The sequence below is a fragment of the Enterobacter sp. kpr-6 genome (assembly GCF_900116015.1).
In the GTDB taxonomy this organism is placed as follows: Bacteria; Pseudomonadota; Gammaproteobacteria; order Enterobacterales; family Enterobacteriaceae; genus Enterobacter_D.
Map to the genome: position 1 here is coordinate 344,650 of NZ_FOYH01000004.1, position 47,733 is coordinate 392,382.

A 47,733-nucleotide genomic window follows, 5' to 3' on the forward strand; every position below is an offset into this window, starting at 1 on the left:
CTGGTGCTGCGCACTCAGGATATGTTCCAGCGTCTGCACGGCGGTAATCTCACCAAATGGGTGCTTATCGGCGGCCTCATCGGGGGCGGTTGCGGCGTGCTGGGGCTGATCGTGCCGGCCATCTCCGGCGGTGGCTTTAGCCTGATCCCGATTGCGGCGGCGGGTAATTACACCATCGGGATGCTGCTGTTCATTTTTATTGCCAGGGTGATCACCACGCTGTTGTGCTTTTCCTCCGGCGCGCCGGGGGGCATTTTTGCGCCGATGCTGGCGCTCGGCACGCTGCTCGGTACCGCGTTTGGCATGGCCTGCGCCGGGCTGTTTCCGGCGTATCATCTGGAGGCTGGGACGTTTGCGATTGCCGGAATGGGCGCGCTGCTGGCGGCCTCCGTGCGTGCGCCGCTTACCGGCATCGTGCTGGTGCTGGAGATGACCGATAATTATCAGCTCATTTTGCCAATGATTATTACCTGTCTTGGCGCAACACTGCTGGCACAGTTTTTAGGCGGTAAGCCGCTCTACTCCACGATCCTCGCCCGCACGCTGGCACGTCAGGAAGCGGAACTTCAGGCGAAAACCCATGCGCAGGCATTTCGGGAGAATACTTGAACGATTTACTCGGGTAATAGATAATAATTTAAAGATCGGGTTAATTTTTGCCCGAATCGCAGTATCAATGGGAGCAAATAATGAGTGACGACGTAGCGCTGCCGCTGCAATTTACCGAAGCCGCAGCCATTAAAGTAAAAGACCTGATTGCCGATGAAGAAAACCCAAATCTGAAACTGCGTGTGTATATCACCGGCGGTGGTTGCAGTGGTTTCCAGTACGGTTTTACCTTTGACGATCAGATCAACGATGGCGATATGACCATTGAGAAACAGGGTGTGGCGCTGGTGGTTGACCCGATGAGCCTGCAATATCTGGTGGGTGGCGCGGTGGATTACACCGAAGGGCTGGAAGGTTCCCGCTTTGTGGTCACTAACCCGAACGCGACCAGTACCTGCGGGTGTGGTTCATCATTCAGCATCTAAGTATTCACAATGCCGGGCGGCGACCGCGTCTCGCCCGGCATTAAACCTCTTTTAACGCCCACTCTCATCCAGCGCAAACGTCGGCAGCTTCAGATGCCAGCGGATCGCCGCCAGACGAATGGCGAGCGTCACCACCATCCCCGTCATACTTGCCGCTTCCAGCGGAACGCCAAACGTATAAAATGCTGTCGCGTGAACAATGCCGCCAATGATACAGGCGGTGGCGTAGATCTCGGTTCGCAGGATCATTGGGATTTCACGGGCCAGCACATCGCGGATAATCCCGCCGCCCACGCCGGTCAGCACGCCCATGCAAATGGCGATCATCGGCCCGGTTCCGGCCATAAACGCCTTATTCACACCAATGCCGACAAACACTGCCAGCCCCACGGCATCAAGCACCGGTAAAATCCACTTCGGCAGACGACGCGGCTGACGCACCAGCACGATCGTTAACAGGCAGGTGACCATCGCCACCACCAGATCGGTCGGATCGGTGACCCAGAATACCGGCCCATGTGCGAGCGCCATATCGCGGATCGTGCCGCCGCCGACGGCAGTGACGACGCCTAACACCAGCACGCCGAATGGATCCATACGCAATTTGCCAGCGAGCAACACGCCAGAGATGGCGAATACTGCCGTGCCGATAATATCCAGCCAGTAGACAAGCATCTTATTTTACCTGTTCGAGAGCGGTACAGAGTTGTTTTGCGGCGAGGATAATACGCGGGCTTGCGCGTTCAAACCAGTCGCTATTAAGCGGGATAACCTGAATTTTGAGCTGTTTATTCCAGAAGGCCTGTACTTTCGGAATTTCGTCCGCTTCGCCTGCAATAACGACGGCCTGCGGATTGCGTGCCAGCACCTGTTCCCGGCTGACCTGCGGCCACGGCACGCGCGAGGAAGCAAAGATATTTTCACCGCCGCAGAGGGCTAATACCTGATCCTGAATGGTGCCGCTGGCGCTGGTAAACAGCGGGTGCGATCCGAACTGCAAAAAGACGCGTTTTTTCGGCACGTCGGAATAGCGGGATTTTAAAGCGACATACTCGTTGAGAAGCGACTGCGCTGCGTTCTGCGCCTGCTCCGGGTGCGGGCTGTACGCCGCGAGCTGGCGCAGCGTTTCAGCGACCTGCTCAATCGTGGCGGCATCAATCCACAGTACTTTAATGCCGAAGCGGGTAAGCTGATTAACCTGACGTTCAGCATTGCCGCCGCGCCAGGCCAGCACCACGTCTGGCTTGAGCGCCACGATACGCTCCAGATTCATGCCCTGCCAGGTGGCGACCTGTTCAATGCTTTTCGCTTGCGGCGGGTAGTCGGAATAGCTGCTGACGCCCACGGGGGTGATGCCAGCGGCAAACGCCAGTTCTGTATTGGCGGGTGAAAGCGTGATCACGCGCGGGGCTGCAAAAAGCCACGCCGGGATGAGCAGAAGCAGGGCGGCGAGCGCCCTGAATGAGCGCTTAGCCACGTGCCAGGTTCTGCACCAGCGTTTCCACCATCAGGGTGGACTGTTTTGCCGCCACGACGAGGAATTCGTCAAAGCTCAGGTGCGACTGCTGGTCAGCCACATCAGAAATGGCGCGAACCACCACAAACGGCACGTTAAAGTTATGGCAAACGTGGGCAATGGCGGTGGCTTCCATTTCTACTGCAATCGCCTGCGGGAAGTTCTGGCGAATGCGGGCCAGACCTTCAGAACCGTTGATGAACGCGTCGCCGCTGACAATCAGGCCGCGCACGGCGTTAAGTTTAAGTTCGGCAATACAGGATTCGGCGGCGGCAACCAGCTTTTCATCCGCTTTAAAGCCTGCCGGGCAGCCCGGTAACTGGCCTAATTCGTAACCGAACGCGGTGACATCGGCATCGTGGTAGCGCGCTTCGTCAGACACCACGATATCGCCCACTGTCAGCGTTGAGGCCAGGCCGCCCGCTGAACCCGTATTGATAATCACATCCGGCTTGCAGCGCTCCAGCAGAAGGGTTGCGCCCATTGCCGCCGCCACTTTGCCAATGCCTGACTTCAGCAGGGCGACGTCTGTGCCATTGAGCGTACCGGTGTAAATTTCGCAGCCCGCGATGTTATGCGTCTGACGATTTTCGATTTTGTCACGCAGCAGCGTCACTTCTTCTTCCATTGCACCAATAATGCCGACTTTCATAGAGATACTCGCTAATGTGATAAGACTGAGTTACGTTTTCAGGGCATAGTCTATCATGGCAGGCAGGATTGCATTACTTCACATGACGTTCTGGCGGGAGAGCAAATGGCTGAAATCGATTTTCGCAAAAAAATAAACTGGCACCGTCGCTACCGCTCACCCCAGGGGGTGAAAACGGAACGTGAAATCCTGCGCATCTTCGAAAGCGATCGCGGACGCATTGTGAATTCCCCGGCTATCCGCCGCCTGCAACAAAAAACCCAGGTCTTTCCGCTGGAGCGAAATGCCGCCGTACGCACCCGGCTGACCCATTCTCTGGAAGTACAGCAGGTCGGGCGCTATATCGCCAAAGAGATTTTAAGCCGCCTGAAAGAGCTGCGGTTACTGGAAACCTACGGTCTGGATGAACTTACCGGGCCGTTTGAAAGCATCGTTGAAATGGCCTGCCTGATGCACGACATCGGCAATCCGCCGTTCGGTCACTTTGGCGAGGCGGCTATTAATGACTGGTTTCGTCAGCGCCTCTCCCCGGACGATGCCGCCAGCCAGCCCCTCAGCGGTGACCGCTGTGAAGTGGTGTCATTGCGTCTGCGGGAGGGGGAAGATGAGTTAAACGGTCTGCGGCGTAAAGTGCGTCAGGATCTGTGTCATTTTGAAGGCAATGCCCAAGGCATCCGGCTTGTGCATACCTTAATGCGCATGAATCTGACCTGGGCGCAGGTGGGCTGTATTTTAAAATATACCCGCCCGGCATGGTGGGTGGGGGATCCACCCGCCAGCCACAATTATTTAATGAAGAAACCCGGTTATTATTTCGCCGAAGAAGCCTATGTTGAACGGCTGCGTAAAGAACTGGAACTGGATACTTACAGCCGCTTTCCATTGACGTGGGTAATGGAGGCTGCCGATGATATCTCCTATTGCGTGGCCGATCTTGAAGACGCCGTCGAGAAAAAGATATTTACGGTTGAACAGCTTTATCAGCATCTTTATAACGCCTGGGGCGAGCATGAAAAAGGTTCGCTCTTTTCTCAGGTGGTGGAAAATGCCTGGGATAAATCACGCGCCAATTCGCTCAGTCGCAGTACGGAAGATCAGTTCTTTATGTATTTGCGCGTCAACACGTTAAATAAGCTGGTGCCTTATGCGGCGCAACGCTTTATTGATAACCTGCCGCAGATCTATTCTGGTGAATTTAATCATGCGCTGCTGGAGGATGACAGCGGATATAGTCAACTGCTTGAACTTTATAAGAGTGTGGCTATTGAAAATGTGTTCAGCCACCCCGATGTTGAGCAACTGGAATTACAGGGCTATCGCGTTATCAGTGGGTTGCTGGATATTTACCGGCCATTGTTACAATTACCGCTGGCAGATTTTACTGAACTGGCGGAAAAAGAGCGGGTACGTCGCCTGCCGATTGAAACGCGGTTATTTCATAAACTTTCAACCCGTCACCGGTTAGCCTACGTGGAGGCCGTGAGTAAATTAGCCCGTGATACGGCAGAGTATCCGGTGCTGGAATATTACTACCGCTGCCGCCTGATTCAGGACTATATCAGCGGGATGACAGATCTCTATGCGTGGGATGAGTACCGCCGTTTGATGGCCGTTGAATAACGTCCAGGAAATGTAAAGATCGACAATAAATTTTTACTTTTTACAGAAACTTGGTTCAGGAACTTCACGCTATAAAATGACTCTCATTGTCACATACATAGCATCTATGCGTGACCAGTAAATAGAGATTAAGAGACATGAAAAAAACCACATTTGCAATGAGTGCACTGGCTCTGAGTTTAGGTTTAGCGTTATCCCCTGTGACGGCGACGGCTGCCGAAACCGTCTCATCTGCGCCCACTTCGCAGCAGATGCCAAGCCTCGCCCCGATGCTTGAAAAAGTCATGCCGTCGGTGGTGAGTATTAATGTCGAAGGCAGCACAACGGTGAATACCCCGCGTATGGGGCGTAACTTCCAGCAATTCTTTGGTGAAGACTCACCGTTCTGCCAGGAAGGTTCGCCATTCCAGAGCTCACCGTTCTGTCAGGGCGGCGCACCTGGCGGGCAGGGTGATGGCGGCCAGCAGCAGAAGTTTATGGCGCTGGGGTCCGGGGTCATTATTGACGCGGCGAAAGGCTACGTCGTTACCAACAACCACGTGGTGGATAACGCCACCGTCATCAAAGTACAACTGGGCGACGGGCGTAAGTTTGACGCCAAAGTCGTGGGTAAAGATCCGCGCTCCGATCTGGCGTTGATCCAGATTCAGGATCCGAAAAACCTGACGGCGATTAAGCTGGCGGATTCTGACGCGCTACGCGTGGGCGACTACACCGTGGCGATCGGTAACCCGTTCGGTCTGGGTGAAACCGTCACCTCCGGGATCGTGTCGGCGCTGGGCCGTAGCGGTTTGAATTCTGAAAACTACGAAAACTTTATCCAGACGGATGCAGCGATCAACCGGGGTAACTCCGGCGGGGCGCTGGTCAATCTGAACGGTGAACTGATTGGTATCAACACCGCCATTCTGGCACCGGACGGCGGCAACATCGGTATCGGCTTTGCTATCCCAAGTAATATGGTGAAAAACCTCACCGCGCAGATGGTCGAGTTCGGTCAGGTGCGTCGTGGCGAGCTGGGGATCCTCGGTACCGAGCTGAACTCTGAGCTGGCGAAGGCGATGAAAGTCGATGCGCAGCGTGGCGCGTTTGTCAGCCAGGTAATGCCAAACTCGTCAGCAGCGAAAGCAGGCATTAAAGCGGGCGATGTGATCACCTCCCTGAACAATAAACCGATCAGCAGCTTTGCCGCGCTGCGTGCGGAAGTGGGTTCCATGCCGATTGGCAGCAAAGTTTCGCTGGGCCTGTTGCGCGAGGGCAAACCGGTGACGGTTAATCTGGAACTGCAGCAGAGCAGCCAGAACCAGGTCGATTCAAGCACCATTTTCAGCGGCATTGAAGGCGCGGAAATGAGCAATAAAGGCCAGGATCAGGGCGTGACCGTCAGCAACGTGAAAGCCAATTCCCCGGCAGCCAAAATCGGTCTGAAAAAAGGCGATGTGATTATTGGTGCTAACCAGCAGCGGGTAAAAAACATTGCTGAGCTGCGTAAGATCCTCGACAGCAAGCCGTCGGTGCTGGCGCTCAATATTCAGCGTGGCGATACCTCCCTTTACCTGTTGATGCAGTAACCCTCTTACTCCCTTCTCCCTGACCGGGGAAGGGAGTCTCCCCACAGATTCTGTGAGGCCTTCCACAACTCCATACTTAAGATCGCTGCTTTAGGCATTTGCACAATGCACGGCGTGTTTAACTCTCTTATTCTTGAGCACTGCTCACGGGAGGGTTACATGGCTGGCTGGCATCTTGATACCAAAATGGCGCAGGATATCGTGTCACGCACGATGCGTATTATTGATACCAACATTAACGTGATGGATGCGCGTGGCCGAATTATCGGCAGCGGCGATCGTGAACGTATTGGGGAATTGCACGAAGGCGCACTGCTTGTCCTCTCTCAGGGCCGCGTCGTGGATATTGATGATGCGGTCGCCCGCCACCTTCATGGTGTGCGCCAGGGGATTAACCTGCCGCTGCGTCTGGAGGGTGAAATCGTCGGGGTAATCGGCCTCACCGGGGAACCGGAAACGCTGCGTAAATATGGCGAACTGGTCTGCATGACCGCCGAAATGATGCTGGAACAGTCCCGTCTGATGCATCTTCTGGCCCAGGATAGTCGTCTGCGTGAAGAACTGGTGATGAACCTGATCCAGGCCGAAGAGCATACTCCTGCCCTGACCGAATGGGCGCAACGTCTGGGGATCGATCTTAACCAGCCGCGCGTGGTGGCCGTTGTTGAAGTGGACAGCGGACAGCTTGGCGTGGACAGCGCCATGGCTGAGCTTCAGCAACTGCAAAATGCGCTGACTACTCCGGAACGTAATAACCTGATCGCCATTGTCTCTCTGACGGAAATGGTGGTGCTTAAACCCGCCCTGAACCCGTTTGGCCGCTGGGATGCCGAGGATCACCGTAAACGCGTGGAGCAATTGATCGCGCGGATGAAAGAGAACGGTCAGTTGCGTTTTCGCGTTGCCCTCGGCAACTATTTCACCGGGCCGGGCAGTATCGCCCGCTCGTACCGTACTGCGCGCACTACTATGATGGTGGGAAAACAGCGCATGCCGGAAAACCGCAGTTATTTTTATCAGGATTTGATGCTGCCGGTGCTGCTGGACAGTCTGCGCGGCGGCTGGCAGGCCAATGAGCTTTCGCGTCCGCTGGCGCGGTTACGGGCGATGGACAATAACGGCTTGCTGCGGCGCACGCTGGCAGCGTGGTTTCGTCATAATGTTCAGCCGCTGGCCACCTCAAAGGCGCTGTTTATCCACCGCAATACGCTGGAGTATCGCCTCAATCGCATTTCGGAGTTAACGGGATTAGATCTGGGGAATTTTGACGACCGGCTGTTGCTGTACGTGGCGTTGCAGCTGGACGAGCAAAGGTAAGTAAAAGAATTCCCCTCATCCCGGCCTTCTCCCGGCGGGAGAAGGGGAAAACCCTAAATTCAACTCCGGGGGTGAAGGGGAAAACGGTTTGCTCCCTCTCCCTGGGGGAGAGGGCTGGGGTGAGGGGTCACTTATTTATTACGCGTAAGTTTTTCCAGATCCGCTTCGATTTCACTGATCTTATTGGTCACCACGCTTTCCAGATGACGCAGATCATCAAGAATTTTGCGTTTTAAATCCACTTCACTACGGTCGCGCTGGCAGATTTGATCAAGCTCATCAATCACGTAACGCAGATTTGGGCTGATCTCCTGAACTTCTTTATAACCCTGACCGACCCCGTCTGCGACAATGGTTTTACGCTGACGCGGATATTTAAACTTCACGCTCTTCGCAAAAAACTCGCCTTTGTCTTTATGAAAGTAGATTTTCAGAATGTCATTATTGGCTTCCTGACGGAGGCTATAACGATCGATTTCATCAGGATTGGTAATGCCTAAACTTTTCAGATTATCGTACATAACTGCACCTCAAAAGAGTCAGTGAATTTTGATTATCTTATCATCCAGCCCTTTTACCCGGCTCGACTGAGTTCACATGAAAACCTTTTCTACCAGATTATTATCATGGCGTAGTTTCTAAAAAATTACCTGTTTTATCTTAACGATACCCCAGGGAACCGGCTCGCAAACGGTCTTATCATTATTCATATAATCGACAACGGGTTGCCAGTCATCAAGGGCATCATAAAGGCCGTGCGAATTAAGCGTCAGCGCAAAGCGCTGGCAGAGTTCATCGTGCAGAGAAGAGTGGCAGTGAGAGGTGTGAAACCCGCCGTCTATATCAAGGCCGCCGATATCGTAGCCGAGTAGCTTTTCGTCAGATAATGCTTGTTCAGGTTGAAAGGCACTCAATTTCCGATAAATACCGGGCATACCCTCCATGTCGTTTTGGGGACGCCAGGAGTCGATAAAGCGCTGTGCATCATTTCCGTCAATATAAAGAGCGAGAAGATAGCAGTCGTTTAGCTGTGGGAAAAAGGTCTGTTTGTATTCTATAGCGGTGGCAGCGTCCATAAAGAGAGCGGGCCAGCCTACATTTCCGGTCTCATATTTTTCATTAACCCAGCCACTAAGACGTTCCCAGGTAATGTCATCCAAAGAATAGGCGGACGCAAGGTGTTCGCGAATGGTAACCCAGGCGTCATAAGGGTCGTTTTTATCAAAACCTGACCAGCAATAGGACCAGTCATCCAGCAGGCTATCGTTAAAGCAGGTGCTGCATGTCAGAAGGGGTTTGCCATCCAATGGGCTATCGGGATAGTTACCGGGAAGGCAGTGCAACAACAGATAGCCGCCGAGATAATAATTCCCCATTTTCTCTTCCTTTACGGGATGCTGACTCCTGCAACGTTAAGCGCGCTGTTGTTCGACTATCCCTGATGAAAAAAAGGGCGACATCATGTCGCCCGTTGTGGTGTGCAATCAGTCGATCGTACGCAGCAGTTCGTTGATGCCAACTTTGCCGCGCGTTTTCGCATCCACTTTCTTCACGATAACTGCGCAATACAGGCTGTATTTACCGTCTTTTGATGGCAGGTTGCCGGAGACGACAACGGAGCCTGCCGGTACGCGACCATAGTGGACCTCACCGGTTTCGCGATCGTAAATACGGGTGCTCTGACCGATATAAACGCCCATGGAGATCACGGAACCTTCTTCAACGATAACGCCTTCAACGACTTCAGAACGTGCGCCAATGAAGCAGTTATCTTCAATAATCGTCGGGTTCGCCTGCAGTGGCTCCAGAACGCCGCCGATGCCTACGCCGCCGGAGAGGTGAACGTTTTTACCGATCTGCGCACAGGAACCGACCGTCGCCCAGGTATCAACCATGGTGCCTTCATCAACGTAAGCGCCAATGTTGACGTAAGAGGGCATCAGTACGGTGTTACGGGCGATAAACGCACCCTGACGCACGGCCGCAGGCGGCACCACGCGGAAGCCTTCTTTCTGGAAGCGCGCTTCGTCGTAGTTGGCGAATTTCATCGGCACTTTATCAAAGTAGCGACTTTCCGCGCCGTCGATAACCTGATTGTCGTTAATACGGAAAGAGAGCAGTACCGCTTTCTTCAGCCACTGATGGGTCACCCATTGCCCGTCAATTTTTTCTGCGACGCGCAGCGCGCCGGAATCCAGTAAAGCGATAACCTGGTTTACCGCTTCACGGGTCACGGTGTCTGCATTGGCCGGTGTGATCTCGGCGCGACGCTCGAAAGCGGATTCAATAACGTTCTGTAACTGCTGCATTGTTTACTCTTTCCATCCTGGTGAAAAAAAATCGTTACCCTTTATCGTTTGGATTGAGGGCCTCTGTCAACCGTTGTTGCACTTCCTTCTGGAGCACATTATTAAGGCCACGCCGATCGGCTGTGGCGATTATAAATAAATCTTCTACTCGCTCACCAATTGTCGAAATTCTCGCCCCGTGGAGCGAAATCCCGAGGTCGGCGAAGACCTGTCCGACGCGGGCCAGGAGGCCGGGTTGATCGAGCGCAATGAGTTCTAAAAACGATTTCCGCTCGGTATGCGTGGGCAAAAAGTTTACTTCCGTATCGACGGTAAAATGACGCAGTTTGGCGGCCTGGCGGCGCGGCTGCGGTGGCTGCCAGCTACGCTGAGTGATGGCCTGCACCAGGCCCGCGTTAATCGCATCGTGACGATCCGGCGACAGCGGTTTGCCGTCCGGCTCCAGCACTATAAAGGTGTCCATCGCCATACCGTCGCGGGTGGTAAAAATCTGCGCGTCGTGCACGCTGAGATTGCGCCTGTCCAGTTCGGCACAGACGGCAGCAAACAGATAAGGTCGGTCCGGGCTCCAGATAAAAATCTCCGTCCCCCCGCGCGTGGCCTGCGGACTTAACAGGATCAACGGCTGGCTGAGATCGTGCTTCAGCAAATGGCGCGCATGCCAGGCGAGTTGATTTGGGCTGTGGCGCACAAAATAGTTTGCCCGGCAGCGCGCCCAGATATGATGCAGCGCCTCTTCATCAATGTTATCCATTCGCAGCAGCGCCAGCGCCTGGATCTGGTGATGGCGCACGCGCTCACGCATATCCGGCGTGTTTTGCATCCCCCGGCGAAGCTGTTTTTCAGTGGCAAAGTACAGTTCGCGCAACAGACTCTGCTTCCAGCTATTCCACAAGGTTTCGTTAGTGGCACAGATATCGGCGACCGTCAGGCAGACCAGAAAACGCAGGCGGTTTTCTGTTTGCACCTCTTCGGCGAACTGTTTGATCACTTCGGGATCCTGAATATCACGCCGCTGTGCGGTGACCGACATCAGCAGATGGTGGCGCACCAGCCAGGCAACCAGTTGGGTTTCCCGCGAGTTCAGACCGTGCAGTTCGGCAAATTTCAGCACGTCCTGCGCGCCGAGCACCGAATGATCGCCGCCGCGACCTTTAGCGATATCGTGGAACAGGGCAGCAATCAGGATCAGCTCCGGATGGGTAAGGCGCGGCCACAGTTCTACGCACAGCGGATGCTTCTGACGGGTGGCTTCGTTGGCAAAACTTTCCAGTTTGAGCAGCACGCGGATCGTGTGTTCATCCACGGTATACGCGTGAAACAGATCGAACTGCATCTGGCCCACGATGTGTGACCACTGCGGCATGTAGGCCCATAAAACGCTGTGCCGGTGCATCGGCAGCAAGCCGCGGCTGACCGCGCCCGGATGGCGCAACATGCTGAGAAACAGCGAGCGCGCTTCGGGGATATAGCACAGCGGCTGCGTCAGATGGCGACGGGCATGACGCAGGTGACGCAGCGTGGTGGAGTAAATGCCGGTAATGCTGCTGTTACGCACCATGATGTAAAACATGCGCAGGATCGCCTGCGGCTCGCGGATAAACAGCGTTTCGTCGCGCAGATCGATAAGCGTGCCGCGAAGCTGGAATTCATCATCAATGGCGCGCGGTTTTTCATCGGCGGTCAGCGCCAGAATCGCTTCGTCAAAAAGCTGGATCAGCATCTGGTTGAGTTCCGTCACCCGACGGGTCACGCGATAGAAATCTTTCATCATGTGCTCAACCGGCTGGTTGCCTTCGCCGCTGTAGTTCAGGCGCTGGGCGACGCTAAGCTGGCGGTCGAACAACAGGCGGTTGTCGTAGCGGGTGATTTCCAGATGCAGCGCAAAACGGATGCGCCACAGCAAATGCAGGCATTCGTTCAGTTCGTTACGTTCGGCGGGGGTTAAAAAGCCGAAACCGACCATTTCACTGAGCGAAGTGGCACCGAAGTGACGGCGGGCGATCCACTGTAGCGTATGGATGTCGCGCAGGCCGCCGGGACTGTTTTTAATATCCGGTTCAAGGTTGTAGCTGGTGCCGTGATAGCGCTGGTGGCGTTCGTTTTGCTCGTCGAGCTTGGCGGCAAAGAACTTTTCCGACGGCCAGAAGCCATCGCTGAAAATATGCTTTTGCAACTCCAGAAAGAGCGCCACATCACCAATCAGCAGGCGGGACTCAATCAGGTTGGTGGCGACGGTGAGATCCGATAACCCTTCCAGCAAACACTCTTCCAGGGTTCGCACGCTGTGCCCGACCTCCAGCCGCACGTCCCAGAGCAGCGTGAGCAGTTCGCCAATCTTTTGCGATTGTTCATCGGAGAGCTTTTTGCGGCTTAAGATCAGCAGGTCAATATCGGAGAGCGGATGCAGTTCGCCGCGACCGTAGCCGCCGACCGCCACCAGCGCCGCATCGCTGACTTCACCGAAGCCATATTCCATCCACAGGCGCTGCAATAACTGATCAATAAATTCGGTGCGCGCCTCAATAAGCTGCTCAGCCGACAGGCCTTCATCAAAGACGTGTCCCACCCATTGCTGGAACGTATCGATGCGCGCTTTGATCCCCGCGCAATTCAGATCGTCCGCAGGCCAGGAAGAGGGATTGATGGGCTGGCCGGGAAGCGTGGGTGCCGTAAGGCTTAACTGCTCAGAGAGACTGTGGATCATCGTGCGCCACCCCAATATAAGAAAAAACTATCACCATAAAAAAAGCCGGCATTCGCCGGCTCTTTATCATTCGTTGTGCGAGAGTATCGCCGGGATGGTGTCATCCTTGCGTAACGTCATTATTTCGCAGCCGTTCTCTGTCACCACAATAGTATGCTCGTATTGCGCCGACAAGCTCCGGTCTTTGGTTTTCACCGTCCAGCCATCTTTCATGGTGCGGATGCGGTAATCACCGGCATTGACCATCGGCTCGATAGTAAAGGTCATGCCCGCCTGAAGCACGACGCCGCCATCATCCGCATCGTAGTGCAGAACCTGCGGCTCTTCGTGGAAGACGCGGCCAATGCCGTGACCGCAATATTCACGCACCACGGAGAAGCCTTCGGCTTCCACAAACTTCTGGATTGCCGCGCCGATTGTGCGCAGACGAATACCCGGTTTGACCATTTTCAGCGCCAGGTAGAGGCTGTCCTGGGTGACGCGGCACAGACGCTCACCCAGAATAGTCGGCTTACCGACGATGAACATTTTAGAGGTGTCACCGTGGTACTCGTCTTTAATAACGGTCACGTCAATGTTGACGATATCGCCGTCTTTCAGCAGCTTCTCGTCGTCCGGGATACCGTGGCACACCACTTCATTAATAGAGATGCAGACCGATTTCGGGAAACCGTGGTAGCCGAGGCAGGCGGAAACGGCGTGCTGCTCGTTGACGATGTAATCATTACAGATGCGGTCGAGCTCGCCCGTGCTGATGCCCGGCTTGATGTAAGGCTCGATCATTTCCAGCACTTCTGCGGCCAGTTTGCCCGCAACGCGCATTTTTTCAATTTCTTCAGAAGTCTTCAGTGAGATAGCCATGGATGCTGTCCATCGGTGTCGAGGTGATCGACAAGTATTGTCTAAGTGCGGTCAATGTTAACAGTCAGGGAAGGCCTGTGCCAAATTGAGAATCAAACGGCGCACATCATGCCAACATTTATTGGAGTCAGAGCGGGATTTATGGTATAAAGCGCGCCGGACTTCCGTTCCATTTCGTATACACAGAATGGACGTGAGCCACTAATCTCACTTTGTGTAATAACACACACGTATCGGCACATATTCCGGGGTGCCCTTCGGGGTCGGTAATATGGGATACGTGGAGGCATAACCCCAACTTTTATATAGAGGTTTTAATCATGGCAACTGTTTCCATGCGCGACATGCTCAAGGCTGGTGTTCACTTTGGTCACCAGACCCGTTACTGGAACCCGAAAATGAAGCCTTTCATCTTCGGCGCGCGTAACAAAGTTCACATCATCAACCTTGAGAAAACTGTACCGATGTTCAACGAAGCCCTGGCTGAGCTGAACAAGATCTCTTCCCGTAAAGGTAAGATTCTGTTCGTTGGTACTAAACGCGCTGCAAGCGAAGCGGTGAAAGAAGCTGCTAACAACTGCGACCAGTTCTTCGTGAACCATCGCTGGTTGGGCGGCATGCTGACTAACTGGAAAACCGTTCGTCAGTCCATCAAACGTCTGAAAGACCTGGAAACTCAGTCTCAGGACGGTACTTTCGACAAGCTGACCAAGAAAGAAGCGCTGATGCGTACTCGCGAGCTGGAGAAACTGGAAAACAGCCTGGGCGGTATCAAAGACATGGGCGGTCTGCCGGACGCTCTGTTCGTAATCGATGCTGACCACGAGCACATCGCGATCAAAGAAGCAAACAACCTGGGTATCCCGGTATTTGCTATCGTTGATACCAACTCCGATCCGGACGGTGTTGACTTCGTTATCCCGGGTAACGACGACGCAATCCGTGCTGTTAGCCTGTACCTGAACGCTGTTGCTGCTACCGTTCGTGAAGGCCGTTCTCAGGATCTGGCTTCTCAGGCGGAAGAAAGCTTCGTAGAAGCTGAATAATAAGGCAAGCTCCCTGGAGCCCTTATTAACCAGGTAGTATCGAGTTTGGTTAGGGGGGCCTTTTTATGGCCCCTTTTTCACTTTTAAATCTGTCTGGTCGTCGAGGCCGGGCAGGTCAAATCTCCCGAGGATTTTAGAATGGCTGAAATTACCGCATCCCTGGTAAAAGAGCTGCGCGAACGTACTGGCGCAGGCATGATGGATTGCAAAAAAGCACTGACTGAAGCTAATGGCGACATCGAGCTGGCAATCGAAAACATGCGTAAATCTGGCGCGATCAAAGCGGCGAAAAAAGCAGGCAACGTGGCTGCTGACGGCGTGATCATCACCAAGATCGATGGCACTTTCGGTGTGATTCTGGAAGTTAACTGCCAGACTGACTTCGTTGCTAAAGACAGCGGCTTCCAGGCATTTGCTAATAAAGTTCTGGATGCAGCAGTTGCTGGCAAAATCACTGACGTTGAAGTACTGAAAACGCAGTTCGAAGAAGAGCGTGTTGCCCTGGTTGCTAAAATCGGTGAAAACATCAACATCCGTCGCGTGTCTTCCCTGGAAGGCGAAGTGCTGGGTTCTTACCTGCACGGCGCACGCATCGGTGTTCTGATCGCTGCTAAAGGTGCTGACGAAGAACTGGTTAAGCAGCTGGCAATGCACGTTGCTGCAAGCAAGCCTGAGTTCGTGAAGCCTGAAGATGTGTCTGCTGAAGTGGTTGAGAAAGAGTACCAGGTTCAGCTGGACATCGCCATGCAGTCCGGTAAGCCGAAAGAAATCGCAGAGAAAATGGTTGAAGGCCGCATGAAGAAATTCACCGGCGAAGTGTCTCTGACCGGTCAGCCTTTCGTAATGGACCCGAGCAAAACCGTTGGCCAGCTGCTGAAAGAGCACAACGCTGACGTGACTAACTTCATCCGCTTCGAAGTGGGCGAAGGCATCGAGAAAGTTGAGACTGACTTCGCAGCAGAAGTTGCTGCCATGTCCAAGCAGTCTTAATCAATAAAAGGAGCCGCCTGAGGGCGGCTTCTTTTTGCAATCTGCATTCTAAAATCAGCAAAAGACCTATGTTGTTCGCGCTGGTTTGCGACGTATCATGTCGCCTGTATTACATCCCTCTCATTCGTTGACAGTCTCAGGAAAGAATCATGGCTACCAATGCAAAACCCGTCTATAAACGCATCCTGCTCAAGCTTAGCGGCGAAGCGTTGCAGGGCACCGAAGGCTTCGGTATTGACGCAAGCATCCTCGATCGCATGGCACAAGAAATTAAAGAGCTGGTGGAATTAGGCATCCAGGTCGGCGTGGTCATTGGTGGTGGTAACCTTTTCCGTGGTGCCGGACTGGCAAAAGCGGGCATGAACCGCGTAGTGGGCGACCACATGGGTATGCTGGCTACCGTGATGAACGGCCTGGCGATGCGCGACGCACTTCACCGCGCCTATGTGAACGCCCGTCTGATGTCGGCGATCCCGCTGAACGGCGTGTGTGACAATTACAGCTGGGCTGAAGCCATCAGCCTGCTGCGTAATAACCGTGTGGTGATCCTCTCCGCCGGTACAGGTAATCCGTTCTTTACTACCGATTCCGCTGCCTGCCTGCGCGGGATTGAGATCGAAGCAGACGTGGTGCTGAAAGCCACCAAAGTGGATGGCGTCTTTACGGCCGATCCGGCAAAAGATCCTGCTGCAACAATGTACGATCAACTGTCTTACAGCGAAGTGCTGGATAAAGAGCTGAAAGTGATGGATCTGGCGGCCTTTACGCTTGCCCGCGATCACAAATTGCCGATCCGTGTTTTCAACATGAATAAGCCAGGCGCACTGCGTCGCGTGGTCATGGGTGAAAAAGAAGGCACTTTAATCACGGAATAATTTCCGTGAGCGATAAATAAAGGTAAGATCCCGCTTTATTTTGACGTGGTTTTACCCGGCACCTTTTGCGGTGTCATGAATTAAACGGGACTATACTTAGCACACCTTTTATGGCGTGACGGCGTGTGGTCTGCCTGAGACAAGTTTTCAAGGATTCGTAACGTGATTAGCGATATCAGAAAAGATGCTGAAGTACGCATGGAAAAATGCGTAGAAGCATTCAAAACCCAAATCAGCAAAGTGCGCACCGGTCGCGCTTCCCCAAGCCTTCTGGACGGTATTGTTGTGGAGTACTACGGTACGCCTACGCCGCTGCGCCAGCTGGCAAGCGTGACGGTTGAAGATTCCCGCACCCTGAAAATTAACGTTTTCGATCGTTCCATGGGCCCGGCCGTTGAAAAAGCGATCATGGCGTCCGATCTCGGTCTGAACCCGAACTCCGCGGGCAGCGATATTCGCGTTCCACTGCCTGCGCTGACCGAAGAGCGTCGTAAAGATCTGATCAAAGTTGTTCGTGGTGAAGCAGAAGGCGCGCGCGTAGCTGTGCGTAACGTGCGTCGCGATGCGAACGATAAAGTGAAGGCACTGTTGAAAGATAAAGAGATCAGCGAAGATGACGATCGCCGTTCTCAGGACGACGTGCAGAAAATGACTGACGCAGCCATTAAGAAAGTTGATGCCGCACTGGCGGATAAAGAAGCTGAACTGATGCAGTTCTGATTTCGCATGAACGATTAAAACGCCGCGCAGGAAACCGAAAGGTTTGCTGGCGGCGTTTTGCTTTTTATCCTCCAATAATCGGACGTCTCACCGCCATGAAACAACTCACTCTCCTTGGCTCAACCGGCTCGATTGGTTGCAGCACCCTCAATGTGGTTCGCCAGAATCCCGACCGCTTCTCTGTAACCGCGCTGGTAGCGGGCAAGAACGTCACCCGCATGATTGAACAGTGTCTGGAGTTCGCCCCGCGTTTTGCGGTAATGGACGATGAGGCCAGCGCCCGCGAGCTTAAAGAGGCGCTAAGGCAGCATGGCAGCCGCACAGAGGTCATGAGTGGTCAGCGGGCAGCCTGTGAAATGGCGGCGCTGGAAGAGGTGGATCAGGTCATGGCGGCGATTGTCGGCGCGGCGGGACTGGTGCCGACTCTGGCGGCAATCCATGCAGGTAAAACGGTACTCCTGGCAAATAAAGAGGCGCTGGTCACCTGCGGGCGTCTGTTTATGGAGGCGGTGAAGAACAGCGGGGCGCAACTTTTACCCGTAGACAGCGAACATAACGCCATTTTTCAGAGTTTACCGCAACCTTTCCAGCATAACCTGGGGTACGCTGATCTGGAGCAAAACGGTGTTCTCTCCATTTTGCTTACCGGGTCTGGTGGCCCATTTCGGGAAACGCCGCTGTCTGAACTGGCTACTATGACGCCTGATCAGGCGTGCCGTCATCCCAACTGGTCGATGGGACGTAAAATCTCCGTCGATTCTGCCACCATGATGAATAAAGGTCTGGAATACATTGAAGCGCGCTGGCTGTTTAATGCTTCCGCACACCAGATGGAAGTGCTGATTCACCCGCAATCGGTGATCCACTCCATGGTGCGTTATCAGGATGGTAGCGTGTTAGCTCAGTTAGGTGAGCCGGATATGCGCACGCCAATTGCCCATACGATGGCATGGCCTGAACGCGTCACTTCCGGGGTGAAACCTCTCGATTTTTGTAAGCTGAGTGCGTTAACGTTTGTCGCGCCTGATTATGAGCGCTATCCCTGCCTGAAGCTGGCGATGGATGCGTTTGAACAAGGGCAGGCGGCGACCACGGCACTGAATGCTGCAAATGAGGTGACGGTTGCCGCATTTCTGGCGTCCGCTATTCGCTTTACCGATATCGCTGCCCTTAATCTGTCTGTTCTCGAACAAATGGATTTGCGCGAACCGCAAAGTATTGATGACGTACTGGCTGTAGATAGCGCCGCTCGTGAAGTCGCCGAAAAAGAGGTGATGCGTCTCGCAAGCTGGTGATATTACGGCAACACGTGGTTGTGCTATTTGTTAGCGTTGGGCTTCAGTGATATAGTCTGCGCCACCTGTTTGTGGAGCATTAGCCCCATCAGGTCTGGTAAGCCGTGGTTTTACACGGCTTTTTTATGTAAAGGCTTCAGTATTCCTGGCTACCGCTAAATCCTTTTCAGGGACTAATAACGCGTTATGTTGTCTGCTAATCAACCATTAAGCGAAAATTTGCCAGCGCATGGCTGCCGTCATGTAGCGATAATTATGGATGGCAATGGTCGCTGGGCGAAAAGACAAGGGAAGATTCGGGCCTTTGGTCATAAAGCCGGGGCTAAATCTGTTCGCCGTGCGGTTTCTTTTGCTGCTAACAGCGGCATAGATGCATTGACGCTTTATGCCTTTAGCAGTGAAAACTGGAATCGTCCGGCGCAGGAAGTCAGCGCGCTGATGGAACTGTTTGTATGGGCGCTAGACAGCGAAGTAAAAAGCCTGCACAAGCATAATGTACGTCTGCGCGTCATTGGCGATACCCGTCGTTTTAACGCACGCTTACAAGAACGCATTCGTAAGGCCGAAGCCCTGACGGCACAAAACACCGGGCTGACGTTGAATGTTGCCGCGAACTATGGCGGACGTTGGGATATTATTCAGGGAGTACAGCAACTCGCTGTTCAGGTTCAGGAAGGACTGTTACGTCCGGATGAAATTGATGAAGAGGCGCTGAGTAAGCAAATCTGCATGCATGAACTGGCTCCCGTAGATTTAGTGATTAGGACAGGGGGAGAGCATCGCATTAGTAACTTTCTGCTTTGGCAAATTGCCTATGCCGAACTTTACTTTACAGATGTTCTTTGGCCCGATTTCGATGAACAAGACTTTGAAGGTGCGCTGCATGCCTTTGCCAATCGAGAGCGTCGTTTCGGCGGCACCGAGCCTGGTGGCGACAAAGCCTGATGGGGGTAGCTTTTGCTGAAGTATCGCCTGATTTCTGCTTTTGTATTAATACCCATCGTTATTGCGGCCCTGTTTTTACTGCCGCCGGTGGGATTTGCCATAGTCACGATCGCCGTGTGCATGCTTGCTGCATGGGAATGGGGGCAGCTTAGCGGCTTTACTTCCCGGACTCAGCGCGTCTGGCTTGCGGTGTTATGTGGACTGGTACTGGCCGCGATGCTACTGGCTATGCCTGAGTATCATCACGATGTGCATCAGCCGTTGGTTGAAGTCTCGTTATGGGCATCGCTGGGATGGTGGATAGCTGCACTCTTGTTAGTGCTCTTCTATCCGGCTTCTGCGGGGATCTGGCGGCACTCAAAAGCGCTGCGCCTGGTGTTTGGTATTCTCACTATCGTGCCCTTTTTTTGGGGAATGCTGGCGCTGCGCGCCTGGCACTATGATGACAACCATTACAGCGGAGCGGTGTGGTTGCTTTACATCATGATCCTCGTATGGGGTGCGGATTCCGGTGCGTATATGTTTGGTAAATTATTTGGCAAACATAAGCTGGCCCCTAAAGTTTCTCCCGGAAAAACCTGGCAGGGATTTATTGGCGGGTTATTCACCGCCGCTGTGATATCGTGGGGCTATGGCGTGTGGGCAAACCTTGATGTTGCGCCTTCGGCCTTATTGATTTGCTCGATTGTGGCAGCACTTGCCTCCGTACTCGGTGATTTAACCGAAAGTATGTTTAAGCGTGAAGCCGGTATCAAAGATAGTGGTCACCTTATTCCAGGACATGGCGGTATACTCGATCGTATCGACAGTCTGACAGCCGCCGTACCGGTGTTTGCCTGCCTGTTACTGCTGGTATTCAGGACGATTTAACGGAAGGTTTTATGTTGAGCATTCTCTGGAATCTGGCCGCGTTTATTATTGCGCTGGGCGTGCTAATCACAGTGCACGAGTTTGGTCATTTCTGGGTTGCTCGCCGTTGTGGTGTGCGGGTAGAGCGTTTTTCCATCGGTTTTGGTAAAGCGCTCTGGCGTCGCACCGATAAGCAGGGCACGGAATTTGTCATCGCGCTGATCCCGCTTGGCGGCTATGTTAAAATGCTGGATGAGCGCGTAGAGCCGGTGATACCTGAACTCCGCCATACCGCATTCAATAATAAATCCGTTGGGCAGCGTGCTGCCGTCATTGCTGCAGGCCCGATAGCCAATTTCCTTTTTGCGATCTTTGCTTACTGGCTGGTGTTTATCATCGGCGTCCCTGGCGTTCGTCCGGTTATCGGTGAAATAACGCCCAACTCTATTGCGGCATCTGCTCAAATTACGCCAGGTACGGAACTTAAAGCAATTGACGGTATCGAAACGCCTGATTGGGATGCTGTGCGTCTGCAACTGGTCTCCAAAATTGGTGACGAGAAGACGACAATCAGCGTAGCGCCATTTGGTGGCGATAGCCGACAGAACAAAACGCTGGATTTACGCCAATGGGCTTTCGAGCCTGACCGCGAAGATCCGGTTGCGTCACTCGGCATTCGTCCTCGTGGTCCTCAAATTGAACCGGTGCTTGCACAGGTGCAGCCAGATTCCGCTGCCAGCAAAGCAGGTTTGCAAGCGGGCGACAGGATCGTTAAAGTCGATGGTCAGCCGTTAGCGCAGTGGATGACGTTTGTTAACCTTGTGCGGGACAATCCCGGTACCTCGTTAGCGCTGGATATCGAAAGACAGGGAAGCCCCTTGTCTTTAACGTTGATACCAGATACAAAACCGGTTGGCGGCAAGGAAGAAGGGTTCGCAGGCGTGGTGCCTAAAATTATCCCGCTACCCGATGAGTACAAGACAATACGCCAGTACGGGCCGTTTAGCGCAATTGTTGAAGCCACGGATAAAACCTGGCAATTGATGAAGCTGACGGTCAGTATGTTGGGGAAATTGATAACCGGTGACGTAAAACTGAACAACCTCAGCGGGCCGATTTCGATCGCTCAAGGGGCTGGGATGTCAGCGGAGTTTGGATTGATTTATTACCTGATGTTCCTTGCGCTTATCAGCGTGAACTTAGGGATTATCAATCTGTTCCCGCTACCCGTTCTTGATGGGGGTCATCTGCTATTTTTGGCGATTGAGAAGCTGAAGGGCGGGCCGGTATCCGAGCGAGTTCAAGACTTTAGTTATCGCATTGGCTCGGTTTTGCTGATGCTGCTAATGGGGCTTGCACTTTTCAATGATTTCTCTCGGTTATGAGAGTTAGTTAGGAAGAACGCATAATAACGATGGCGATGAAAAAGTTGCTCATAGCGTCGCTGCTGTTTAGCAGCGCTACCGTATACGGTGCTGAAGGATTCGTAGTGAAGGACATTCATTTCGAAGGCCTACAGCGTGTCGCCGTTGGTGCGGCCCTCCTCAGTATGCCAGTCCGTCAGGGCGATACGGTTAATGATGAAGATATCAGTAATACCATTCGTGCATTGTTTGCCACTGGCAACTTTGAGGACGTCCGCGTCCTGCGCGATGGCGATACCCTTCTCGTACAGGTAAAAGAACGTCCGACAATCGCCAGTATCACTTTCTCTGGTAACAAATCAGTGAAAGATGACATGCTGAAACAGAACCTTGAGGCTTCTGGCGTGCGTGTGGGCGAATCCCTGGATCGCACCACCCTTTCTGATATTGAAAAAGGGCTGGAAGATTTCTACTACAGCGTGGGTAAATACAGCGCGAGCGTAAAAGCCGTCGTGACCCCACTGCCGCGCAACCGCGTTGACCTGAAGCTGGTCTTCCAGGAAGGCGTATCGGCACAGATCCAGCAGATTAACATCGTCGGTAACCATGCGTTCAGCACGGAACAGTTGATCTCAACGTTCCAGCTGCGTGATGAAGTGCCGTGGTGGAATGTCGTCGGCGATCGCAAATACCAGAAGCAAAAACTGGCAGGCGATTTGGAAACGCTGCGTAGTTATTATCTGGATCGCGGTTATGCGCGATTCAATATTGATTCTACGCAGGTCAGCCTGACGCCGGATAAGAAAGGCATTTACATTACCGTTAACGTTACTGAAGGCGAGCAGTACAAGCTTTCCAGTGTTCAGGTTAGCGGTAATCTGGCAGGGCATTCTGCTGAAATTGAAAGCCTGACCAAAATCGAGCCGGGCGAGCTGTATAACGGCACCAAAGTGACCAAAATGGAAGACGACATTAAAAAGCTTCTGGGTCGCTATGGTTACGCTTATCCACGCGTTCAGTCTCAGCCCGAAATCAACGATGCGGATAAAACCGTTAATCTGCGCGTGAACGTAGATGCAGGTAACCGCTTCTATGTGCGCAAAATCCGTTTTGAAGGTAACGACACCTCGAAAGATGCCGTTCTGCGCCGCGAAATGCGTCAGATGGAAGGGGCATGGCTTGGCAGCGATCTGGTTGACCAGGGTAAAGAGCGTCTGAACCGTCTGGGTTACTTCGAAACCGTTGATACTGAAACCCAACGTATTCCGGGTAGTCCGGATCAGGTTGATGTCGTTTATAAAGTGAAAGAGCGTAATACCGGTAGCTTCAACTTCGGTGTCGGTTACGGCACGGAAAGTGGCGTGAGCTTCCAGGTTGGCGTTCAGCAGGATAACTGGTTAGGTACCGGTTACTCTGTGGGTATCAACGGCACCAAGAACGATTACCAGACCTACTCTGAATTCTCTATCACTAACCCGTACTTCACCGTTGACGGTGTGAGTCTGGGTGGTCGTATCTTCTATAACGACTTTGAAGCTGACGACGCAGATCTCTCCTCGTATACCAACAAGAGCTACGGCCTTGACGGTACGCTGGGCTTCCCGATTAACGAATACAACACCTTACGTCTGGGCTTAGGCTACGTGCATAACGACCTGTCCAACATGGAACCGCAGGTGGCGATGTGGCGTTATCTGGATTCTCTGGGACAGAGCGCGAGCACGCAGAATGATGATAACGGTTTTGCAGCCGATGACTTCACGTTCAACTACGGCTGGACCTATAACCGCCTTGACCGTGGTTACTTCCCAACGGAAGGTTCTCGCGTCAACCTGAACGGTAAAGTGACCGTGCCGGGTTCTGATAACGAGTTCTACAAAGTCACCTTAGATACCGCGTCATACTTCCCGATTGACGAGGACCATCACTGGGTCGTCCTGGGTCGTACCAAGTGGGGCTACGGCGACGGCTTAGGCGGCAAAGAGATGCCGTTCTATGAGAACTTCTATGCGGGTGGTTCCAGCACCGTGCGCGGCTTCCAGTCCAATAACATTGGTCCGAAAGCGGTGTATTTCGGCGGCAACAATCAGGATAACTGCGATAACAGAACAGCAGGTTCAGTATGTGAATCTGATGATGCGGTAGGCGGTAATGCCATGGGCGTCGCCAGCCTGGAGTTCATCACTCCGACGCCGTTTATCAGCGAAAAATACGCGAACTCTGTACGTACCTCCTTCTTCTGGGATGCGGGTACCGTCTGGGATACTAACTGGGAAAGCGGCGCATATCCTGACGTCCCTGATTACAGCGATCCAAGCAATATTCGTATGTCTGCAGGTATCGCACTACAATGGATGTCTCCATTAGGGCCGTTGGTCTTCTCGTATGCCCAACCGTTTAAGAAGTATGAGGGTGACAAAGCTGAACAGTTCCAGTTTAACATTGGTAAAACCTGGTAATTGTTCTGAGCAAAGGACTGCATATGCAGTGTAGCGATGGCAGCGGTTCGCCCTGCCACGCAAAGAATGGTACCTGCGGGTACATTTGGGATGGTAAGGAGTTTATAGTGAAAAAGTGGTTATTAGCTGCCGGTCTGGGTCTTGCGATGGTAACGTCTGCACAAGCTGCTGACAAAATTGCAATCGTAAACATGGGTAACCTGTTCCAACAGGTCGCGCAGACTACAGGCGTTTCTAAAACGCTGGAAAACGAGTTCAAAGGCCGTGCCGGTGAACTTCAGAAAATGGAAAACGACCTGCAATCTAAAATGCAGCGTTTACAGTCCATGAAAGCAGGCGCAGATCGCTCTAAGCTGGAAAAAGACGTTATGTCTTCACGCCAGTCTTTCTCTCAGAAAGCACAGGCTTTCGAGCAGGATCGTCAGCGTCGTTCCAACGAAGAGCGCGGCAAACTGGTTAACCGTATCCAGACTGCTGTGAAAAAAGTGGCAGCTGACCAGAGCATCGACCTGGTTGTTGACGCAAACACCGTTGCTTACAACAGCAGTGATGTAAAAGATATCACCGCTGATGTGCTGAAACAGGTTAAATAAGTAATGCCTTCAATTCGACTGTCTGATCTGGCAGAGCAGTTGGATGCAGAATTACACGGTGATGGCGATATCGTCATCACCGGCGTTGCGTCCATGCAGTCTTCTCAAGCAGGTCATATTACTTTCATGGTAAATCCTAAATACCGTGAACATCTGGCCGCTTGTCAGGCGTCTGCTGTTGTGATGACACAGGACGACCTCCCGTTTGCCAAAAGCGCCGCGCTGGTAGTGAAGAACCCCTACCTGACGTATGCCCGGATGGCGCAAATTCTTGATACCACGCCGCAACCTGCACAGAATATCGCACCCAGTGCGGTAATTGATGCATCAGCGAAGCTGGGTAACAACGTCTCCGTAGGCGCAAACGCAGTTATCGAATCTGACGTCGAGTTAGGCGATAACGTGGTAATTGGCGCAGGCTGTTTCGTTGGCAAAAAGACAAAAATTGGCGCGGGTTCCCGTTTATGGGCCAACGTCACCATTTACCACGAGATCGAGATCGGTGAGAATTGCCTGATCCAGTCTGGTACCGTTATTGGTGCAGACGGTTTTGGCTACGCCAACGACCGGGGTAACTGGGTGAAGATCCCGCAGCTTGGCCGCGTCATCATTGGTTCCCGCGTTGAGATTGGCGCGTGTACGACCATTGACCGTGGTGCACTGGATGACACCGTTATCGGTAATGGTGTTATCATTGATAATCAGTGCCAGATTGCACATAACGTTGTGATTGGCGACAATACCGCCGTTGCCGGTGGCGTCATCATGGCGGGTAGTTTGAAAATTGGTCGTTATTGCATGATCGGCGGAGCCAGCGTCATCAACGGCCATATGGAAATCTGCGACAAGGTCACCGTAACGGGTATGGGTATGGTTATGCGTCCGATCACTGAACCGGGCGTGTATTCATCAGGCATCCCGCTGCAACCCAACAAAGTGTGGCGCAAAACAGCAGCACTGGTGATGAACATTGATGATATGAGTAAGCGTCTCAAATCTATTGAACGCAAGGTCAATCAACAAGACTAATAATTCATCCCTTTTACGCCCAAACTTCCCGGCCTGACGGCATTTGCTTGCCGCGGGCCGTGTTATTATTGCCATTCAGTATATTTAGACAGGAAGAGTATTTTGACTACAGACACTCATACTCTGCACATTGAAGAGATTTTAGAGCTTCTGCCGCATCGTTACCCGTTTTTGCTGGTTGACCGCGTGCTGGATTTTGAAGAAGGTCGTTTTCTGCGCGCAGTAAAAAATGTTTCGGTCAACGAGCCATTTTTCCAGGGCCATTTCCCTGGCAAACCTATTTTCCCGGGTGTTCTGATTCTGGAAGCCATGGCGCAGGCGACAGGTATCCTGGCGTTTAAAAGCGTTGGCAAACTGGAGCCGGGTGAGCTGTACTATTTTGCGGGTATCGACGAAGCGCGCTTTAAGCGTCCTGTGGTGCCAGGTGATCAAATGATCATGGAAGTAACGTTCGAAAAAACGCGTCGCGGCCTGACACGCTTTAAAGGCGTGGCACTGGTTGACGGCAAAGTTGTTTGTGAAGCTACTATGATGTGTGCACGTAGCCGGGAGGCCTGATACGTGATTGATAATACCGCCTTTATTCATCCTACTGCCATTGTGGAAGACGGTGCCGTTATCGGCGCTAACGTTCATATTGGCCCGTTCTGCCTTGTTGGACCCCATGTTGAAATTGGTGAGGGTACCGTACTGAAGTCTCACGTTGTCATCAACGGCCACACAAAAATTGGCCGTGATAATGAGATATATCAGTTCGCCACCATCGGTGAAGCAAACCAGGATTTGAAATACGCTGGTGAGCCGACCCGTGTGGAAGTTGGCGATCGTAACCGCATTCGCGAAAGCGTCACCATTCACCGTGGCACAGAGCAGGGCGGTGGATTGACAAAGGTGGGCAGCGACAACTTACTGATGGTCAACGCGCACGTCGCGCATGATTGCACCGTCGGCAATCGCTGTATCCTGGCCAATAATGCAACGCTTGCGGGCCACGTCTCTGTGGATGATTTTGCGATCATCGGCGGCATGACGGCGGTACACCAGTTCTGCATTATTGGTGCGCACGTGATGGTTGGCGGTTGCTCCGGTGTGGCGCAGGACGTCCCACCGTATGTGATTGCCCAGGGTAACCACGCCACGCCGTTTGGTGTGAATATCGAAGGATTGAAGCGTCGTGGTTTCAGCCGCGAAGCGCTGGTCGCTATTCGTAATGCCTATAAACTGCTGTATCGCAGCGGCAAAACGTTTGAAGAAGCCAAACCAGAAATTGCCGCACTGGCGGAACAGCATCCGGAAGTGAAGGCGTTTACGGAATTCTTTGAGCGCTCAACCCGTGGTCTGATCCGTTAATGTCTGGACGTCCGCTTACGATTGCCCTGGTCGCCGGAGAAACCTCCGGCGATATTCTTGGTGCCGGTCTGATTAAAGCGCTCAAAGCACGCCACCCGGACGCCCGCTTTGTCGGCGTGGCGGGGCCGCGTATGCAGGCTGAAGGTTGTGAAGCCTGGTACGAAATGGAAGAGCTGGCGGTGATGGGCATTGTTGAAGTGCTCGGCCGTTTGCGTCGGCTGCTGCACATCCGTGCCGATCTGACCCGTCGTTTTACCGCGCTGAAACCTGATGTTTTCGTCGGCATTGATGCCCCGGATTTCAACATCACCCTCGAAGGCAATCTGAAAAAACAGGGGATCAAAACGATCCACTACGTCAGCCCGTCCGTCTGGGCCTGGCGACAAAAACGTGTTTTCAAAATCGGCAGATCCACCAACCTGGTGCTGGCATTCCTGCCTTTCGAAAAAGCGTTTTATGACCGCTTCAACGTGCCGTGTCGTTTTATCGGGCACACCATGGCTGATGCCATGCCGCTTGATCCTGATAAAAATGCGGCGCGTGATGCGCTGGGGATTGCGCACCATGTGCATTGCCTGGCGCTGCTGCCTGGCAGCCGTGGCGCAGAAGTTGAGATGCTCAGCGCCGACTTTCTGAAAACTGCACAGATCCTGCGTCATCACTACCCGGATTTAGAGGTGGTGGTACCGCTGGTCAATGCCAAACGCCGCGAGCAGTTTGAACGCATCAAAGCGGAAGTCGCTCCCGATCTGCCTGTACATCTGCTTGATGGCATGGGACGCGAAGCGATGATCGCCAGCGACGCGGCACTTCTGGCCTCGGGTACCGCTGCGCTGGAGTGTATGCTGGCAAAATGCCCGATGGTGGTGGGTTATCGTATGAAACCATTCACCTTCTGGCTGGCGAAACGTCTGGTGAAGACCGATTACGTTTCGCTGCCGAACCTGCTTGCCGGGCGTGAACTGGTGAAAGAGTTGTTGCAGGAAGAATGCCAGCCGCAGGCGCTTGCCGATGCCTTACTGCCCCTGCTTGCCGAGGGCAAAACCAGCCATGCTATGCATGAGACTTTCCGTGAGCTGCATCAGCAGATCCGTTGCAACGCCGATGAACAAGCGGCCGACGCTGTGCTGGAGTTAGCAAAATGATCGAATTTATTTATCCGCATACCCGGCTTGTGGCGGGTGTGGATGAAGTAGGACGCGGCCCGCTGGTAGGCGCGGTCGTCACGGCAGCGGTCATTCTTGACCCTGCGCGCCCGATTGTGGGCCTGAACGATTCTAAAAAACTTTCTGAAAAGCGCCGCCTTGCGCTGTTTGATGAGATCACCGAAAAGGCGCTAAGCTGGAGTCTGGGCCGCGCTGAGCCGCATGAAATCGACGAGCTGAATATCCTGCATGCGACCATGCTGGCGATGCAGCGCGCCGTTGCCGGTCTGCACATTGTTCCTGAATATGTGCTGATCGACGGCAACCGCTGCCCGGCGTTGCCGATGCCGTCAATGGCGGTAGTAAAAGGTGATAGCCGGGTCGCAGAAATCAGCGCGGCGTCTATTATTGCCAAAGTGACGCGTGATGCAGAAATGGCGGCGCTGGATCTGACTTTTCCTCAATATGGCTTTGCACAGCACAAAGGTTATCCGACAGCTTTTCATCTGGAACGGCTGGCGGAACACGGTGCAACCGATCATCACCGGCGTAGCTTTGCGCCCGTAAAACGCGCACTGGGGCTGGTCTCCTGATCCTTGCAGCAAATTAAGTAAACCGGAAGCTAAGATGGCTGAACCACGTTTCGTACACCTGCGGGTGCACAGCGACTATTCCATGATTGATGGGCTGGCGAAGACCGGGCCGCTGGTGAAAAAGGCGGCCTCGTTGGGCATGCCTGCGCTGGCGATCACCGATTTCACCAACCTGTGCGGTCTGGTTAAGTTCTACGGAACCGGTCATGGCGCAGGCATCAAGCCCATCGTAGGGGCAGATTTTCACGTTCAAAGCGACATCCTCGGTGATGAACTGACGCAAATCACCGTGCTGGCCGCCAATAACACCGGTTACCAGAATCTGACGCTGTTGATCTCCAAAGCCTATCAGCGCGGTTATGGCCCGGCGGGCCCGTGGATCGATCGCGACTGGCTGGCGGAGCTGAACGAGGGCTTAATTCTGCTCTCCGGCGGTCGCATGGGTGATGTGGGCCGCAGTATGCTGCGCGGTAACAGCGCGCTGGTTGATCAGTGCGTGAGCTTTTACGAAACTCACTTCCCGGACAGATTTTATCTGGAGCTTATCCGCACCGGTCGCCCGGATGAAGAGAGCTACCTGCATGCGGCGATTGAGCTGGCGGAATCCCGTGGCCTGCCGGTGGTTGCCACTAACGACGTGCGCTTTATTGATACCGGCGATTTTGACGCCCATGAAATCCGCGTCGCTATTCACGACGGCTTTACGCTTGACGATCCCAAACGTCCGCGCAACTACTCGCCGCAGCAATATATGCGCACGGAAGAGGAGATGTGCGAGCTGTTTGCGGACATTCCGGAAGCGCTCGAAAACAGCGTTGAAATTGCCAAACGCTGTAACGTCACCGTGCGCCTTGGCGAATATTTCCTGCCCCAGTTCCCGACCGGTGAAATGACCACCGAAGATTTCCTCGTACTGAAATCAAAAGAGGGGCTGGAAGAGCGTCTGGAATTCCTCTTCCCGGATCCGGCAGAGCGTGCGGAAAAGCGCCCGCCTTACGATGAGCGTCTCGACATTGAACTCCAGGTTATCAACCAGATGGGGTTCCCGGGCTACTTCCTCATCGTGATGGAGTTTATCCAGTGGTCGAAAGATAACGGCGTGCCGGTAGGTCCGGGTCGTGGTTCCGGTGCCGGATCGCTGGTGGCTTATGCGCTGAAAATTACCGATCTCGATCCGCTGGAATTCGACCTGCTGTTTGAACGTTTCCTTAACCCGGAACGTGTATCCATGCCTGACTTCGACGTTGACTTCTGTATGGAGAAACGCGACCAGGTGATCGAACACGTCGCCGAGATGTACGGGCGCGATGCGGTTTCCCAGATCATTACCTTCGGTACGATGGCGGCGAAAGCGGTGATCCGTGACGTGGGCCGCGTACTGGGGCATCCGTATGGTTTCGTGGATCGCATCTCAAAACTGGTGCCGCCCGATCCGGGCATGACGCTGGCAAAAGCCTTTGAAGCTGAGCCGCAACTGCCGGAAATCTACGAGGCTGACGAAGAAGTTAAGGCGCTGATCGACATGGCGCGTAAACTTGAAGGTGTAACGCGTAACGCCGGTAAACACGCCGGTGGCGTGGTTATTGCGCCGACCAAAATTACCGACTTTGCGCCGCTCTATTGCGATGAGTCCGGCCAGCATCCGGTGACCCAGTTTGATAAAAACGACGTGGAATACGCGGGCCTGGTCAAGTTTGACTTCCTGGGTCTGCGTACGCTTACGATCATCGACTGGGCGCTAAAGATGATCAACGCGCGCCGCGCCAAAGAGGGGCTGGAGCCGATTGATATCGCCGCCATTCCGCTTGATGACAAGAAAAGTTTCGACATGCTGCAACGCTCGGAAACCACTGCGGTGTTCCAGCTTGAATCGCGCGGCATGAAAGATCTGATTAAGCGTCTGCAACCCGACTGTTTCGAAGATATGATCGCCCTGGTGGCCCTGTTCCGTCCGGGCCCGCTGCAATCAGGGATGGTAGATAACTTCATCGACCGTAAGCATGGGCGGGAAGCGATCTCTTACCCGGACGTGCAGTGGCAGCACGAAAGCCTGAAACCGGTACTGGAGCCGACCTACGGCATCATTCTGTATCAGGAACAGGTCATGCAGATCGCCCAGGTGCTTTCCGGCTATACGCTCGGCGGCGCGGATATGCTGCGTCGTGCAATGGGTAAGAAAAAGCCTGAAGAGATGGCCAAGCAGCGCGGCACCTTCGAAGACGGAGCCAAGCAAAACGGCATTGATGGTGAGCTGGCGATTAAAATCTTCGACCTGGTAGAGAAATTTGCCGGTTACGGATTTAACAAATCGCACTCCGCGGCTTATGCGCTCGTCTCCTATCAGACGCTGTGGCTGAAGGCGCATTACCCGGCTGAATTTATGGCAGCGGTGATGACCGCCGATATGGACAACACGGAAAAAGTGGTTGGTCTGGTGGATGAATGCTGGCGCATGGGGCTTAAGATCCTGCCGCCGGATATCAACTCCGGGCTGTATCATTTCCACGTTAATAATGACGGCGAGATCGTTTACGGCATCGGCGCAATCAAAGGCGTGGGTGAAGGCCCGATTGAAGCCATTCTGGAAGCGCGTAATAAAGACGGTTATTTCCGCGAGCTTTTCGATCTGTGCGCGCGTACCGACATTAAAAAACTCAACCGTCGGGTGCTGGAAAAACTGATTATGTCCGGGGCGTTTGACCGCCTCGGCCCGCACCGTGCCGCGCTGATGAACGCGTTGGGCGATGCGCTAAAAGCGGCCGATCAGCACGCCAAAGCGGAAGCAATTGGTCAGGCCGATATGTTCGGTGTGCTGGCTGAAGAACCGGCGCAGGTGGAGCAGTCGTATGCCAGCTGCCAGCCCTGGCCGGAACAGGTGGTGCTTGACGGCGAGCGTGAAACGCTTGGGCTGTACCTCACCGGGCACCCGATCACTCAGTATTTAAAAGAAATTGAGCGGTATGTCGGAGGCAATCGCCTCAAAGACATGCACCCGACAGAACGTGGTAAGGTCACCACGGCGGCGGGGCTCGTGATTGCAGCGCGGGTAATGGTCACCAAGCGCGGCAATCGCATCGGTATCTGTACGCTGGATGACCGATCCGGGCGGCTGGAAGTGATGTTATTCACTGAAGCGCTGGAAAAATACCAGCATTTGCTGGAAAACGACCGCATACTTATCGTCAGCGGACAGGTCAGCTTTGATGACTTCAGCGGTGGGCTTAAAATGATGGCCCGTGAAGTGATGGACATTGACGAAGCCCGTGAAAAATATGCTCGTGGGCTTGCTATCTCGCTGACGGACAGGCAAATTGATGACCAGCTTTTAAACCGACTCCGTCAATCTCTGGAACCCCACCGTTCGGGGACAATTCCAGTACATCTCTACTATCAGAGGGCGGATGCACGTGCGCGGCTGCGTTTTGGCGCAACGTGGCGTGTCTCTCCGAGCGATCGTTTACTTAACGATCTCCGTGGCCTTATTGGTTCGGAGCAGGTGGAACTGGAGTTTGACTAATACAGGAATACTATGAGTCTGAATTTCCTTGATTTCGAACAGCCGATTGCAGAGCTGGAAGCGAAAATCGATTCCCTGACGGCAGTAAGCCGCCAGGATGAGAAACTGGATATTAACATCGACGAAGAAGTGCATCGTCTGCGTGAAAAAAGCGTAGAACTGACGCGCAAAATCTTTGCCGATCTCGGCGCATGGCAGGTAGCCCAACTGGCGCGTCACCCGCAGCGTCCGTACACCCTGGATTATGTCCGCCTGGCATTTGATGAATTTGACGAACTGGCAGGCGATCGTGCCTACGCAGACGACAAAGCTATCGTTGGCGGTATTGCGCGTCTGGATGGACGTCCGGTGATGATCATCGGCCACCAGAAAGGCCGTGAAACCAAAGAGAAAATCCGTCGTAACTTTGGTATGCCGGCTCCGGAAGGCTATCGCAAAGCGCTGCGCCTGATGGAAATGGCTGAACGCTTCAACATGCCGATCGTGACCTTCATCGACACCCCAGGCGCATACCCTGGCGTGGGCGCGGAAGAACGCGGTCAGTCTGAAGCGATCGCCCGCAACCTGCGTGAAATGTCGCGTCTGAACGTTCCGGTGATCTGCACCGTGATCGGTGAAGGCGGTTCCGGCGGCGCGCTGGCGATTGGCGTGGGTGACAAAGTCAACATGCTGCAATACAGCACCTATTCAGTGATTTCACCGGAAGGCTGTGCGTCTATTCTGTGGAAAAGCGCCGATAAAGCGCCGCTGGCCGCTGATGCGATGGGTATCATCGCGCCGCGCCTGAAAGAGCTGAAGCTGATTGATTCGGTGATCCCTGAGCCGCTCGGCGGCGCACACCGCAATCCGGAAGCCATGGCTGCCTCGCTGAAAGCGCAGCTCCTGGCCGATCTGGAAGATCTGGATGTGCTGAGTAAAGAAGATCTGCGTAACCGCCGTTACCAGCGTCTGATGAGCTACGGCTACGCCTGATAATTTCTCACTATTCCCTGAGGGCCGGTTATTCCGGCCCTTTTTTTATCACTCCATTGCGCTGATACCTTGTGATTCTGCCGATGAGATGATGTGACATTTTCCCCTTTCCGTTCCCCCTACACTCAGGCCGTTGCGACATGGAATTCGCCAGCGCAATACGGATAAAACGAGTGAGGGGAAATCCTGATGAAAAAACACAAAACACTACTCCTGAGCGCGATTGCCGCCGGAGTGATCCTGAGCTTGCCCGCAAGCCAGGCTGCGCTGAAGGCAGACAACAGCACGCCATACACCATGAAAGCCAGTGACCTGGTGAAAAAAGAGCAGGAGCTGACCGGCTCGCCGCTGATGCAGTCGGTGAAAGCGTCAATTAAAACGCTTGATAATGCCGAAGTGGAAAAAGTCGCGCCGGGCCGCGCGGCAAACCCGGCAAACGTTAAGCGTGTGGAAAGTATTATCAGCGGCAGCGACTGGGATTACCTTTTCCCGTTGCGCGCGCCGGAATACACCTACACCAATTTCCTGAAAGCCGTCAGTAAATTCCCGGCAGTATGTGGAAGCTACAGCGATGGACGCGATGCAGATGCCATCTGCCGTAAATCGCTGGCGACCATGTTCGCGCATTTTGCCCAGGAAACAGGAGGACACGAAAGCTGGCGTCCGGAAGCCGAATGGCGTCAGGCGCTGGTTTATTTGCGTGAAGTGGGCTGGACCGAAGGTCAGAAGGGCGGCTACAACGGGGAATGTAACCCGAACGTCTGGCAGGGTCAGACCTGGCCATGCGGTAAAGATAAAGACGGCGATTTCCTGAGCTACTTTGGCCGTGGCGCGAAACAGCTTTCTTATAACTACAACTACGGGCCGTTCTCTGAGGCGATGTACGGGGATGTAAAAACCCTGCTGGAGAAACCGGAGCTGGTGGCCGACACCTGGCTGAACCTCGCCAGTGCGATCTTCTTCTTCGTTTATCCGCAGCCGCCAAAACCGAGCATGTTGCACGTTATTGATGGCACCTGGAAACCCAACGATCGCGATAAGGCTAACGGCCTGGTCAGCGGCTTTGGCGTGACCATCCAGATCATCAACGGCGGCGTGGAGTGCGGTGGTGCGGCAGAAAACGCCCAGTCTCTTAACCGTATCAATTACTACAAAGAGTTTGCGAAGTATCTGAAGGTCAATGTGCCGGCTGATGAAGTGCTCGGCTGCAAAAACATGAAGCAGTTCGACGAAGGCGGCGCGGGCGCTCTGCCGATTTACTGGGAAGAGAACTGGGGCTGGTCAGCAGAAACGCCGTCGGGCAAAACCTACGCCTGCCAGTTGGTTGGCTACCAGACGCCGTTCAGCGCATTCAAAGAGGGCGATTACGGCAAATGTGTTCAGCACTTCTTTAACGTGAATCTCGTGGATGATAAAGGCACCGTCACGCCTGAGCCTGAAACGCCAGTGACGCCTGAGCCTGTCGTGGAAACGAACGTCGCACCGGTTGCGCACATTGCCGGGCCGGTCGGCGCAGTGGAAAGCGGCAGCCGTGTCTCTCTGAGCGGCGCGGGTTCCACCGATCGGAATGGTGATGCCCTGACCTATACCTGGATGCTTCAGGATGGTCAGACGATCAGCGGCAAAGATAAATCCGTGATTGATTTCACCGTACCGGAAACGGACAAAGACACGCAGCACGTCTTCAGCCTGACAGTGAGCGACGGAAAACTGACGCACACCACCACGTACACGCTGAATGTGAAAGCAAAAGCGAAAACGCCCGCCGACGGTGGCGCAACGACTTACCCGGCATGGAACGGTAAAAACCGCTGGAAAGCGGGGGATATCGTGAACAACGACGGTAAACTCTTCCAGTGTAAGCCGTTCCCGTTCAGCGCATGGTGCAACTCCGCCCCGGCTTACTATGAGCCAGGCGCAGGCATTGCATGGCAGGATGCGTGGACCGCACTGTAATCTCCTCACACGCCAGCGCTTGCCGCTGGCGTTATTCACGTCGTCTATGCTTAACGGAGGTTTGTACACAGGAGTAACGCGTGAATATTATTGCCATTATGGGATCGCATGGCGTCTTTTATAAAGATGAGCCGATTAAGGAACTGGAGTCTGCGCTGGAAATACAGGGATTTAAAATTATATTCCCGCAAAACAGGGCCGATCTGCTGAAACTTATTGAACACAACCCGCGCATCTGCGGGGTGATTTTTGACTGGGACGAGTACGGTATCGACCTGTGCAGCGATATCAGCCAGTTAAATGAATATTTACCGCTGTATGCCTTTATCAATACCCATTCGGCGATGGATGTCAGCGCCCACGACATGCGCATGGCGATATGGTTTTTTGAATACGCCTTAGACGCGGCGGACGACATTGCCACCCGCATCCGTCAGTACACCAACGAATACCTCGACACCATTACCCCGCCGTTGACCCGCGCGCTGTTCACCTATGTGAAAGAGGGGAAATATACCTTTTGTACGCCGGGACATATGGCGGGCACGGCATATCAGAAAAGTCCGGTGGGCTGTCTGTTTTATGACTTTTTCGGGGGCAATACCTTAAAAGCCGATGTGTCGATCTCGGTGACGGAACTGGGATCGTTACTCGATCACACAGGCCCCCACCTGGAAGCCGAAGAGTACATCGCCCGCACTTTTGGCGCTGAACAAAGCTATATGGTGACCAACGGCACCTCCACGTCGAATAAAATCGTGGGGATGTACGCCGCACCCACCGGCAGTACGCTGCTGATTGACCGCAACTGCCACAAATCGCTGGCGCACTTATTGATGATGAGCGACGTGGTACCGCTGTGGCTGAAGCCGGGCCGTAATGCGCTGGGGATTCTGGGCGGTATTCCGCGCCGTGAATTTAGCCACGCCAGCATTGAGCAGAAAGTCGCAACCACCCCCGGCGCGGCCTGGCCCGTCCATGCGGTGATCACCAACTCCACCTACGACGGGCTGCTGTATAACACCAACTGGATCAAACAGACGCTGGACGTGCCGTCGATCCATTTTGATTCGGCCTGGGTGCCGTACACCAATTTCCATCCTATCTACGCCGGTAAAAGCGGCATGAGCGGCGAGCGTGTCGCGGGTAAAGTGTTCTTCGAAACCCAGTCCACGCATAAAATGCTGGCGGCTTTTTCGCAGGCGTCGCTTATTCATATTAAAGGTGAATACGACGAAGAGACTTTTAACGAAGCCTATATGATGCACACCACCACTTCACCGAGCTACCCACTGGTGGCGTCGATTGAAACGGCGGCGGCGATGCTGCGCGGTAATCCCGGCAAACGGCTGATCAACCGCTCCGTTGAGCGCGCGCTGCATTTCCGCAAAGAGGTGCAGCGATTAAAAGATGAGGCCGACGGCTGGTTCTTTGATATCTGGCAGCCGGACGGGATTGACGAAGCCGACTGCTGGCCAGTCGCGCCGGGCGAAGAGTGGCACGGCTTCCGCGAGGCAGACGCCGATCATATGTTTCTCGATCCGGTGAAAGTCACCATCCTGACGCCGGGGATGGATGAACGGGGAAATATGAGCGATGAGGGCATCCCGGCGGCGCTGGTGGCGAAGTTTCTTGATGAGCGCGGTGTGGTGGTCGAAAAAACCGGGCCGTACAATCTGCTGTTTTTATTCAGTATCGGCATCGATAAAACCCGGGCGATGGGCCTGCTGCGCGGGCTGATGGAGTTTAAACGCGCGTACGATCTCAATCTGCGGGTGAGAAACATGCTGCCGGATCTCTTTGCTGAAGATCCTGATTTCTACCGCAACATGCGCATTCAGGATCTGGCGCAGGGGATCCACCAGCTTATCCGCCAGCACGATCTGCCGCGTCTGATGTTGCAGGCATTCGACGTGCTGCCGACGCAATGTATGACGCCTTACAAAGCCTGGCAGCAACAGGTGAAAGGTGAGGTTGAGACGGTGGCGCTTGAGGAACTGGTCGGGCGTATCTCAGCGAATATGATCCTGCCGTATCCGCCGGGCGTACCGCTGCTCATGCCGGGGGAGATGATCACCGAACAAAGCCGGGCGGTGCTCGATTTCCTGCTGATGCTGTGCGCGATTGGCCGCCATTATCCGGGCTTTGAAACCGATATCCACGGCGCAAAACGCGATGACGAGGGCATCTACCGGGTACGAGTCCTAAAACAGCGCTGAGTGCTTGCAGAGTTTTTCGGGCGCGGGTAACGTGCTGGGATCATAAAAAGGGAGGCTTTATGCTCGGTATTAAACAGATCCACCATATTGCGATTATCGCCACCGATTACGTCAGGAGTAAGGCGTTCTACTGCGATATTTTAGGTTTTACCTTGCAGGGTGAGGTGTACCGCGAAGAGCGGGATTCCTGGAAGGGCGACCTGGCGTTAAACGGCCAGTACGTGATTGAGCTGTTCTCGTTCCCTTTCCCGCCCGCGCGCCCCGGCTGGCCTGAAGCCTGCGGGTTACGCCACCTGGCGTTTAGCGTCGACAATGTGGATAACGCCATCGCCCATCTTGAATCCCACGGCGTGAGGTGCGAAGCGGTACGCATCGATCCGATCACCGGCAAGCGCTTTACCTTTTTCAAGGATCCGGATGGTCTGCCGCTGGAACTTTACGAGCAGTAATCCTTGCCTGCACCCTGGATGCCCGGTAACGTTCCGGGCATCTTCACTTTAAAATTATCATCATGATGACTTCCGCTCTCGCACAGACGCTTACGCCGCATCGCCAGTTTTTGCTGGCCTTTAGCGGTGGTCTGGATTCCACGGTATTGCTGCATCAACTGGTCAGCCTGCGCGACGCCGGTGAACCTGTTTCGCTGCGCGCCATCCATGTGCATCATGGCTTAAGCGCTAATGCGGATGGCTGGGTTGAGCATTGTCAGCAAGTCTGCGCGAGCTGGCAGGTGCCGCTGACTGTGGTGCGCGTGACGCTTGCCGCTGACGGGCAGGGGATTGAAGCCGAGGCGCGAAAAGCGCGCTATCAGGCGTTTAGCGAAGCGCTTCTGCCCGGCGAAGTGCTACTCACGGCGCAGCATCTTGATGATCAATGCGAAACCCTGCTGCTGGCGTTAAAGCGCGGCAGCGGCCCGGCGGGACTGGCCGCCATGCCAGTGTCGTTACCGTTTGCTGGTACGTTACTGCTGCGCCCGCTGTTAAACACGTCGCGCGAATCCCTTGAGCGCCTGGCGCGGGCGCATCAGTTGCGCTGGATAGAAGATGACAGTAATCAGGATGACAAATTCGACCGCAATTTTTTACGCCTGCGGATTTTGCCCCTGCTGAAAGCACGCTGGCCGCATTTTGCCGACGCTTCCGCCCGCAGCGCCGCGCTGTGTGGTGAGCAGGAGCAACTGCTGGATGAACTGCTGGCTGAAGAACTGGCTGGCCTGATGAGCGCTGAAGGCGCGCTGATGGTTGCACCGCTCACCGAAAAAAGCGCGAATCGCCGCGCTGCGCTGCTGCGTCGCTGGCTGGCGTTTCATCGTGCCACCATGCCTTCGCGCGACATGTTGACGCGCATCTGGCAGGAAGTGGCGCTGGCGCGTGAAGATGCCGCTCCCTGCCTGACGCTGGGGGATTTTGAAATCCGTCGCTTTCAGGGACAACTCTGGTGGGTGAGGGCGGTAAGCAGCCAGCGTGATACCGTTATCGACTGGTCCGATCCTCACCACGCGCTTTCGCTGCCGCCCGGACTGGGTGAACTGCGCTTATCACCAGGCGGCCCAATTCGCCCTCCCGCAGAGGGTGAGCGGGTCACGGTGCGTTTTAGTGCGTCGGGAACGTTGCATATTGTCGGGCGGGCAGGCGGGCGGAAGCTCAAAAAAATCTTGCAGGAGCGGGGGGTTCCTCCCTGGCGACGTGATACCACGCCGTTGCTTTTTTACGGTGAAACATTGATCGCCGCAGCGGGAGAATTTGTTACCCAGGAGGGGTGGGTGCAGGACGATAACGGGGTAACACTGGACCGGGAAGGTGCTTAACAAAGTAACGGGCAGCCAGGCCGCCCGTTATTGATTCAGGATTCGCTCACCACCACGGTGCCGATATCCGGGTGACTGAAGCTGGCTATTTTGTCGAGACGGAGTTCACGCGATGCGCCTGTGGCGTCAACGACCAGGTACTCAACGTTCTTGCGCATGACCAAATCACTGGCTTTAGCCTTTAACACTTCGCCGTCTTTGAGTTCCAGCGTCAGTAAAAGATGATGCTGGCAGGCGAGTTCGAGATTGTCATAGTCATCACAATTGATGGGTTGATAAGTATCATTCATTGACATAATCGCTCACCAGTAAGTTCGCGGCAGCATAGGCTGCCTTTTCCCTGACGGACTCAGAAAGGGTGTCATCAGACGCCGTTTCATCGAGTACTTTTAATACGCAGCCCAGCGCATCCGGGATATACCCTAAGTCTCCGCTGGCGATCTCCGCATACCGCTTGCGTATTAACTCACAATATTTTTCCACATGCCCTCCTGTCAGTGTGCTGACTTAACCATGGGATGTAAGTTTAAGCCTACGAAGATTAACTCTGTTTAGCAAGGTGACTATACCATACTCATTTGCGCAATATCAGCGTAGTGAAACGGCGCGACATCAAGAGTTAACAGCGCTTTAGTGCTGAATTCGCTACAATGAACGCCATTTTGTGAAGGAGTTGGGTCATGGCGTTAAAAGCGACAATTTATAAAGCAGCGGTCAACGTAGCCGATCTGGATCGTAACCGATTTCTTGATGCCACGCTGACAATGGCGCGTCATCCTTCCGAAACGCAGGAGCGTATGATGCTGCGTTTGCTGGCGTGGATTAAGTATGCCGATGAACGTCTGCAATTTTCCCGTGGACTGAGTGCGGAAGACGAGCCGGAAGCCTGGCTGCATAACGATCATATGGGGATCGATCTGTGGATCGAGCTCGGCCTGCCGGACGAGCGCCGGGTGAAGAAAGCCTGCACGCAGGCGAAAGAAGTGGCGCTGTTCACCTACAACAGCCGCGCGGCGCAAATCTGGTGGCAGCAAAATCAGAATAAACTGGCGAGCTACAGCAACCTGAGCATCTGGTATCTGGATGATGAGCAACTGGAAAAGCTCAGCGCCTTTGCCGCGCGCACGATGTCGTTGCAGGCGACCATTCAGGAAGGAGCCATCTGGCTTTCCGCCGCAGACGATAATCTGGAAATCCATCTCACGCCCTGGCAGCAGGCATGATTATTCTGTCGTCGAATGTCACCATTCCGGACAGCGAACTGGAGATCACGGCGATCCGTGCTCAGGGGGCGGGTGGCCAGCATGTGAATAAAACCTCCACGGCCATTCACCTGCGTTTTGACATTCGGGCATCCAGCCTGCCGGAGTTTTACAAAGAGCGCCTGCTCGCCGCCAGCCATCATCTAATTACTGAAGACGGCGTGGTGATCATCAAGTCTCAGGAGTATCGCAGCCAGGAGATGAACCGAGAAGCGGCGCTGGCGCGGCTGGAATCGCTGATTAAAGAGTTAACCACCGTGCAGAAAAGCCGGCGGGCAACGCGGCCAACGCGCGCGTCAAAAGAACGTCGGCTGGCAGGAAAAGCGCAAAAATCGTCCGTTAAATCCCTGCGCGGCAAAGTTCGCCGCACCGACTGACCCATAAAAAAAGCCCGGTGAGCGTGATGCTTACCGGGCCTGCATGAGCGTTAACCGCGTTTAGCCTTTAATGGCTTTCACCAGATACGGCAGAATATCGCCGGTTTTGATCATCTGCTTCTCGCCATTGCGACGGTATTTGTATTCGATCTCGTCGCTGTCGAGGTTACGGTCGCCAATCACGATGGTATGCGGAATACCGATCAGTTCCATATCGGCAAACATCACGCCCGGACGCTCTTTACGATCGTCCATCAGCACATCAATGCCCTGCGCACGCAGTTCGTTATACAGTTTTTCTGCCAGTTCCTGTACGCGGAAGGATTTGTGCATGTTCATCGGCAGGATCGCCACATGGAACGGTGCAATCGCTTCCGGCCAGACAATGCCGCGCTCGTCGTTATTCTGCTCGATGGCAGCAGCCACCACGCGGGTGACCCCGATACCGTAACAGCCCATGGTCAGCGTCTGGTTACGGCCATCTTCACCCTGAACGGATGCTTTCAGCGCGGCGGAGTACTTGGTGCCAAGCTGGAAGATGTGACCGACTTCGATACCGCGTTTGATAAGCAGGGTGCCCTTACCGTCCGGGCTTGGATCGCCTGCCACTACGTTACGGATATCAGCAACTTCTGGCGTCGCCACATCGCGATCCCAGTTAATGCCAAAATAGTGTTTACCATCGATGTTCGCGCCAGCAGAGAAATCGCTCATGACGGCAACGGTGCGGTCGATAACCACCGGGATCGGCATGTTCACCGGACCAAGGGAACCCGGGCCTGCTTTCACCAGCGCACGAATTTCTTCTTCGGTGGCGAAAGTCAGCGGGCTTGCCACCTGCGGCAGTTTTTCCGCTTTGACTTCGTTCAGTTCGTGATCGCCACGTACCAGCAGGGCAACGAGTGGAGAGCTGCTTCCTTCCACCGCTTTCACCAGCAGGGTTTTAACGGTTTTTTCAATCGGCAGACTGAACTGCTCGACCAGCTCGGCGATGGTTTTGGCGTTCGGCGTGTCAACCAGCGTCATTTCCTGGGTGGCGGCCGCGCGCGGCGTTGCCGGAGCCAGGGCTTCAGCGAACTCAATGTTTGCGGCGAAGTCGGAGCTGTCGGAGAAGATCACATCGTCTTCGCCGCTTTGCGCCAGCACCTGGAATTCATGGGAAGCGCTACCGCCGATAGAACCGGTGTCAGCCTGCACCGCGCGGAAATCCAGTCCCATACGGGAGAAGATTTTGCTGTAAGCGGCATACATGGTGTCGTAGGTTTCCTGGAGGGATTCCTGCGTGGTGTGGAAAGAGTACGCATCTTTCATCAGGAATTCACGCGAGCGCATGACGCCAAAACGCGGGCGAACTTCGTCACGGAATTTAGTCTGGATCTGGAAGAAGTTCAGCGGCAGTTGCTTATAAGAGCTGAGTTCGTTACGGATCAGATCGGTGATGACTTCTTCATGCGTCGGACCGAGTACGAAAGGACGATCGCCGCGATCGACAAAACGCAGCAGTTCCGGGCCGTACTGCTCCCAGCGACCGCTTTCCTGCCACAGATCCGCAGGCTGAACGACCGGCATAGACACCTCGATAGCACCGGCGTTGTTCATCTCTTCGCGCACGATGTTTTCGACTTTTTTCAGAACGCGCAGGCCGGTCGGCAGCCAGGTATATAACCCGGAGGCCAGCTTACGGATCATCCCGGCGCGCAGCATCAGCTGGTGGCTGATGACTTCCGCATCGGCAGGCGTCTCCTTGAGAGTGGAGAGCAGATATTGGCTAGTACGCATGTTGTTACGGTTCCATTTGGACGATGAGCACAGGCTCAACGTGAGCCTGACACAAAAAAAGTGGTTTAGTTTATCAGCCTGACCCTGATGCCAAAAGAGAGCGCACTAAAATTAGCGCGATTCCAGCGCAAAGACTTCAAATCCTGACGGCGTGACGCGCCAGCGCACGTTGAAATCGTGCAGCCAGACGGCGTAGGTTTTACCCGTCTCTTCATCTTTGCGATAGGCCGGGCGTGGATCCTGGGCCAGAACATCGGTAATGAACTGCGTTAAATCCGGGTAGCGCTGCTCCAGTTGCGGCAAGCGTTGTGCGATTTCCGGGGTGAAAAACACCGGCATATCTGCCTGCGGTGCCTGCTGTGCATAACTGGCTCTGGCATCCGGCAGCGACTCGGCAAAGGGCAGGTAAGGCTTGATATCAATGACCGGCGTACCATCCACCAGATCGAGGCCGCCCAGATCCAGAATCACCTGATCTTTCTGGCAGCGAATGCCTTTTAATTCAACCAGCGACATGCCAATGGGATTGGGGCGAAAGGTAGAGCGGGTAGCAAAAACACCCATTCGGGCGTTACCGCCCAGGCGTGGAGGCCGCACGGTAGGCCGCCAGCCGCCGTCCATGGTCTGATGAAACACAAAGACCACCCACAGGTGGCTGAAGGCTTCCAGACCGCGTACTGCATCGGCCTGGTTATAGGGGGCAATGAAATGAAGTTCGCCATGGCTTTTCACAAGCCCAGGCTGGCGCGGAACGGCAAACTTCTCTTTATAAGGAGAGCGAATAACGCCTATTTGCCCGAACTCAAAAACACTCATTTCGCCGTGATGTTAAGAGCAGAACCAATGCAAACGGCCTGACGGTAGCAGCCCGGCGTACCGCTGGTGACTTCACAGCTGTGTTGCAGAACGGCGTTGGCTTTCAATTTTGAGGCGTTGATTTGCATGCGCTTACGTGCGGTCGGGATATTCGGTGGGGAATCCTGGTTCGTCGCCTGACAGGAATCGCCGCTCACTTCACCCAAATCGCGGAAAGGTTTACCCACTAATTCTTCGGCGTTGGTGATGACTCTTACCGGAGTAGGGCGCTGGGCTTTCGGTTTTTCCTGCTCTGCTTTAGGTGCCGCAGCGGTGCTTTTTGCAGGTTCGACAGGAGATCTGCTTAGCATGGAACAGCCGCTCAGCATGAGTGCCAGTAAACAGATCGGTAAAGCACGCATAATATGTCCTCAGTAGATAATCGAATGACCAGATATTGAATCAGGTGCATGCAGAAATGACAAGACGGGCATGCGCCCGCCTTGAATCATATTACAGAAAAACGAGATTACCAGCCTTTAACTGCGCCGCCGTTAAAGACTTTGTTCGCTTCCTGGTCAACTTCATCAGATTGATAAGCCTGAACAAACTTCTTCACGTTTTCCGCGTCTTTGTTGTCTTCGCGAGTCACGATCATGTTCACGTACGGAGAGTCTTTATCTTCAACGAAGATGCCGTCTTTCGCCGGAGTCAGGTTGATCTGGCTGGCGTAAGTGGTGTTGATGACGGCCAGGGCGATCTGCGCATCATCAAGGGAGCGCGGTAACTGCGGCGCTTCGAGTTCAACAATCTTCAGGTTTTTCGGGTTTTCTACCACGTCCAGTACGGTTGGCAGTAAGCCTACGCCGTCTTTCAGTTTGATCAGACCCTGTTTTTGCAGCAGCAGTAAGGAGCGACCCAGGTTAGTCGGATCGTTTGGCACAGCAACCTGTGCGCCTTCCTGAAGTTGCTCAATGCTTTTGATTTTTTTCGAGTAACCGGCGATCGGGTAAACGAAGGTGTTACCCACGGAGGTCAGCTTGTAACCACGGTCTTTGATCTGCTGATCCAGATACGGTTTGTGCTGGAAGGCGTTAGCGTCGATGTCGCCTTTGCTCAGCGCTTCGTTCGGCAGAACGTAATCGTTGAAAGTCACCAGCTCAACGTCCAGACCATATTTCTCTTTTGCGACTTTCGCTGCCGTTTCTGCAACCTGCTGTTCAGCACCCACAATTACGCCCACTTTGATGTGGTTCGGATCTTTTTCGTCCTGACCGCAACCCACCAGGGCCAGAGAACCCACCAGGGCACAGGCTGCCGCTAAGGTCTTAAGTTTAAACGCCATGCTATTTTCCTTAACTCGTCGAGTCGATTGTGTTGTTTATAACGTTATTTGTGAGTCACTGCCCGGACGATGCGATCGCCCGAGAATTGAATTAAATAAACCAGAACCACCAGTAATACCAGCACCGTATTCATCACGGTAGCGTTATAGCCAATGTAGCCGTACTGATAACCGATTTGCCCCAGACCACCGGCACCGACAGCACCGCCCATCGCAGAGTAACCCACGAGAGTGATGAGCGTAATAGTGGCGGCGTTGACCAGGCCTGGCAGCGCTTCCGGCAGCAGCACTTTACGGATGATCTGCATCGGCGTTGCACCCATTGCGCGGGACGCTTCAATAAGCCCGGTCGGAATTTCCAGCAGGGCGTTTTCAACCATACGTGCAATAAATGGAGCTGCCCCGACGGTTAACGGCACAATCGCCGCCTGCAAACCGATGGAAGTGCCGACGATGACGCGCGTGAACGGGATCATCCATACCAGCAAAATAATAAACGGGATGGAGCGGAAAATATTGACCAGCGCTGAAAGGCTGCGATAGAGCCGGGCGTTTTCACTGATTTGCCCCGGGCGAGTGATATAAAGAAGCACACCCACCGGCAGGCCGAGAACAAAACCGAAGAAGCCGGATACAAATGTCATCGCCAGCGTCTCCCAGACACCGCGTGCCAGTAACCACATCATTGGCTCAGACATAACCCAGTACCTCTACTTTTACATGGTGTTCTTGCAGCCAGGCAATGGCGGCTTGTGTATCCTGGTGAGTGCCGTGCATTTCGGTCAGCATAATGCCGAATTTCACGCCACCGGCGTAATCCATCTGCGCGCTAATAATGTTGTTGTTCACATTGAAGCGGCGTGCGGTTTCAGAGAGCAGCGGCGCATCTACTGACTGACCGGTAAACTCCATACGCAGCATCGGTACGCTGTTGCTCTCCGGCTCCTTTTTCATGCGCTGAAGGTAATCTTCAGGGATATCCAGATGCAGGGTGGACTGAATAAACTGCTGGGCCAGCGGGGTTTTCGGATGGGAGAACACTTCGCTGACCGTGTCCTGCTCAATCAGTTCGCCGTTACTGATTACCGCCACACAGTCGCAAATGCGCTTAACCACGTCCATTTCATGCGTAATAAGAAGGATGGTTAAACCCAGACGACGGTTAATGTCTTTGAGCAATTCAAGGATTGAGCGGGTGGTGGCTGGATCCAGCGCGCTGGTGGCTTCATCGCACAGCAGTACTTTGGGCTGACTTGCCAGCGCACGGGCAATCGCCACGCGCTGCTTTTGACCACCGGACAGATTTGCCGGGTAGCTGTCATGCTTATCGCTCAGGCCGACTAAATCCAGAAGCTCGGTCACGCGACGTTTAATTTCTGCCTGCGGCGTGTTATCCAGCTCCAGAGGCAAGGCCACATTGCCAAATACGGTGCGTGACGCCAGCAGATTAAAGTGCTGGAAAATCATGCCAATCTGACGACGTGCTTTAGTCAATTGTGATTCTGAGAGGGCGGTGAGCTCTTGCCCATCGACCTGAACGCTGCCGTCAGTCGGGCGCTCAAGCAGGTTGACGCAACGAATCAGCGTGCTTTTACCGGCACCTGACGCACCAATCACGCCATAAATTTGACCCGCAGGCACATGCAGGGTGACGTTGTTCAGCGCCTGTATGGTGCGATTCCCCTGCTGGAACACTTTGGTAATATTCGAAAGTTTAATCATTAGATTATTTTTATCGTGTAAAAGTTAGCCGTGGCATTTTGTTCTGCCAGATACGGGTGATGGCCGTAAACAAAACGGATGTTAAGGCATCCAGACGTCTAATTCAATGCAACTCTCTATTATGAGCACTTTCTTGCGTGCTGAAACATGAGATAATGCCGTACACGCTTTTTTCAGGAGTTAAGCCGGTGGCACAGTTAGTACCCGCAATTTTTCTCGATCGTGATGGCACGATTAATGTTGACCATGGATATGTCCATGAAATTGACAATTTCGAGTTTATCGAAGGCGCAATAGAGGCAATGGCTGAATTGAAGGCAATGGGCTTTGCACTGGTGCTGGTGACTAACCAGTCCGGTATTGCCCGCGGCAAATTCACCGAAGCGCAATTCGAAACGCTAACCGAGTGGATGGACTGGTCGCTGGCCGACCGTGGGGTGGATTTGGACGGCATCTATTATTGCCCTCATCACCCGCAGGGGAGTGTGGAAGAATTCCGCCAGGTCTGCGAATGCCGTAAACCACATCCAGGCATGCTTATCTCTGCGCGGGATTTTTTGCACATTGATATGGCGGCTTCTTATATGGTGGGTGACAAATTAGAAGATATGCAGGCAGCCGCCGCAGCGAATGTCGGGCATAAAGTATTAGTGCGTACCGGGAAACCAGTAACAGCCGAAGCAGAAAATGCAGCGGATTGGGTAATTAATAGCCTTGCAGAGCTGCCTGCAACCATCAAAAAGCAGCAAAAATAGGCGTTGTGTTGAAAAGATGAGCGGTTGAGATAAAAAATCATTTTTCCGCTTGTCATTCCTTCCGGGCCCCCTATAATGCGCCTCCATCGAAACGGCAAACGTGAATCACTTCACACTGAGTAGCCGGTCCGGTTGAAGAAAAAAAATCCTGAGATTCAGGGTTGACTCTGAAAGAGGAAAGCGTAATATACGCCACCTCGCAACGGTGAGCGAAAGCCGCGTTGCACTGCTCTTTAACAATTTATCAGACAATCTGTGTGGGCACTCAAGGACATGGATTCTTAACGTCGCAAGACGCTAAATGAATACCAAGTCTCTGGAGTGAACATACGTAATTCATTACGAAGTTTAATTCACGAGCATCAAACTTAAATTGAAGAGTTTGAT

The 47,733-nt window shown here is 53.8% G+C and carries 45 protein-coding genes (1 of these 45 only partly in view); 29 read left to right on the forward strand and 16 right to left on the reverse strand.

Features of this window, described 5'->3' with window-relative positions; translation table 11 throughout:
- Nucleotides 1-609, forward strand: the final stretch of a protein-coding gene (clcA, locus tag BM373_RS13190) for a H(+)/Cl(-) exchange transporter ClcA (RefSeq protein WP_090462114.1). 810 nt of this gene lie to the left of the window's left edge; only the last 609 of its 1,419 coding nucleotides appear in the window; its start codon lies beyond the left edge, outside the window; it ends in the stop codon at nucleotides 607-609.
- A gap of 80 nt (nucleotides 610-689) precedes the next feature.
- The gene (gene erpA / locus BM373_RS13195) at nucleotides 690-1,034 is read left to right on the forward strand and encodes an iron-sulfur cluster insertion protein ErpA (RefSeq protein WP_090462116.1); all 345 of its coding nucleotides are present in this window, start codon (nucleotides 690-692) and stop codon (nucleotides 1,032-1,034) included.
- 51 nt (nucleotides 1,035-1,085) lie between these two features.
- Here the strand turns inward: erpA and BM373_RS13200 are convergent, their stop codons facing one another.
- From BM373_RS13200 to mtnN, 3 genes are read right to left on the reverse strand one after another with little or no spacing between them, the layout of a single operon-like run.
- A complete protein-coding gene (locus BM373_RS13200; RefSeq protein ID WP_090462119.1) occupies nucleotides 1,086-1,709 on the reverse strand; it encodes a TRIC cation channel family protein in 624 nt (207 codons plus the stop codon).
- Between the two features lies 1 nt (nucleotide 1,710).
- Nucleotides 1,711-2,511, reverse strand: coding sequence for a vitamin B12 ABC transporter substrate-binding protein BtuF (btuF, locus tag BM373_RS13205; protein WP_090462121.1), 801 nt, complete (start codon nucleotides 2,509-2,511; stop codon nucleotides 1,711-1,713).
- On the reverse strand, nucleotides 2,504-3,202 hold the full coding sequence (gene mtnN / locus BM373_RS13210; protein ID WP_090462123.1) for a 5'-methylthioadenosine/S-adenosylhomocysteine nucleosidase: 699 nt from the start codon (nucleotides 3,200-3,202) through the stop codon (nucleotides 2,504-2,506). Before mtnN ends, btuF begins: the two co-directional genes overlap by 8 nt.
- Nucleotides 3,203-3,307: 105 nt before the next feature.
- Here mtnN and dgt point away from each other — a divergent pair, with 105 nt between their 5' ends.
- The 3 genes from dgt (at nucleotide 3,308) to cdaR (ending at nucleotide 7,710) form a co-directional block, all read left to right on the forward strand.
- A complete protein-coding gene (gene dgt, locus BM373_RS13215) occupies nucleotides 3,308-4,822 on the forward strand; it encodes a dGTPase (RefSeq protein ID WP_090462124.1) in 1,515 nt (504 codons plus the stop codon).
- A gap of 137 nt (nucleotides 4,823-4,959) precedes the next feature.
- Nucleotides 4,960-6,393 carry a serine endoprotease DegP gene (degP, locus tag BM373_RS13220; protein WP_090462126.1) on the forward strand — a complete coding sequence of 478 codons (1,434 nt, stop codon included), beginning with the start codon at nucleotides 4,960-4,962 and terminating at the stop codon, nucleotides 6,391-6,393.
- 159 nt (nucleotides 6,394-6,552) lie between these two features.
- A complete protein-coding gene (cdaR, locus tag BM373_RS13225; RefSeq protein WP_090462128.1) occupies nucleotides 6,553-7,710 on the forward strand; it encodes a DNA-binding transcriptional regulator CdaR in 1,158 nt (385 codons plus the stop codon).
- Between the two features lie 131 nt (nucleotides 7,711-7,841).
- Here the strand turns inward: cdaR and BM373_RS13230 are convergent, their stop codons facing one another.
- The 5 genes from BM373_RS13230 to map form a co-directional block, all read right to left on the reverse strand.
- On the reverse strand, nucleotides 7,842-8,231 hold the full coding sequence (locus BM373_RS13230; protein ID WP_090462129.1) for a DUF3461 family protein: 390 nt from the start codon (nucleotides 8,229-8,231) through the stop codon (nucleotides 7,842-7,844).
- Between the two features lie 117 nt (nucleotides 8,232-8,348).
- The gene (locus BM373_RS13235) at nucleotides 8,349-9,086 is read right to left on the reverse strand and encodes a hypothetical protein (RefSeq protein ID WP_090462131.1); all 738 of its coding nucleotides are present in this window, start codon (nucleotides 9,084-9,086) and stop codon (nucleotides 8,349-8,351) included.
- Between the two features lie 108 nt (nucleotides 9,087-9,194).
- Complete coding sequence (gene dapD, locus BM373_RS13240; protein ID WP_090462133.1) at nucleotides 9,195-10,019, reverse strand: 2,3,4,5-tetrahydropyridine-2,6-dicarboxylate N-succinyltransferase; 825 nt, start codon at nucleotides 10,017-10,019, stop codon at nucleotides 9,195-9,197.
- Between the two features lie 34 nt (nucleotides 10,020-10,053).
- Nucleotides 10,054-12,723, reverse strand: a complete 2,670-nt coding sequence (gene glnD / locus BM373_RS13245) for a bifunctional uridylyltransferase/uridylyl-removing protein GlnD (RefSeq protein ID WP_177220153.1) — start codon at nucleotides 12,721-12,723, stop codon at nucleotides 10,054-10,056.
- A gap of 69 nt (nucleotides 12,724-12,792) precedes the next feature.
- Complete coding sequence (map, locus tag BM373_RS13250; protein ID WP_090462136.1) at nucleotides 12,793-13,587, reverse strand: type I methionyl aminopeptidase; 795 nt, start codon at nucleotides 13,585-13,587, stop codon at nucleotides 12,793-12,795.
- Between the two features lie 320 nt (nucleotides 13,588-13,907).
- On the opposite strand from map, the gene rpsB reads away from it, so the two are divergent.
- The 21 genes from rpsB (at nucleotide 13,908) to tilS (ending at nucleotide 39,311) form a co-directional block, all read left to right on the forward strand.
- Nucleotides 13,908-14,633: a 30S ribosomal protein S2 gene (gene rpsB, locus BM373_RS13255; protein WP_090462138.1), complete on the forward strand. Its 726-nt coding sequence runs from the start codon at nucleotides 13,908-13,910 to the stop codon at nucleotides 14,631-14,633.
- Between the two features lie 138 nt (nucleotides 14,634-14,771).
- Nucleotides 14,772-15,623 carry a translation elongation factor Ts gene (gene tsf / locus BM373_RS13260; RefSeq protein WP_090462140.1) on the forward strand — a complete coding sequence of 284 codons (852 nt, stop codon included), beginning with the start codon at nucleotides 14,772-14,774 and terminating at the stop codon, nucleotides 15,621-15,623.
- Between the two features lie 149 nt (nucleotides 15,624-15,772).
- A complete protein-coding gene (pyrH, locus tag BM373_RS13265; RefSeq protein WP_042390616.1) occupies nucleotides 15,773-16,498 on the forward strand; it encodes a UMP kinase in 726 nt (241 codons plus the stop codon).
- Nucleotides 16,499-16,660: 162 nt separating this feature from the next.
- Nucleotides 16,661-17,218: a ribosome recycling factor gene (gene frr / locus BM373_RS13270; RefSeq protein WP_090462142.1), complete on the forward strand. Its 558-nt coding sequence runs from the start codon at nucleotides 16,661-16,663 to the stop codon at nucleotides 17,216-17,218.
- A 95-nt stretch (nucleotides 17,219-17,313) separates the two neighbouring features.
- Complete coding sequence (gene ispC, locus BM373_RS13275; RefSeq protein WP_090462144.1) at nucleotides 17,314-18,513, forward strand: 1-deoxy-D-xylulose-5-phosphate reductoisomerase; 1,200 nt, start codon at nucleotides 17,314-17,316, stop codon at nucleotides 18,511-18,513.
- Nucleotides 18,514-18,699: 186 nt separating this feature from the next.
- The gene (gene ispU / locus BM373_RS13280; RefSeq protein ID WP_090462146.1) at nucleotides 18,700-19,458 is read left to right on the forward strand and encodes a (2E,6E)-farnesyl-diphosphate-specific ditrans,polycis-undecaprenyl-diphosphate synthase; all 759 of its coding nucleotides are present in this window, start codon (nucleotides 18,700-18,702) and stop codon (nucleotides 19,456-19,458) included.
- Nucleotides 19,459-19,470: 12 nt separating this feature from the next.
- Nucleotides 19,471-20,328, forward strand: coding sequence for a phosphatidate cytidylyltransferase (gene cdsA, locus BM373_RS13285; protein WP_090462148.1), 858 nt, complete (start codon nucleotides 19,471-19,473; stop codon nucleotides 20,326-20,328).
- 11 nt (nucleotides 20,329-20,339) lie between these two features.
- Nucleotides 20,340-21,692 carry a sigma E protease regulator RseP gene (gene rseP, locus BM373_RS13290; protein WP_090462150.1) on the forward strand — a complete coding sequence of 451 codons (1,353 nt, stop codon included), beginning with the start codon at nucleotides 20,340-20,342 and terminating at the stop codon, nucleotides 21,690-21,692.
- A 29-nt stretch (nucleotides 21,693-21,721) separates the two neighbouring features.
- Nucleotides 21,722-24,130 carry an outer membrane protein assembly factor BamA gene (bamA, locus tag BM373_RS13295; RefSeq protein ID WP_090462152.1) on the forward strand — a complete coding sequence of 803 codons (2,409 nt, stop codon included), beginning with the start codon at nucleotides 21,722-21,724 and terminating at the stop codon, nucleotides 24,128-24,130.
- A 107-nt stretch (nucleotides 24,131-24,237) separates the two neighbouring features.
- Complete coding sequence (gene skp, locus BM373_RS13300; RefSeq protein ID WP_090462154.1) at nucleotides 24,238-24,723, forward strand: molecular chaperone Skp; 486 nt, start codon at nucleotides 24,238-24,240, stop codon at nucleotides 24,721-24,723.
- A 3-nt stretch (nucleotides 24,724-24,726) separates the two neighbouring features.
- The gene (gene lpxD / locus BM373_RS13305; RefSeq protein ID WP_090462156.1) at nucleotides 24,727-25,752 is read left to right on the forward strand and encodes a UDP-3-O-(3-hydroxymyristoyl)glucosamine N-acyltransferase; all 1,026 of its coding nucleotides are present in this window, start codon (nucleotides 24,727-24,729) and stop codon (nucleotides 25,750-25,752) included.
- Nucleotides 25,753-25,854: 102 nt separating this feature from the next.
- A complete protein-coding gene (gene fabZ / locus BM373_RS13310) occupies nucleotides 25,855-26,310 on the forward strand; it encodes a 3-hydroxyacyl-ACP dehydratase FabZ (protein WP_007373234.1) in 456 nt (151 codons plus the stop codon).
- Between the two features lie 3 nt (nucleotides 26,311-26,313).
- Nucleotides 26,314-27,102 carry an acyl-ACP--UDP-N-acetylglucosamine O-acyltransferase gene (lpxA, locus tag BM373_RS13315; RefSeq protein ID WP_090462159.1) on the forward strand — a complete coding sequence of 263 codons (789 nt, stop codon included), beginning with the start codon at nucleotides 26,314-26,316 and terminating at the stop codon, nucleotides 27,100-27,102.
- Nucleotides 27,102-28,247, forward strand: coding sequence for a lipid-A-disaccharide synthase (gene lpxB / locus BM373_RS13320; protein ID WP_090462161.1), 1,146 nt, complete (start codon nucleotides 27,102-27,104; stop codon nucleotides 28,245-28,247). The genes lpxA and lpxB overlap by 1 nt, the downstream gene beginning before the upstream one ends.
- Nucleotides 28,244-28,840 carry a ribonuclease HII gene (gene rnhB / locus BM373_RS13325; RefSeq protein WP_090462162.1) on the forward strand — a complete coding sequence of 199 codons (597 nt, stop codon included), beginning with the start codon at nucleotides 28,244-28,246 and terminating at the stop codon, nucleotides 28,838-28,840. The genes lpxB and rnhB overlap by 4 nt, the downstream gene beginning before the upstream one ends.
- Before the next feature lie 34 nt (nucleotides 28,841-28,874).
- Nucleotides 28,875-32,357 carry a DNA polymerase III subunit alpha gene (dnaE, locus tag BM373_RS13330; protein ID WP_090462164.1) on the forward strand — a complete coding sequence of 1,161 codons (3,483 nt, stop codon included), beginning with the start codon at nucleotides 28,875-28,877 and terminating at the stop codon, nucleotides 32,355-32,357.
- A 12-nt stretch (nucleotides 32,358-32,369) separates the two neighbouring features.
- Nucleotides 32,370-33,329 (forward strand): acetyl-CoA carboxylase carboxyl transferase subunit alpha, encoded by a 960-nt coding sequence (gene accA, locus BM373_RS13335; RefSeq protein ID WP_090462166.1) that lies wholly within the window; start codon nucleotides 32,370-32,372, stop codon nucleotides 33,327-33,329.
- Nucleotides 33,330-33,518: 189 nt separating this feature from the next.
- Entirely contained in the window at nucleotides 33,519-35,285 is a 1,767-nt protein-coding gene (locus tag BM373_RS13340; protein ID WP_090462168.1) for a chitinase, read from the forward strand.
- A gap of 80 nt (nucleotides 35,286-35,365) precedes the next feature.
- Nucleotides 35,366-37,504 carry a lysine decarboxylase LdcC gene (locus BM373_RS13345; protein WP_090462169.1) on the forward strand — a complete coding sequence of 713 codons (2,139 nt, stop codon included), beginning with the start codon at nucleotides 35,366-35,368 and terminating at the stop codon, nucleotides 37,502-37,504.
- A 59-nt stretch (nucleotides 37,505-37,563) separates the two neighbouring features.
- Complete coding sequence (locus BM373_RS13350; RefSeq protein ID WP_090462171.1) at nucleotides 37,564-37,953, forward strand: VOC family protein; 390 nt, start codon at nucleotides 37,564-37,566, stop codon at nucleotides 37,951-37,953.
- A 65-nt stretch (nucleotides 37,954-38,018) separates the two neighbouring features.
- Nucleotides 38,019-39,311, forward strand: coding sequence for a tRNA lysidine(34) synthetase TilS (gene tilS, locus BM373_RS13355; RefSeq protein WP_090462204.1), 1,293 nt, complete (start codon nucleotides 38,019-38,021; stop codon nucleotides 39,309-39,311).
- 35 nt (nucleotides 39,312-39,346) lie between these two features.
- Here the strand turns inward: tilS and rof are convergent, their stop codons facing one another.
- Entirely contained in the window at nucleotides 39,347-39,607 is a 261-nt protein-coding gene (rof, locus tag BM373_RS13360) for a Rho-binding antiterminator (protein ID WP_090462172.1), read from the reverse strand.
- Nucleotides 39,594-39,794, reverse strand: coding sequence for a YaeP family protein (locus tag BM373_RS13365; protein WP_090462174.1), 201 nt, complete (start codon nucleotides 39,792-39,794; stop codon nucleotides 39,594-39,596). The genes rof and BM373_RS13365 overlap by 14 nt, the downstream gene beginning before the upstream one ends.
- A 197-nt stretch (nucleotides 39,795-39,991) precedes the next feature.
- Between BM373_RS13365 and BM373_RS13370 the strand changes: the two genes are divergently transcribed.
- Nucleotides 39,992-40,534 (forward strand): YaeQ family protein, encoded by a 543-nt coding sequence (locus BM373_RS13370; RefSeq protein ID WP_090462175.1) that lies wholly within the window; start codon nucleotides 39,992-39,994, stop codon nucleotides 40,532-40,534.
- The gene (gene arfB, locus BM373_RS13375) at nucleotides 40,531-40,950 is read left to right on the forward strand and encodes an alternative ribosome rescue aminoacyl-tRNA hydrolase ArfB (protein ID WP_090462177.1); all 420 of its coding nucleotides are present in this window, start codon (nucleotides 40,531-40,533) and stop codon (nucleotides 40,948-40,950) included. Before BM373_RS13370 ends, arfB begins: the two co-directional genes overlap by 4 nt.
- 60 nt (nucleotides 40,951-41,010) lie before the next feature.
- Here the strand turns inward: arfB and proS are convergent, their stop codons facing one another.
- The 6 genes from proS to metN all read right to left on the reverse strand — a co-directional run bounded on the left by proS (nucleotide 41,011) and on the right by metN (nucleotide 46,591).
- Nucleotides 41,011-42,729: a proline--tRNA ligase gene (gene proS / locus BM373_RS13380; protein ID WP_090462179.1), complete on the reverse strand. Its 1,719-nt coding sequence runs from the start codon at nucleotides 42,727-42,729 to the stop codon at nucleotides 41,011-41,013.
- Between the two features lie 111 nt (nucleotides 42,730-42,840).
- On the reverse strand, nucleotides 42,841-43,545 hold the full coding sequence (tsaA, locus tag BM373_RS13385; RefSeq protein WP_090462180.1) for a tRNA (N6-threonylcarbamoyladenosine(37)-N6)-methyltransferase TrmO: 705 nt from the start codon (nucleotides 43,543-43,545) through the stop codon (nucleotides 42,841-42,843).
- Nucleotides 43,542-43,946 (reverse strand): Rcs stress response system protein RcsF, encoded by a 405-nt coding sequence (rcsF, locus tag BM373_RS13390; RefSeq protein WP_090462182.1) that lies wholly within the window; start codon nucleotides 43,944-43,946, stop codon nucleotides 43,542-43,544. The genes tsaA and rcsF overlap by 4 nt, the downstream gene beginning before the upstream one ends.
- Before the next feature lie 107 nt (nucleotides 43,947-44,053).
- Nucleotides 44,054-44,869 (reverse strand): MetQ/NlpA family lipoprotein, encoded by an 816-nt coding sequence (locus tag BM373_RS13395; protein ID WP_090462184.1) that lies wholly within the window; start codon nucleotides 44,867-44,869, stop codon nucleotides 44,054-44,056.
- Between the two features lie 44 nt (nucleotides 44,870-44,913).
- Nucleotides 44,914-45,567 (reverse strand): methionine ABC transporter permease MetI, encoded by a 654-nt coding sequence (locus tag BM373_RS13400; RefSeq protein ID WP_090462186.1) that lies wholly within the window; start codon nucleotides 45,565-45,567, stop codon nucleotides 44,914-44,916.
- Nucleotides 45,560-46,591 (reverse strand): methionine ABC transporter ATP-binding protein MetN, encoded by a 1,032-nt coding sequence (metN, locus tag BM373_RS13405; RefSeq protein WP_090462188.1) that lies wholly within the window; start codon nucleotides 46,589-46,591, stop codon nucleotides 45,560-45,562. Before metN ends, BM373_RS13400 begins: the two co-directional genes overlap by 8 nt.
- 188 nt (nucleotides 46,592-46,779) lie before the next feature.
- Between metN and gmhB the strand changes: the two genes are divergently transcribed.
- Nucleotides 46,780-47,346, forward strand: a complete 567-nt coding sequence (gmhB, locus tag BM373_RS13410; RefSeq protein WP_090462190.1) for a D-glycero-beta-D-manno-heptose 1,7-bisphosphate 7-phosphatase — start codon at nucleotides 46,780-46,782, stop codon at nucleotides 47,344-47,346.
- Nucleotides 47,347-47,733 lie beyond the last annotated feature (387 nt).

Excerpts from the sequence above, each read along its gene's own strand:
- erpA (WP_090462116.1), top strand. The coding sequence starts at position 690 with ATGAGTGACGACGTAGCGCTGCCGCTGCAATTTACCGAAGCCGCAGCC.
- BM373_RS13200 (WP_090462119.1), bottom strand. The coding sequence starts at position 1,709 with ATGCTTGTCTACTGGCTGGATATTATCGGCACGGCAGTATTCGCCATC.
- mtnN (WP_090462123.1), bottom strand. The coding sequence starts at position 3,202 with ATGAAAGTCGGCATTATTGGTGCAATGGAAGAAGAAGTGACGCTGCTG.
- dgt (WP_090462124.1), top strand. The coding sequence starts at position 3,308 with ATGGCTGAAATCGATTTTCGCAAAAAAATAAACTGGCACCGTCGCTAC.
- degP (WP_090462126.1), top strand. The coding sequence starts at position 4,960 with ATGAAAAAAACCACATTTGCAATGAGTGCACTGGCTCTGAGTTTAGGT.
- cdaR (WP_090462128.1), top strand. The coding sequence starts at position 6,553 with ATGGCTGGCTGGCATCTTGATACCAAAATGGCGCAGGATATCGTGTCA.
- BM373_RS13230 (WP_090462129.1), bottom strand. The coding sequence starts at position 8,231 with ATGTACGATAATCTGAAAAGTTTAGGCATTACCAATCCTGATGAAATC.
- BM373_RS13235 (WP_090462131.1), bottom strand. The coding sequence starts at position 9,086 with ATGGGGAATTATTATCTCGGCGGCTATCTGTTGTTGCACTGCCTTCCC.
- dapD (WP_090462133.1), bottom strand. The coding sequence starts at position 10,019 with ATGCAGCAGTTACAGAACGTTATTGAATCCGCTTTCGAGCGTCGCGCC.
- map (WP_090462136.1), bottom strand. The coding sequence starts at position 13,587 with ATGGCTATCTCACTGAAGACTTCTGAAGAAATTGAAAAAATGCGCGTT.
- rpsB (WP_090462138.1), top strand. The coding sequence starts at position 13,908 with ATGGCAACTGTTTCCATGCGCGACATGCTCAAGGCTGGTGTTCACTTT.
- tsf (WP_090462140.1), top strand. The coding sequence starts at position 14,772 with ATGGCTGAAATTACCGCATCCCTGGTAAAAGAGCTGCGCGAACGTACT.
- pyrH (WP_042390616.1), top strand. The coding sequence starts at position 15,773 with ATGGCTACCAATGCAAAACCCGTCTATAAACGCATCCTGCTCAAGCTT.
- ispC (WP_090462144.1), top strand. The coding sequence starts at position 17,314 with ATGAAACAACTCACTCTCCTTGGCTCAACCGGCTCGATTGGTTGCAGC.
- ispU (WP_090462146.1), top strand. The coding sequence starts at position 18,700 with ATGTTGTCTGCTAATCAACCATTAAGCGAAAATTTGCCAGCGCATGGC.
- rseP (WP_090462150.1), top strand. The coding sequence starts at position 20,340 with ATGTTGAGCATTCTCTGGAATCTGGCCGCGTTTATTATTGCGCTGGGC.
- bamA (WP_090462152.1), top strand. The coding sequence starts at position 21,722 with ATGGCGATGAAAAAGTTGCTCATAGCGTCGCTGCTGTTTAGCAGCGCT.
- lpxD (WP_090462156.1), top strand. The coding sequence starts at position 24,727 with ATGCCTTCAATTCGACTGTCTGATCTGGCAGAGCAGTTGGATGCAGAA.
- lpxB (WP_090462161.1), top strand. The coding sequence starts at position 27,102 with ATGTCTGGACGTCCGCTTACGATTGCCCTGGTCGCCGGAGAAACCTCC.
- rnhB (WP_090462162.1), top strand. The coding sequence starts at position 28,244 with ATGATCGAATTTATTTATCCGCATACCCGGCTTGTGGCGGGTGTGGAT.
- dnaE (WP_090462164.1), top strand. The coding sequence starts at position 28,875 with ATGGCTGAACCACGTTTCGTACACCTGCGGGTGCACAGCGACTATTCC.
- accA (WP_090462166.1), top strand. The coding sequence starts at position 32,370 with ATGAGTCTGAATTTCCTTGATTTCGAACAGCCGATTGCAGAGCTGGAA.
- BM373_RS13340 (WP_090462168.1), top strand. The coding sequence starts at position 33,519 with ATGAAAAAACACAAAACACTACTCCTGAGCGCGATTGCCGCCGGAGTG.
- BM373_RS13350 (WP_090462171.1), top strand. The coding sequence starts at position 37,564 with ATGCTCGGTATTAAACAGATCCACCATATTGCGATTATCGCCACCGAT.
- tilS (WP_090462204.1), top strand. The coding sequence starts at position 38,019 with ATGACTTCCGCTCTCGCACAGACGCTTACGCCGCATCGCCAGTTTTTG.
- rof (WP_090462172.1), bottom strand. The coding sequence starts at position 39,607 with ATGTCAATGAATGATACTTATCAACCCATCAATTGTGATGACTATGAC.
- BM373_RS13370 (WP_090462175.1), top strand. The coding sequence starts at position 39,992 with ATGGCGTTAAAAGCGACAATTTATAAAGCAGCGGTCAACGTAGCCGAT.
- arfB (WP_090462177.1), top strand. The coding sequence starts at position 40,531 with ATGATTATTCTGTCGTCGAATGTCACCATTCCGGACAGCGAACTGGAG.
- proS (WP_090462179.1), bottom strand. The coding sequence starts at position 42,729 with ATGCGTACTAGCCAATATCTGCTCTCCACTCTCAAGGAGACGCCTGCC.
- tsaA (WP_090462180.1), bottom strand. The coding sequence starts at position 43,545 with ATGAGTGTTTTTGAGTTCGGGCAAATAGGCGTTATTCGCTCTCCTTAT.
- rcsF (WP_090462182.1), bottom strand. The coding sequence starts at position 43,946 with ATGCGTGCTTTACCGATCTGTTTACTGGCACTCATGCTGAGCGGCTGT.
- BM373_RS13395 (WP_090462184.1), bottom strand. The coding sequence starts at position 44,869 with ATGGCGTTTAAACTTAAGACCTTAGCGGCAGCCTGTGCCCTGGTGGGT.
- BM373_RS13400 (WP_090462186.1), bottom strand. The coding sequence starts at position 45,567 with ATGTCTGAGCCAATGATGTGGTTACTGGCACGCGGTGTCTGGGAGACG.
- metN (WP_090462188.1), bottom strand. The coding sequence starts at position 46,591 with ATGATTAAACTTTCGAATATTACCAAAGTGTTCCAGCAGGGGAATCGC.